This is a genomic window from Rathayibacter sp. VKM Ac-2927, assembly GCF_022815525.1.
Classification (GTDB): domain Bacteria; phylum Actinomycetota; class Actinomycetes; order Actinomycetales; family Microbacteriaceae; genus Rathayibacter; species Rathayibacter festucae.
The window spans coordinates 567,796-622,929 of sequence record NZ_JALGRT010000001.1 but is presented as its reverse complement, the minus strand read 5'-3'; the positions used below and the strand labels follow the sequence as shown (position 1 = coordinate 622,929).

Here is a 55,134-nt window from a genome sequence, read left to right as displayed (position 1 = left end):
GAGCGTCGCGGTGGCGAGGCCGCCGACTCCGCTCCGGGAGAGGACCTCCCGGCCCTCGGTGAAGGAGTCGACCGCCGCACGGCTGCCGGTGACGGTCGCGGCGGCACCGCGCAGCTCCTCCGTGTCGCTGTCGACGAGCAGGCGGCCGTCGTCGATGACGAGGACGTGCTCGAGGAGGCTGCTGACCTCGTCGATCAGGTGGGTGGAGAGGACGACGGTGCGCGGGTGCTCGCCGAAGTCGGCGAGCAGGCGGTCGTAGAAGAGCTGCCGGGCGACGGCGTCGAGGCCGAGGTACGGCTCGTCGAAGAAGGTCAGCGGGGCGCGGGAGGCGAGGCCGACGATGACGCCGATCGCGGAGAGCTGGCCGCGGCTGAGCTTCTTGACGCGGCGGTCGAGCGGGAGGCGGAAGTCGACGATGAGCTCTTGGGCGAACTCCTCGTCCCAGCCCTCGAAGAACCAGCGGGCGCTGCGGAGGACGTGCGTGACCTTGAAGTCCTCCGGGTACTTCTGGCTCTCCTTGATGAAGCAGGTGCGGGAGAGGACGGCGGCGTTCTCGACGGGTGTCTCGCCGAAGACGCGGATGCTGCCGGTGCTCGCGAACTCCTGGCCGGTGAGCAGCGACATCAGGGTGGTCTTGCCGGCGCCGTTGCGGCCGAGGAGGCCGTGGATCCGGTTCTCCTCGAGGGTGAAGCTGACGTCGGCGACGGCGTGCGTGCTGCCGTAGCGCTTGCTGAGGCCGGCGACCTCGATGACCGCGCTCATCGCGATCCTCCTTCGATGTCGGTGATCATGGCGGTGAGCTGCTCGCGGGTGAGGCCGAGCTTGGCGGCCTCCGCGAGGAGCGGTGCGACGAACTGGTCGCGGAACTGCGTGCGGCGCTTCTCGACCAGGCGGTCGCGCGCTCCCTCGGCGACGAACATGCCGATCCCCCTCTTCTTGTACAGGACGCCCTCGTCGACGAGCAGGTTCACGCCCTTGCCGGCCGTGGCCGGGTTGATGCGGTGGAACGCGGCGAACTCGTTCGTGGACGGGACCTGGTCCTCCTCGGGCAGCGCGCCCGCGATGATGTCGTTCTCGATCTGCTCGGCGATCTGCAGGAAGATCGGGCGGGAGTCGTCCATGGGGCTCCTTCCCTCGGTGTCGGTGGTTCGTGGTGTGTTGGTTCGTTGGTGCAGTAACTAACCAATCATGCAGCTCGTGCCGTGTCAAGAGCGACGGCTCCGGGCGATCGGTACACTGGACGGCACCGGCCTCTGTAGCTCAATGGAAGAGCGACTCCGTCCTAAGGAGCAGGTTGGGGGTTCGAGTCCCTCCAGGGGCACCACTGCTCTTCTCTCCGCGAATCGCGTCCGGTCGTTCGCCGGATCCCGTTCGGCGGCACGGCAGCTGCGTCCGCGGCGCTCTGGTGGCCACGCTCGATCGAGCACTGTGAGGCGGCGTCAGGCGCCAGTCCGGCGATGCTGAGGGAAGCTCGCCTATCGTTGTCCGCAGAGACCTCGGGTTCCTCGGTCAGTGGTGCGCCGTCCGCCGTCAGCGGAGGTGCGGATGCGCTGGACGGGGCGCGGCGGGAGCCGGCCGGTGTGCAGTGGGCGTCTCGCGTTGCTGCGCTCGCCGATCGTCCCGCTCGCGCTCCTCGCGTTCGCGGTCTACTCGGTCTACTCGATCTCCCGGGCCGACCAGCTGCTCACGGCGGGGTACGACCTCGGCATCTTCGACCAGGCGGTGCGGGCGTACTCGCAGTTCCGTCCGCCGCTCTCGCCGCTGAAAGGCGACGACTTCACCCTGCTCGGCGACCATTTCCATCCGATCCTCGTCGTCCTCGCTCCGCTGTACTGGATCTGGGACGACGCGCGGGTGCTGCTCGTGGCGCAGGCCGCGCTGGTGGCCGGCTCCTCCGTCTTCGTCTGGCGCGTCGCGCGCCGGCGCGTGGGAGTGGGGGCGAGCTGCCTGCTGGCCGTGGGCTATCTCCTCGGCCGGCCTTTGCAGTCGCTGGCCGACTTCGACTTCCACGAGGTCGCGTTCGCGGTGCCGGTCCTCGCCTGGGCGGTCGACGCCTTCGACAGGAGGAGTGATCGCCAGCTCGTCGCCGCGTCGGCGGTCCTCCTCCTGATCCGGGAGGACATGGGGGCGGTGGTGCTGATCCTCGGACTGCTGCGAGCGGCGAGGAGACCGAGGATCGTCGGGGTGCTGCTGGCGTGTTCGGGGGCCGCGGCGTTCGCGGTCGTCGTCGGGGTGGTGATCCCTTCGATCGGCGGACGCGGGTACGCCTACTGGGACTACGGAGCGCTCGGAGCAAGCGGGGGCGAGGTCGTCCGGACGATGCTCGAGCGGCCGTGGATGGTGGTCGGGCTCTTCTTCACGCCGATCGTGAAGACGATGACGCTTCTGGGGCTGCTCTCACCCCTCCTCCTGTTTCCGCTGCTCTCGCCGGTGTCGCTGCTCGCGCTGCCGCTCCTGGCCGAGAGGTTCCTCTCCGACCGGCCCGCGCTCTGGACGAGCGGGTTCCACTACGACGCGCCCGTCTGGGTCGTGCTGGTCCTGGGCGCGATCGACGGGGGAGGACGGCTCCTGCGGCGGCTTCCGTCCTCCGAGTGGAGAGCTCGGTCGGCGCTGGTCGTCGGCGCGGTCGTCTTCGCCGTGCCGGTGATCGGGACGATCGTGTGCCTCGACGACGAGGCCTTCCCGCTGGCGCGGATGGTCACCGGCGATACGTGGTCACGGACGGCGCATCGAAGGGATCAGGTCGCCGCGATCGAGAGGGTGCCGGCGAGCACGTGCATCGCGGCCGACGACCGGCTCGTACCCCTGCTGACGTGGAGCAACCGGGTATCGCTGCCCGGCGTACTCAGTCGGCCGCCCGACTTCCTCCTCCTGGACCTGAGCCAGGAGGAAGCGGGGTCGGTGCGCGGGCTGGAGCTGCGGACGACCACGATCCGCGACGACGCGCTGGCGGACGGGTATCGCGTCGTCGCGAGGTTCGGCGAGGTGGAAGTCCTCGAATCGCCTCAGTACCGAGGACCGTCAGCTGAGTGCGCCCGCTGACGCGTGGGTGCAGCTGGGGCTGCCCGCGTCGGGTGAGGCCGATTCGTCGGCAGTCCGGTCACTCGTCGACCTCGTAGTCGGCGATCTGGTCGATCGTCACCCGGTGGTAGGTGTCGAGCTGCTCCTCGACGCCGTCGGGGCAGAATCCGTCGACGACCTCCACCTTCTTCGATCCCAGCTCCCCGAGGTAGCGGACGCAGAGGAGGACACTGGCGGGTCTCGTTGAGAACGGTCCGCTCGACAGCTGGCCGCGGATGGTGATCAGCGCATCTGCGGTGATATCGGCGCTGGCTCCAAAATAATCGAGGCCGGTGATCCAGTTGCCGCCGGATGAGATGGTCGACTCACCCTTCACCCACAGATCCGCTCCACCGTATGCGGATCGAGCTTCGTTCTCCACTTGCTTCTCGACGCCCGACGGCGTGCGCTGTTCGGCGAAGACCTTGCCCATGTACTCGCCCAGCCAGTGCACACGATAGGCGGCGTCGCGATAAACGAAGTCTGCAACCTTCGACGATGTGCAGGCCGACAGGGCCAGAAGAGTGGCGACGCCAATAGCGACGGAGGTGAAGACCCGTCGACCTGATCCCTCAGTTCCGGCCGGGCGCGAAATATAGCTCGTCATTGGTCAACACCTCTGAGCGCTGCGTGCATGACCTGTGCGTAGAGTGCCGCAACCATGCTGTTCCGGTGGAACGACTGCTCTGAGACGCATACGGGAACGTGGGTATGCCTAGTTCGATCCGAGGACCCGGAGTCGTCCGCTACTAGCTGAGAGCGCACCGGGCCACTGGTCGAATTGGGGTCCCCGCTCACTCGTCGACCTCGTAATCGGCCAGTTGGTCGACGGTCACCCGCTGGAAGGAGGGAAGCTTCGTCTCGACTCCGTCAGGACAACGTCCCTCAACGGCACTCACTCTCTTCGAGTTGAATTCGCCGAGGTAATGAACGCAGAGGAAGACGCTGGCGGATTCGGATCCGAAGAACTCATCTGACGACGAAGCCGCGATGGTGATCAGGGCGTCAGCGACGATGTGGGTCTCCGATGAGCCCTGGTCGATGCCTGTGATCCAGTTCCCGCCCCACGCGGCGTGCTGTTCGGTGTCGTCCCAGAGTCGGGCACGGGGGACCTCTGCTTCTGATTCGCGCCTGAGTTGCAGTTCGACGCCAGCGAAGTCGCTCTGTTCGGCGTAGACGTCGCCGAGGTACTCAGCGACGGTATGGACTCGGCGCGCTGCTCTGCCGAAGACGAAGACGTCGATCTCGGTCGGTGCGCAGCCGGCGATGAGGAGCAACACACTCCCGACGGCGGTCGCGCTTGCGATCCTGCGTCGAAGCGGTGCTCTTCGATCCATCGGCCGTGGTACTTCTCGCGTCATCGCCTCCGCGGCGATGTCGTCGACGCCGTCGCCGTCGTGGGTCACGTTCGAGAGCGAGACCTTCGGAGTACCGGCGAAGTCCCAGCCGATGGAGGTCGATCCTGCCGAGGTACTGGCCCAGGGTGGACCGGACGCCCGGCGCGAGGGATGCGAGAGGACGCGCATCGAGATCTCCTGATCGATCGGCCGGCCGAGATGCGGCGATTCGGCAAGGGTCCGGCGCGCGACCAGGGGTACGGAAGGGAACGGGAGAGCGCCTGAGGGGAACTGCAAGAAGCACGGTGCCACGCGGTGGTGTCGCGGGGATCATTCGAGGCGGAAATGCATCACTGTGGCAGTTCGCCGCAGTATTGGCGGATTTCGTCGAATCTGTCGTCCGTCGACGAGATTCAGGGTCTCCCTGCGCGGGCGCTCCTTGCTTCCGGGTCGCGGAGGAGGTGGCGTTGATCGTCGATCGAAATGCACATCGGCTGCCAGAACATTGATCGGCGCCGCTTCTGCGATGATCGGGCACCATCGGATGTACGGTGTCCGCACCACGCAGAGTCCGCTCACAATGCCGTTCGCGCTCGACGCGACGTCGAGCTCCTGGCGGCGTGCGGGCACGATCAAAGTGGCCGAATAGTCACTGGCAGACTTCCGGGAGCTTCGATGTCAATCGCGAAACGAATCATTGCTGTCTTCGGCATAGCAGGCGTTCTCGTGGCGTGTGCCGTTGCCGGTGTTCAGGTCGCCTTTGCCGGCCAGCAGGCGACTGGCGCGCGGTCCAGCGAGACCGTGAATCGCGTACCAAGGGCTGTTGCTGAGGACGAATCGGCTCCTGCTCCGAACGTCGCGCATCCTCCGGCAGCAGCGAGCAGCGCAAGCGCGGAGGACGGCGTGCCCCACTACGACGCCTCCAGTGACATCTCGCTGATCGCCTACCCCACGTCGTTCGACTCCGTCGAACTGGCGGCTGCGCGGGAGTGGGTCGAAGTTCAGTCCGAGACGGCGGGGTGCATGCGCGACAAGGGGTTCGATTACGACTTCGTGCTCTGGTGGGATCGACCGCTCTCTCAGAACGGAGAGGGTCTGCCCTCGTCCGACGAGAAGTACGGCTCGCCGGAATTCGAGGCGCTCTACGGCGATCCGTACGCCTCCGACGACGACGTGAGCAGCGGCGCGGGTTGTCGCGGACAAGTCCTCGCGAGGAGAGACGGGTAGGAAGAGAACATCCGCGACCGGTTTGTGCGATGTCCCGGCAGCCGCGAGCGAAGTGGCGAGGGAGGGGGCTTTCAGCGCAGCGCCTCGCCGTGGAACTCGGCGCGGTACTCCGAGGGGCTCGTGCCGTTGATGGCGCGGAACTGGCGGGAGAAGTAGAAGGCGTCGGAGTAGCCGACGGCGCGGGCGATGTCGGCGATCGAGGCGTCGGTGGTGATCAGGAGCTCGCGGGCGCGGGCGCTGCGCAGGCGCTTGACGTACTCGACGGCGCTCATGCCGGCGGCCTTCTTGAAGAGGGCGGAGAAGTGCGAGGTGCTCATGCCGGCCAGGGTCGCGAGCTCAGTGATGCTGGTGGGGGAGTCGAGGTGCTCGCGGAGGTGGTCCTGGGCCATGCGGATCCGGTCGCCCGACTCGAGGGTGCCGCGGGTGCGGTCGGAGGCGAGCTGGGCCAGGAGGTTCCAGGCGGCGCCGCTCGCGGCGTAGAGGCTCGAGTCGGTCTCGTCGCGCTCGAGGGCGGCGACGGCGTGCTCGATCAGGGTCCTCGCGGAGAAGGCGTCGCGCGCGGTGACGACGGGGGACGTCCGCTCGTGGACGACGGCGGAGATCAGGGCGGCGGCATCGGCGCCGGCGACGTGCAGCCACCAGATCGTCCACGGGTCGTCGAAGTCAGCCCAGTACCGGTGCGGGGTGCCCGCGGCGATGACGGCGACCTCGCCGGGATCGACGCGAACGGTCGAGTCCGCGATCGAGACCCAGCCCCGGCCGGCGGTGCAGAGGATCACCACGGCCTCCCGCGTGCCCTCGGGGCGGCTGCGGCCGTGAGCGGCGGCGTGCGGGAAGTGTCCAGCATCCGTCACCAGCAGACGCTCGGTGATCGGGGCCGCGAGCGCCTCGGCCACCCGCGGTTTCGGGAGGACATGCAGGCGCTGGCCGAGGAAGCCGTCGGGGATCAGCATGTCGACGAGTGTAGGTCAGGCCAGAGAATCGTCCAGCTAATGGCGTCCAACGCTTCATTGGTCGGCGCTGGGCGCGTGCCTAGGCTGGCGCCATGCTCACTGCGGAGTACCCCTCGTCCCCCTACCAGCCGGTGCCGCTCGCGGACCACCTCCCCGAGCGCCTCACCATCACCCTCTGGGACTTCTCCTGGTACGTCCGCACCGGACAGGGCGAGCCCTTCGAGGATCTCGACGCGGCCTTCGCCGGCGCCGTCGAACGGGGGTACAACACCATCCGGATCTGCGCGATGCCGTTCCTGCTGTTCGAGTCCGGTCTCGATACCCGGGAGCTCCGGCTCGGACCGCTCGGCGGCTCCTACGCGCAGCGGGTGCGCTGGTACGACGTGGCCGAGCCGACCGTCATCGACGGTCGCGCCCACCTGCTCGCGCTGTTCGCGGCGGCGAAGCGGCACGGGGTGTTCGTCATCGTCTCGTCCTGGGAGTACCAGCAGTCCTCCTCGTTCGCGCTCGAACGGGACTGGTTCGACGCGCTGATGGCGGTGCCGCCGGAGGACCGCGCCGAGCGGCTCGCCGAGGCGCAGGCCGCGCTCGTCGTCTTCCTCGCCGAGCACGACCTCGACGACCGGATCGCCTTCGTCGAGCTGCACAACGAGGTGCAGGCGGGGCACCTCACCGAGGGGCTCGACTACGACCGCGCCGACCTCGACGCGGCGACGCTCGCTCTCACGCCGCGGCTCACCCGCGGCATCGACCGGTTCCACGAGCTGACCGACGGCGTCCCGTGCTCCGTCAACTACGCGCACGTGCCCGTCGGCGGGATGCGCGGGATTCCGTGGAACTCGGACGTGCTCGTCCTGCACCCCTACATCTACGGGGTGCTCAACGAGTTCATCGCCGAGTTCGCGCTCCGCAGCCCGGTCGAGGAGTTCGAGCAGGACCTCGCCGCCGAGGCCTTTCTGCTCGAGGGCGCGCCGCCCATCGCGGAGTGGACGCTCCCGGCGGAGGACCAGTGGAAGCTGACCGCGACGATCGTCGGCAAGGGCGAGATCTACGCGCACGACTGGGGCGACGCCGAGCAGATCGACCGCTGGCTGTACGAGCGCTACGGCGCGCACCACCTCGAGATGCGCTCGACGCTGAGGATCTGGATCGCCGTCGCCGCCGACCACGCCGCCCTGCGCGGGGTGCCGCTCGTCTTCGGCGAGGGCTGGGTCGGCTACACACCGCTCGAGGGCCGCTTCGAGGAGGGGCCGATCGGCGCCGAGTACTGCCGGCTCGCGATGCGCGAGTCGCGGCGGGTCGGTGCCCGGGGATCGATCGTCTGCTCGAACGGCGCTCCCCAGCACCCGATGTGGGACGACGTCGCCCTGCAGCGCGAGTGCAACGCGATCTTCGCCGCGCCCGCCTAGGCGGATCCGGCGACGGCACGACCGGCACGACCAGCACGACAGAAGGACCGGCACCACAGCACAGCACGGCCCCCCCCCCCGGCATCACGGAGTCAAGGAGGACACCATGACCAACGAACAGCGATTCCCGAACCTCACCCGACGAGGCTTCCTGTACGGCGCGACCGCGCTCGGCAGCACCGCGCTCCTCACCGGCTGCATGGGCGGCGGCGGGGGTGGCGGCGGCGCGGGCGGCGGCGGGATCGTCCTGCAGTCCTCCCTCTCCGACCCGGCTCCGAAGGCGGCCCTCGAGGCGCTCGTGAAGAGCTACTCGAGTGGCTCCGTCACCCTCAACACCGTGGCGATCGAGCAGTTCCGCGCGCAGCTCTCCACCTACCTGACCTCGGGCAACCCGCCGGACGTGCTCACCTGGTACGCCGGCTCCGTCGCCCGCGACTACGCCGCGCAGGACCTGCTGCTCGACCTCTCCGACCTCTGGACCGGCGACGGCGCCGCGGCCGGCTACTCCGCCGCCCTCAAGGACCTCTCGACCGACGCGAGCGGGAAGCAGATCTTCCTGCCGACGAACTACTACTGGTGGGGCGTCTTCTACCGCAAATCGGCCTTCGAGGAGTGGGGCGTGGAGGTGCCCACCACCTGGGACGAGTTCATGGCCCTCTGCGAGACGCTGCAGGGCCAGGGGATCGTGCCGCTCTCCAACGGCATCGGCTCCACGCCGTGGATGGCGTCCGGCTGGTTCGACATCCTCAACCTCCGCGTGAACGGCGCGGATTACCACAAGGAGCTCCTGGCCGGGAAGTCGTCGTTCGACTCGACCGAGGTGAAGAACGTCATGAAGTACTACGCCGACATCGTGCCGTTCATGGATCCGAACGCCCCCTCCTACGCCTGGCAGGACGCGGTCACGCCGCTGGTGCAGAAGAAGAACGCGATGTACCTCGTCGGCGCCTTCATCAGCCAGAACATGCCGGAGGGCGAGGGCGACGACCTCGACTTCTTCTCCGTCCCGGTGATCGACGCGAGCATCCCGACGGCGGAGGAGGCGCCGACCGACGGCTACTTCGCCAGCGCGAAGACCAAGGACGCGGACGCCACCAAGGCGTTCCTCTCCTACCTCGCGGGGGCCGAGAGCCAGTCCGCGTACATCGCGGCCTCGCAGTCGTCGAACCTGCCGACCTCGCCCGACGTCGACACCTCGGTGTTCTCGCCGCTGGTGCAGAAGGGCGTCGCGCTGCTGGCCGGCACCGAGCAGATCACCCAGTTCTTCAACCGCGACTCCTCCGACGACCTGCAGACCACGGCCGACGCGGCGCTCACCAAGTTCATCGCCCAGCCCGGCGAGGTCGACAGCATCCTGAAGGAGTGGCAGACGGCGGCCGACAAGGTCTTCAACCCGTGACCGGGACGACCAGGGCGGCCGCCGTGGAGCGGCCGCCCGCCCCTTCGCCGGGGACGCCGCCGGGGCCGAAGGCCCGCCCGCTGGTCCGCTCGGGGAAGGGGCGCCGGATCACCCGGGTGCCCGCGGTGGTCTGGCTCTTCCTGCTCATCCCGCTCGCGGTCGAGCTGGCCTGGGTCTTCTGGCCGGCGATCAACTCCTTCTACCTCTCGCTCACCCGGTGGAACGGGATCGGCGAGCCCGAGTTCATCGGCCTCGAGAACTTCACCGACCTCGGCTCCGACCCGATCTTCGCGACCGCGCTGGTCAACAACGTCATCTGGGTGGTCGGCTTCGGCGGGCTCTCCGTGGCGATCGGGCTGGCGCTCGCCGTCGCGCTGAACAAGCCGCGGCGGGGCGTCGGGATCTACCGCAGTGCGATCTATCTGCCCATGGTCTTCTCGCTCGCGGTGACCGGCCTGTTCTGGCGGGTGATCTACCAGCCGGACGGCGTCGTCAACAGCTTCCTCGGCGGGATCGGCCTGGGCGACCTCGAGCGGCAGTGGCTCGCGGACCCGACGCTCGCGCTCTACGCGGTGCTGGTCGCCGCGGTCTGGCGGCAGTGCGGCTACATCATGGTGCTGTACCTGGCCGGGCTGAAGGGCGTGGACCCGAGTCTCGAGGAGGCCGCCCAGGTCGACGGCGCCTCGCGGACGCAGCGCTTCTGGCGGATCGTGATGCCGCAGCTGAAGGGCGTGAACGGCGTCGTCTTCGCGGTCACCGTGATCGACTCGCTGCGCACCTTCGACATCGTCTGGGCGATGACCCGCGGCGGTCCGTACAACTCGACGCAGCTGCTCTCGACCTACATGTTCCAGGAGAGCTTCACCGTGCTGAACCTCGGCTACGGCTCCGCGATCGCGGTCGTCATCTTCCTGCTCGCGATCGTCTTCATCATCAGCTATCTCGTGCGCGCCACGAAGGAGGAGGACTGAGATGGCCGTCATCGCTCCGGTCGGGCCCGGCCTCGCCGCGCCGACCCTCCCTCGCCGCCGGGTGAAGGGCTCGTGGATCTTCCACGCGATCATGGCGCCGGTCGCGCTGCTCTGGGTGCTGCCGATGCTGTTCGTGCTCTTCGTGGCCGTCCGCAGCTTCGACGACATCACCGGCAACGGACTCGGCGCGCTGCCGGCGAGCTTCACCTTCGACGGCTTCGTCACGGTGTTCACGGCCGGGCTGGTCGGCGAGGCGCTGGTGAACAGCCTGATCGTCACGGTCTTCACCGTGTTCCTCTCGCTGCTGCTCGCCTCCTGGGCGGCGTTCGCGCTCAGCCGCTTCCACATTCCGTTCCGCCGGGGGATCCTGCTGCTGATGCTGGCCGGCAACCTGCTGCCGCCGCAGATCCTGCTGATCCCGGTCTCGCGGATCACCGAGAGCCTCGGCATCTACGACACGCTCTTCGCGCTGATCGTGGTGCAGGTCGGCTTCGGGCTCGGCTTCTACACCTTCGTGCTGCACGGCTTCATGCGGTCGATCCCGGCCGAGATCTTCGAGGCCGCCCAGGTCGACGGTGCGGGGGTGCTGCGCACCTACTGGCGGATCCTACTGCCGCTGTGCCGGCCGTCGCTCGCGGCGCTCGGCGCTCTCGCGACGACCTGGATCTGGAACGACCTGATCTGGGCGGTGACCGTGCTGCGGACCGAGACGAACTTCCCGATCACGGCGGCGCTGCTGAACATCCAGGGCGGTTACGTGAGTCAGTGGAACGTGGTCGCCTCGGGGGCGGTGGTCGCGGCGATCCCGACCGCGATCGTGTTCTTCGCGTTCCAGAAGCAGTTCGTCTCGGGGCTGATGGTGGGCTCGAGCAAGTAGGGGGATGCACGAGGAGAGGGCCGGCTGTTCGCAGCCGGCCCTCTCCTCGTGTGCGCGGTGTGCGCGGCGCGTGACGCTCCCGCCCCGCTCAGTCGCGGTGGAAGAGCAGCAGCGCGGGCAGGCTCGTGGCGAAGTAGTCGGTGGAGCCGTCCTCGAGCGTCGCCTGCGGGGCGTCGAAGCGGGGACGCGCCTCGCCGAGCGTCGACGGCGGCGTCGCCGGCTCGAGGCCGAGCGCGGCGCGGGCCGCGTCCCAGGCCGCGAGGGTGCGGCCCTCGCCGCCCTCCCACGGCTGGAAGCGGCGCGACTCGAGGAGCGACAGCGCCTCCTGCGCGCGTCCCGCGGCGATAAGCAGTCCGGCGTACTCGACGGTCAGGTCGTCGCGGGAGAGCGTGAGGTCGTGCTCGTCCTCGAGGCGCTCCAGGCGGTCGGCGGCGGAGTGGCCCAGGCGGTCGGCGAGCTGGTCGAGCTCGTAGAGCAGGCGGGCGTCGCGCGGGGCGAGCTCGCGGGCGCGGAGGTAGTGCGCCCAGGCGGCGTCGTCGTCGGCCTCGTCGTTGTAGGCGGCGAGGCCCGCGTTGCGGTGGGTCACGGCGTCGGCGCCGCCGTCCGCGATCGCGCGGCGCCAGTGCTCGGCGGCCTCGGCGCGGCGGCCGGTGTCGTAGAGGAGCATGCCGAGCAGCGACCGCGCGGTGCTGTCGGCGGGGTCCGCCGCGACCGCGGCGGTCAGCGCGTCGTGCGCGTCGAGGCCGGCGGGGAAGGCGCGGGTGAGATCGAGCGCGCGAGTGTCGACGGGCTCGCCGAGCCGGGCCAGGAGGTAGGCGGCGATCGGCGCGGCGTTGCCCGCTCCCGAGGTGCCGGCGTTCCCGCCGGCGACGGCGCGGAGCAGTCGGCGGGCCTCGCCGGTCTCGCCGAACGAGGCGAGGTCGAGCGCGACGTCGATGCTCTCGTGCGCGTCGGCGGGGTCGGTGCCGGTGAGCGTGCGGGCGAGCTGGTCGAGCGGATCCAGGCGCAGGGTCTCGTGGAGGGACCGCTCGGCCTCGCCGACGCGGCCGAGCGCGCGGAGGCAGACCGCGCGCAGGGCACGGGCGCGGAGGTCGTCGGTGTCGAGGCGCAGCGAGGTGGCGAGGTCCTCCAGCGCCGCGGCGTGGTCGCCGGCGGCAGCGGAGAGCCTCGCGCTCTCGAACAGGGCGGCGTGCGCCCACTTCCCGTCCCAGGCGGCCTTGCCGAACGCGGCGGCGGCCTCGGTCGTGCGGCCGAGGCGGCGCAGGATCAGCCCGCGCAGGTAGAAGGCCTCGGTGTCGGCGGGGTTGCCGTTGCGGGCGGTGAGGCGGCGGATCGCGGAGTCGGCGTGGGCGAGCGCGTCGGCGTACTCGCCGCGGCGGTAGGCGTGGTCGGCGAGGGCGAGGTGCACTCGCGCGTCGCCGGGATCGCGGCGCAGCGCCTCCTCCCAGTAGGGCAGCGGCGAGCGGGTCGGGTGCCGGTACTGCGCGAGGTGGACGCCGACGAGGTACAGCTCGTCGACGGAGGCGGTCTCGGCGGGTGGCAGCGGCTCGGTCGCGATCTCCGGCTCGGCGTCGTCGAACCCGGCGGGCACCTCGTAGTCGAGGAGGGTCGAGCCGTGCGCGACGACCGTGATGCGCAGACCCTCCGGGCCGGTGCGGGTGGTCGGCAGGTCGGCGAGCAGCGGCTGCCCGGGCTCGAGGTCGACGGTCCACTCGTGCAGGACGGCGCCGTCGGCGCGCAGCGTCACGGTCGCTCCGGGGAAGCGGCGGGTCGTCGCGACGCCCACGCGGACGCTCCCGGCCGCGACGTCGAGGTGCACGGCCGCGTCGCGGGTCGCCTGGTGCGCCACTCCGATGCCGCTGATCGGGTACCAGTACTGCGAGAAGGTCTTGGTCTCGCCGGGCATCAGCCAGGAGAAGTCGGGCTGGTTGTCGGTGTAGACGCCGGCCATCAGCTCGACGTAGGGGCCGTCGGCGTCGGTGAGCTGGGCGTCCCAGGCGTGCCCGAACGGGGCGTCGCCCCAGGTCCACTGCTTCTTGCCGGGGGCGAAGCGGCGGTCGGCCCAGTGCACGAAGCCGGCGCCGGCGCGGTGGTCGTAGCCGCCGAAGAAGGAGTCGTCGGTGCGGACGACCATGTACGAGGTGGGGACCGGGATGTTGCGGTACCAGTCGATCCGGTCGGCGGGCGGGCCGTCCGGCGTCGGTCCGTCGCCGCGCTCGGCCGCGAGGGCGGGGTAGTCGACGCCGTAGTAGGGGCGGTCGGCCGCCGGGAAGGCGGTGATGGCGCGGCGGGCGTGGTCGGCGACGTAGCGGACGTCGCGCGGGAAGAACGACTGGTAGTCGTCGTGCACCCGGGCCGCGACGTTCGCCCACCAGAGGAAGGTGTGCCGCTCGCTGGTGCGGTTGTGCAGGCGCACGTCGAGCTCGACGAGGCTCGAGCCGGGGCGCAGGCGGACGCCGTGCAGGCCCTTCATCCGGCTGAACGGGTCGTGGTCGCTGCACCAGACGACGACCGAGCCGTCGTCGGCGCGCTCGAGGCTCCAGCCGGTGGGCAGGTAGGTGCCGGGGCGGTGGTGCTGCGGCCAGTTGAACTCGACGCCGCCGCTGATCCACGGGCCGGCCAGGCCGACGAGCGCCGGCTTGATGACGGTGTTGCGGTAGAAGAAGTCGTAGCCGGTGGTCTTGTCGTAGCCGGAGTAGATCCGGCCGCCGAGCTCGGGCAGGACGACGACCTGGACGAACTCGTTCTCGAGGACGACGACGCGCCACTCCTGGTCGACGGCCTCGGAGGCGATCCGGTCGATGAAGGGCAGCGGATACACCCGCCCGCTCGAGCCCTGGTAGACGCGGCGGTCGAGGAACATCGGCAGCTGCACCGGCTCCTCGGGGGTGTAGGTCGGGAGGGTGATCGTCGTCTCCCAGACGGCTGCCGCGCCCTGCGCGAGGAGGTCGGCCGCCGCCGGCGGGGGCGCGATGAGCTGCGAGGCTTCTGCGATGACTGCCATGGGACGAGGGTACGGAGCGCGGCGCGCGTGGAGGAATGGGCGATCTGCCGCGTCACCTGGACGATTCGCGGGCGATCGATCCTCTTTCTGACTGCTCCACCGGGTATTCCATGCGGCGGCCTGAACGAACCTGCTCAGTCCGCATCGATTCCCCATCGGAACTCGGCGCACTCGCCCGGCTCCAGCCAGCGGAGTCCCTCGCCCGAGTTCAGGGCGTCGGGCGGGGCGGTCATCGGCTCGATCGCGATCGCGGGCGGGCGCCGGTCGCGGTCGATGTAGAGCTGCAGGACGGTGAAGGACGCGTCCGCCCAGAGCGCGGTGCGGCCGTGGCCCGGGGCGCTGAGCTCGGCGCGGACCGTGCCGTCGGGGTCACGGTCGAGAGCGGTGAAGCTCGCGTGCCAGGGTGCGTCGCGCTCCGGGACGCCGGCGCGGAGATCGAAGGGCGTGCCCGCGACCGGGAGGCGCTCGCCGGTGGGGAGGTGGCGCTCGTCGAGGACGAGGCGCTCGCGGGCGGGGAGATGGAGGCGCGGCTCGGTCGCGTCGCCGACGCGGAGGTAGGGGTGGACGCCGAGCGCGACCGGGGCGCGCCGGTCCGACTCGTTGACGAGGACGTGGCGGGCGTCGATCCCGGCGGGGCGCAGCCGGTAGCGGACGCTGGTGGTGAGGGTGAAGGGGTAGCCGGGCGGGGAGTCGAGGCGGGCGTGCAGGACGACGCTGTCGGCGGTGCGCTCGCCGACGCGGTAGCGGGTCGTGGCGAGCAGGCCGTGGTTGGCCGAGTGCGTCGCCGGGTCGGTGATCGCGAGCTGCTGGACGGCGCCGTCGAGGAGCCAGCGGCCGTCGCGGACCCGGTTCGGCCAGGGGGCGAGCACCGCGCCCGCGGCGCCGGGCGGCTGGTCGCCGTCGTAAGGCTCGACGAGGGCGCGGCCGCGCACCACGAGGGTCCGGATGCTCGCGGCGACGGGGTTGATCGAGGCGCGGACGGAGCCGTCGGCGCTGACGAGCTCGATGTCGGGCATTCAGACGGCTCCGATCGGGTGCTCGAGAGAGCGCGCGGAGGGCATGCTCGCGAGTGTACGGGCGGCTCGCTCGGCGGGGTGGATCCCGGTGCGCCGAGCGCCTGCGTCTTTCGCAAGCACGGTGAGAGTCGTCCCGGTCCGCTTTCGGTGAAGAGAGCCTTCGTCCCGCGCACTGTTTCGCGCCAGAGCGGTCGAATCACTTGTCCAGGAGCGCGCATTGCAGTTTCATACCCGTATGGCGTCCGCAATGGAGATGGACGCGCTCATAGATGGAGTGACTGACATGAAGAATTCGACGAAAGCACTTGCGACCGGCGCTCTCGTGGCCGCACTGATGGTCGGAGCGACCGGCACTGCGTACGCCGGGACGCAGGACAGTACGTTCAACGAGACTCTGCCGACCTTCCAGATGCCCGGCTGGACGGACGACCAGCACAAGGAGATCTCGAACCGAGACGGACACGTCAGGGTCGGTTCCGTGGGGAGCGATTACGTAGTGGACGTCGAGATGTGCCAGAGCGTACTGCTGGTCTGCGGAACGAAGAGATTCGGGCTGAACGACAGGAGTACTGCCGACCTGCCGAACGGATTCGCCGCCGGTTCGAAGGTGAGGCTGCAGATGCGGGTGGGCGGCGGCGGCAACGTCGTGAAGGTGCAGGTGCAGGGGACGTGGCGAAGCAATTGATGCTTCGTCACGCTCGTGCTCGTCTCCGAGCACGCGATTCGAGCCCGATCGCGGCAGCTGAAAGAGGGTGGGGATACATATGGTCTTCGTCGGTCGCTCCCGTCGAGATCTGACGACGGCGATCAGACGGGAGCTTGTCCGAGGGCGATCTCCGTGGACTCTCTGCGCCGCAGCGGGGATAGTTCTCCTGCCGACTCTGCAAGGAGTCACCGAGACCGCCAACGCGCTTTTCCGAGACGAGGGCGACGTCCTGGTCTCTCTTCTCAATTCGCCCTTGGTCTATGTGTTCCCGTTGCTCGTCGCGCTAGTAGGCTCGCGTTCTCTTGCAGACGATATCGCGCGAAGATCGTTCGTGAACGAGCGGTACCGGCAGCCTTTCTCGGCGCTGCTGTCGGCGAAGATCGTTGCCGCTGCACTCGCTTCGGCGACGGTGTTCTTCCTGCTCGGAGGAATCGCCACCCTCATCGCAGCGGTCGTCTGGCCACTGATCGGGGATCCGGCGATCGATCCCTCTGGCTACCACCCTCTTGTGCCGTTCGAGCAACGGTTCACTTTCGCCGATCTCAGCGGTGGGAGCGTTCTGGTCTTCGGGCTGCTGATGTCGCTCTGGTTCGCTTTCGCGGCGGCGGTCTACTCGGTGCTCACGTCGGCGAGTCTGGTCCTCGTCCCGAACAGAGCCGTCGCCCTGCTTCTGCCGTTCGCGGCGTATTTTGCGATGACCGTCGTACTCTCCGTTCTCCACGAGCCGGCGTTGACGCCGCTGTACTCCGTCTTCCCCGCGGGTCTTCAGCAGTCTCCGTGGCTGGTCGCAGCGTCTCCGACGCTCGTCACGGCTGCAGTCGCGGCCGCGCTCTGGCTGTTCATCGTGCGGCGCCCGAGCGAGAGCAGGCACCTCCTGTGACGGGGCAGAGACTCACCGCGCTGGTCTTCCTGGCGCTCACCGGCGCCTATGCCCTGCACTCGCGCGTCTTCGAGGAGACAGCTACCGGTCGATCGCTGGGCGTCTGGGACCTCCTCATGGACCTGGCCGGCAATCCGTACTACCTCGGCTTCGTCGTCGTTCCGCTGTGGCTGGTGCTGTCGGCGCTGCGGGCGACCCGGACCGCCTCGCCCGGAGCGCTGCTCCGCCACGGGTCGCTCCTCCGAGCCTGGGGCGGGACCCTCACGGGCCTGGCGACGCTGTACGCGAAGGCGGCGGCGGCTGCCCTCGCCGTCTGCCTCGTCTGCGGTGCGGGTCTGCAGCCGACGTCGTTCGCGCCTCCGGAGAGCGTCGCCGCCGTCTTCCGAGCGCACGGCTTCGCTCCGGTCGCGGCCTTGATCGCGCAGGTCGGCCTCCTCGGAGCGTCGCTCTGCGCGACGGCCGCTGTCGTGGTGTCCGTCCGCCTGCTCTCCGGCAGGGCCGCCGCTGCCTGGGCGTCGGCCGGCGGGCTCTTCCTCTGGGTCGTCCTCTCGGTGCTCGCTGTCGTTCCGCCGAGTGCGCCCCTCAGCGCGGCCGCCTTCCTCGACGTGGCGGTCGGACTGGAGAGGACCTCCCTTGTCGGGACGGCATCGAGGTCGATGATCGTCCTCCTCGGCGTCGGACTGGTGGTGCGGCTCGCCGCGCGGGCCTCGAGCCATGCGGACCGGGTCGCCGTCTCCGCTCTCCTGGCCGTCTCGGCGCTGCTCGTCCTCTTCTCCTTCCTCGAGGCGTCCGCCGGCCGGGACCTGCTCGAGGTCGCTGGTCTCCTGGTGCCGAGTCCGCTCGGATCGATCGCGGAGTCGATGCAGTACCTGCTCGTCTTCCTCCCGTTCCTCCTGGCCGGCATGATCGGCCGGGGGTCGCCTACACCTCAGCGCGAGCATCACGAGCTCATCAGAGTCGGGAGCCGGGCGGCCCGGCTACGGCGCGAGGTCGTCCGGAACTCGGCCGGTTCGTTCGCGGCGTGGACGGTCGCGGCTCTGCTCGTGCTCGCCGGCGTCCTCTGCGCGGCCCGGGGAATCGTCCCGCCCTCGCCGGAGTGGATCGCGGCGGCGGGTGTGGTCGCCGCGGGAGGAGTGTGCGCGGCCCTGTACTGCAGCGTCGGGGTCGTCCTGCGCTGCTCGCTCTCGAGTGTTCAGCCGAGGTTCGTCGCCGTGTGCCTCTTCGCCGTCGCCGTCGTCCTGTCCCGCTCGATCTCCCCTCACAACCCGTTCCTCCTCGGCGGACTCGCCGACGACGGCCTGGGCGATGACCGGATCCCTCTGCGGATCGCCGTCCTCGTGGCGTCCCTGCTCGCCCTGTTGCCGCTGGGAAGCGTCGGCTTCCTCGCCCGCACTGCACGAAGAAAGGTCGTGGTCCGGTGGATGTGATCACCCTCGCCGAGGTCGGCAAGAGCTTCGGCCGGAAGGAGATCCTGCGGGACGTGTCCCTCCGGATCGAGGACGGGCGGACCTACGGCCTCGTCGGACCGAACGGCGCCGGCAAATCGGTGCTGCTGCTCCTGATGTGCGGTCTGCTGCGACCCTCGAGCGGCACCGTGGCGATCGATCCGGCCTACCTCTCCCGGGGTCGGGACTACCCCGATCGATTCGGCGTCTCGATCAACGGCCCGGGCTACCTGGCCGGCAGGAGCGCTCGCCAGAACCTCGCCGACCTCGCCGCCATCCGCAAGCAGGTGGGCGAGGACCGCATCGACGAGGTCCTCGAGCAGGTCGGTCTCTCGCCGACGTCGCCGCTGAAGGCGCGGAACTTCTCGCTGGGCATGCTGCAGAAGCTCTCGCTCGCGCAGGCGCTGCTCGAGCACCCCGCCGTCCTCCTGCTCGACGAGCCGTTCAACGCCCTGGACGCGGAATCGGTCGAGCGCCTGCGCGAGATCCTCGTCGCCGAGAAGGCGAAGGGCACGACCATCGTGTTCACCAGTCATCGCGACAGCGACATCGAGATGCTCAGCGATGAGGTGCTGAGGGTCGAGGGCGGCCGGGTGACGAACGGCTGACGACCGTCCGATCGTCGCGCAGCTCGGACGGCGCGTCCTTCAGGCCCGGCGTCCGAATCCGGGTCGGCTAGGACCGCAGGATCGCCTCGAGCTCGGCGACGACGAGGTCGGGCCGGGAGAGGAAGGGGTGGTGGCCGGTCGGCAGGTCGATCGAGCGGGTGGCGCGCTCGGCGTGGACGCGCTGGAGGCCGACCGAGGTGCTGCGGTCCTCGGTGCAGACCAGGTAGGAGGAGTCGACGCCCTGCCAGCCGGCCACGGTGGTCGGGGTGGTGAAGGCGGCGATCGACTGGGTGGTGACCCGTTCCCAGGCGGCGCGCTGGGTGCTCTCGTCGGCGTCCTGGAGGAAGCGGCGGCCGAACGAGGCGGCGTCGTAGCCGGTGACGCCGAGCGTGCCGTCGTCGCCGGGGGCGATCGAGACGGGGTCCGTCTCACCGCTCATGATGTCGCCCTGCGCCGAGCCGATGTCGGGGAGGTAGGAGGAGACGAACACGAGGTGGGCGACGGCGGCGTGCGCGCCGGCCTCGGCGATGACGGTGCCGCCGTAGGAGTGGCCGACGACGATCGCCTCGTCGTCATCGACGTCGTCGAGTGCGGCGCGCAGGGCGGCGGCGTCCTCGACCAGGCCTGCACCCGCGCGGTCCGCCGCCGACTCGCCGCAGGAGGGCAGGGCGACGGCACGGCTCGCGACACCGGTGCGCTCGAGGAGGAGCTCGGCGGTGCGGTGCCACCACCAGTCGCCGTCGCGGACCAGGGCGCCGTGCACGAAGAGCAGTTCCATGGCAGGAGTCTGCCCGCGATCCTCCGGCGGCGCCTCCCCGGAGGACCCGAGTCCGCTGACAGCGGAGCGCGGGGGCGATCCCGGGTCGGAGCGGGCGCTCTCGGCTTCCGGAGGGCGTTCCACCGGGCTTCGCTCAGGAGGGCCCGCCACTATCGAACCTGTTACCCGACGGAAGGTCCCCTGTGAGCACTCTCAAGCGCATCCTCAGCATGGCGTCGAAGGCGCTCGACTCCAAGAGCTCGCCGAGCTCCTCCGCACGCCCCGCGACCGGTGGCGGCACGGACTGGCGCGACATGGTCCGCTCGGCCGCGAACGCAGTGACGGGCGACTCCCGACCCGCGTCCCCGAGCACGGCCGCCTCGACCGCCTCGGCGCCCCGTACACCCACCCCCGCCTACGGCTCGCCGCACCCCTCGGCCCGCCCGCAGGACGCCCGGCCCGCCGCCGTCGCGCCGGAGGACCGCGCGGCGATCGCCCGCTACGACTACCTCCTCCGCACCGCCGACCCCGAGCAGCTGGAGCAGGTGCACCGCGACGCGTTCGCCAAGCTGACCCCCGCGCAGCGCGCCCAGGTCGAGGGGCGCCTGCGCGACGAGCTGCCCGCGAACGAGCAGCCGCGCTCCTCCGCCCCGGACGATCTCGCCCGGGCGGCGACACGCGGCGAGGCGCACAACCCCGGGTTCCTGAAGAGGATGTTCTCCAAGCCGGGGACGAAGGGCGCGCTGGCCGGTGCCGGAGTGGGCGCCGTCACCGGCGTCGGCCTGGGAGCCGCGGGCGGGCTGCTCGCGGCGGTCGCGGGCGGCGCGGTGCTCAGCAGCGTCGCCGGTCCGCTGCTCGCGCAGGCGGCCGGCATGGGCGTGGACTTCGAGAACCTGGCCGGCGGGCTCGGCGAGTTCGGCGACCTGGGCGAGTTCGGCGACATCACCGGCGGCGCGGGCGAGTTCGTCTCCGGCGCCGGCGAGCACGTGTCGGGGCTCGGCGAGCAGGTCTCGGACTTCGGCTCGAACTTCGAGATGCCCGATCTCGGCGGGCTCGGGAACCTCTTCGACCGCTGAGTCAGCGGGCGCGGCGCCGCACGAGGAGTGCGAGCGCCGTGCCCACCACTCCCAGCAGCGCGAGCGCGGCGCCGGTGATCGCGACGGCGGTGGTCGACCAGTCCGGCGCGGAGTCGACGACGGTGCCGTTGAGCAGCTCCCAGCGGCAGGTGCCGCCGAGCGGCCACCAGGACCAGGAGCCGGCGACGAGCGAGCCCTCCTCGGCGGGGACGCGGCTGACGCCGTTGAGGCAGACGTCGTCGAAGCCCTGCGCGGCGAGGGTCGAGTACTGCAGGGCGACCAGCCCGAGGAGGGCGAGGCCGACGACCAGCGCCGTGAGTGCGGCCAGCAGCGCGACGCGGCGCGGGGTGAGGAAGCGGCGTCTCGCGGGGGCGGGGGTCGGCGCGCTCATCCGTCGATGGTGTCACGCGGCGGCTGGGAGGCGGGTACGTCGTGCAGGTGGCTGTTCGTTCTGCAGGTGATCCTGAGGCGAGTGCGCGTTCCGCCGCGTGGCGGTCTCCGGAGACCGCCGATCACCTGCAGATCGAACCGGTGGTGGTCGGGCGGAGGCGGTCGAACGGGGCTCAGAGCCGCTGGCCCGCGAGCCTGAGAGTGACCGCGAGCAGCAGCGCCGCCGCCGCCAGGCCGACCGCGAGGAGGAAGATCCGCGGGTCGTAGCCGGTGACCGCGAGGGGCAGCAGGGCGCCGAGGACGGTGCCGATCTGCACGACGGCCATGTAGGCGCTCGCCCCGGCGCCGGGTCCGCCGCCGCTGGTCCGCTCGAGCAGGAGCAGGCCGATGCTCTGGTAGCCGGCGGCCGCGACCGCGTAGACCGCCTGCGAGAGGAGCAGCGCGAGATAGGACTGGGTGCCCGCGAGGATCGAGAACGCCAGCACCCCTGCGAGGGCGACGACGGCGAGGGTGAGCACGCTGCCGCGGGCCGAGCTGAGCCGGGTCAGCGCGGGCAGTGCGACGAGCTCGAGGACCGCCGACGCGAGCAGCACCGGCGGAACGTGCGCGGCGGGGACGCCGGAGGAGACGGCGAAGAGCGGCAGATAGATCGCTCGGAGGGTGTCGACCGACTTCAGCAGGGCGACCAGGGCCAGGGCCGCGAGGAAGACGAGGGCGAGGCGCGGGCGAGCCGCGGCGGAGGCGACGCGGGCCTCCGGCTCCACTGCGGGGGTCGACGGGCAGCCGGTCGCGCAGACGGTCGTCAGCACGGCCGCGGCGACCGCGGCGAGCAGGGGATCGAGACCCGCCTGCGCGAGCAGGGCGTAGAGGATCAGGCCGAGGATGTAACCGGAGATCAGTACCGCGCGCATCCGGGCGATCGACGACTCCTGAGTGTCACCGCGACCCTGCGCGGCGACGCGGCCGAAGAGCTGGGGCACGAGGGTGCTGACGAACAGCATCAGCGCGCCGCCCAGGTAAAGCACGAGGACGTGGCCGCCGCTGGCGCGCACTAGCAGGAGCCCGGCCGGGACCGCGAGCGAGGTCGCGAGCAGGGCGGACCGCGGGTAGCCGGCCCGGCGGATCCGCGGCACGAGGAGGGTGTTGTAGCCGATCGCGATCGCGGCGTTCACGACGAAGAAGACCGCGATCTGCACCTTGGCGAGTCCGGCGGCGTTCAGCGCGACGGGCACGCCGACCGCGGTGATGCCGCCGAAGACCGCGTTGCTGAGCAGTGCGCCTGCGAGGGGCCGGGGGAGCCGGGGCGCTGCGGCCGCCGTCGTCGGGAGGGGGTCGCTCGTCACTCGCACTCCTCCGGGCGCGCCCGGATCCCCTCGACGCGGCGGGACCGGGGTCCGCAGCCGTGCTCGGGGATCCTCCGATCGGCCGGTGCCGACCCTCGGCTCGGGAGGAGACGCTAGCCGCGACCGCATCTTGCTCGGAGGCCGCTGGCGCGGGAGACGCGGTCGCCGCGTGCCTCGAGGTGCACCGCCGCGGCGCCGGACACGGCGGAACGGCGACTGCGAGGATGCTCAGAGCATCGGCGACGTACCCTCGGACGCATGGGGTTTCTGTTCTCGCTGCTGACCGTCGTGCTGATGGTGCTGGCGCTCGTGGATGTCGTGCGTCAGCCGGACAACGTGGTCCGCAATCTGCCCAAGATCGTCTGGATCCTGCTGATCGTCTTCATCCCGCTGATCGGCGTGACGATCTGGTTCCTGCTCGGGCACGACTGGAAGAAGGGCGAGGGCGCGTCCTTCGTCCCGGGTGGGCGCACCCGCCGGCCCCGCCGCTCCAAGACGCCGCCGCCGCCGACCATGGTGGTGCGGCCGCCGACGAAGAGCACGGAGGAGCAGCTCGCCGATCTCGAGCGCGAGGAGGCGCACTACGCGCGGCTCGCCGAGGAGCAGCGGCGACTCCGCGAGGGCGAGCGGCCGCAGGACGCCTGAGGCGCCGAGCGGCCGCGCCGGGCGCTAGCCCGCGGCTCCGAAGTTCGACGCCGTCCACTGCACCGAGGCGATCTTCGCCTGGCCCGCGATGCTGGGGTGGAAGTAGTCGGTGGTGCCGATCAGCGCCATGGTGACGGGCGTCGCGGTGAGCGCGCCGCCGTCGTAGTCGCAGAGGGTGCCTGCGGCGGTGCACGCCTGCTGCAGGGCGGTGTTGTACTGCGTCGTCCGGGTCTTCGCGGCGGTGGCGGAGGCCGAGGCGGCGGTGCTGCTGAGGCGACCGCCGGTCGCGCTGACGCCGCGGGTGGTGCGGCAGAGGTTGCCGGAAGACCAGATCACGGCTCCGAAGCCGCCCTTGACGACGGCCCACTCGGCGGCCACATTCGGCATCGAGGAGAGGACGATCTTCGCGGCGGGCCAGGTGCTGCGGATCTTCGTGATCGCGGCGCTCGCTCCGGTGCTGAAGGCAGCGGCCGTGGTCATCGTGTAGCCGTCGGCGGCGACCGGGTTCTTCGCGGAGCAGAGGTCGTTGCCGCCGATCAGCAGGGTGACGACGTCGGGGCGGACGCCGGCGGCGACGGCGGCGTCGATCCGCGCGGGGACGCCGGCGATCAGGTCGCCGGTCTGCGCGTAGTTCGCGGTGGTCACCGTGGTGCCCGGGTTCGCGGTGCGCAGGCGGCTGGCGAAGGAGTTGACGGTCGCGTTCGTGCCGGTGGACCAGTTGTTGCGCGGGCAGTCCGCGAACTGGCCGCAGGTGCCGTAGGCCTGGGTGATCGAGTCGCCGAGGCTGAGCACGGACAGGGTCGGGGTCGCGGCGGAGGCGGCGCCCGCGGGCACCACCGCCGCGGCCAGGGCGAGCGCGGCACCGACGGCGAGGGCGCGTACGCGGCGGCTCCCGATGCGGCGCGGGCGGAGGGAGGTGGGGAGGCGCATGAGGGGAACCGCTCTCGGTCGGGGGACGGCGGTGGGGGCCGCCGATCCTGACGTTAGGCCTGCGGGGTCACCGGCGGTCCTGCGCGCGTGGCCCCAGAACGGGGCCCGCCGAGCCCTGCCCTGTCAGCCGGGACGGTCGCCGATCAGCCGCACCCGGCTGAGCGCCCAGACGAGGGCACCGGAGAGGACGAACGCGACCGCGACGATCAGCACCGCGATCGCGACCGCGCCATAGCCGTTCGCGGGGTCGAGGAACGGGTACGGGACCCAGCCGTCGGTCGCGCCGCGGACGAGGACGACCACCAGCCAGACGATCGGATAGACGGTGACGACCCAGAGGCGGCGCCAGGGCAGGGCCGGCCGATCGGCGACGAGCAGCCAGTCGAGCAGTCCGTAGATCGGGAAGACCACGTGCAGCACCGTGTTGGCCCAGGGCAGCGTCACGCCCCCCGCCGTGCCGATGAGCAGGGTGTTGTAGACGATGCCGACGACGAGGATCCAGCTCGTCGCCGCTCCTCGGACGAGCGTCAGCAGCGGTCCCTGCGGTCGGTCGCCGAGCGCGACCGCCGCGGTGATCAGGAGCACGATCGCCAGGAGGATGTTGCCCTGGATCGTGAAGTAGCCGAAGAAGTTGACCGGCACGATCGGCGTCCGCGAGGCGGTGTCGAGGGCGGTGCCGACGACGGCCGCGAGGACCGTCAGGGCGACGACGAGGCGCAGGACGGCGACCGGGATCCGGGTCGCGCGCGTCCCGAGGGCGGGGGAGGGCGGCGTCATCGCACGAGCGTAGCGAGCGCGGGGCCGGGGCGCGCCCGGCGGGTAGCCTGATCCGATGCTCACCATCGGTGTCGACCTGGCCGCGGAGCCCGTGCGGACGGCGGTCGCCGCGCTGGAGTGGGGCGGCGGCGGGGCGGTCGTCCGCTCGCTGGTGCTCGGCGCCTCCGACGACGACGTCGTCGCCGCGTCCCGGGAGGCGACGACGATCGGCATCGACTGCGCGTTCGGCTGGCCGCTGGAGTTCGCGGCGTTCGTCTCGGCTCACACCCGCCGGGAGGTCAGTGCGCCGCGGACGCTCGCCGGGCGCGACTGGCGGCGACGGCTCGCCTACCGGGAGACCGACCGCGCCGTTCAGAAGGTGACGAAGAGATGGCCGCTGAGCGTGTCGACCGATCGGCTCGGCATGACGGCGATGCGCTGCGCCGAGCTGCTGGACGCCTTCGCGGCGACAGGGGAGGACGTCGACCGCTCCGGGGGAGGCAGGCTCGTCGAGGCGTATCCCGCGGCCGCGCTCCGGCTCTGGGGCGTCGACACCACCGGCTACAAGACGCGGCCCGAGGCGGTGGCGCTCGCCGTCGAGGCGCTGCGCCGGGCGGCGCCGTGGCTGGTGCTGCCGGCGGATGCGGCGGCGCTGATGGCGCGCTCGGACGACGCCTTCGATGCGGTGATCGCGGCGCTGAACGCCCGGGCGCACGCCCTCGGACGGACGGTGCCGGTGCCGGAGGAGCTTCGGGAGGCCGCGCAGGCCGAGGGCTGGATCGCCCTGCCGACCTGCGGGCTGGACGAGCTCGTCGGCTGAGGCGTCAGGCGGACAGCTTGCGGTCGGCGGCCGAGGTGATGGCCTCGGCGGCGCGCTCGGCCTCCTCGACGGTGGCGAAAGGCCCGGTGAAGGCCCCGGTCAGGACGGCTCGTCCGGGTTCGATCTCGAGTCGGAAGCGGGGCAGCTCCGCCCCGGGAACGACGACGATCCGGACTCCGTTGCGACTCCATCGTGCGGGCTGAAGAATGGGGATCTGGGTCATTGGTGCTCTTTCGCGTGCATCGTGCTCGGAAGGCTTCCGCCTCGACCGTGCGTCCTCACGCTAGGTCCGCGGGTGTCCTTCCCGAACGGGGTTGACCTCCCAGGTGCGTGGAGGTAGTCACCGACGGGACACCGTGTCCTGCCTCTCGGCGGCGAGGGCGGACTCGAGCTCGGCGTCGAGGGAGCAGTCCTCGTCCGGCTCGCCGCGACGGGGGAGCGGGGCGGTGAGACCGCGCTGCACGCGGAACCGGTGACCGAGCACGATCCCGACGAGCGCTACCAGGAAGACGGCCAGACCGGTTCCCGCGATCGGGATCGCGACCGTGCCGAGCGCGCCCGGGACGGCGTCTCCCTCGTCGGTGACGGTGAGGGTGACGCGGATCGACTCCGGGACGCCCTGGGCGTCCTGCTCCCGCGCGATCCGGTCGAGGAGGGCCGTGGTGGCGGTGCGGGAGAGCTCGACGGCGCGGGCGGGATCGAACGAGGTTCCGATCACCGAGAGGAACGGCAGGGTGAAGCGGCCGCCGTTCGACTCGTCGCCGCGCGGCTGGGTGGTGCGGCGGACGGCGCCGACGCCGTCGCCCTCCTCGAGCGGACCGGCCTGCTCGGCGACGGTGGCGCGCACCTCCTCGCCGCTGGCGAGGTAGGCGTAGATCACGGCGGTGCTGCTGAGGTCGCTGACCTGGTCGTCCTCGACGCCGGGGACGCGCTCGACCCCGGGGATCTGCGCGGCGTAGGGGTTCTTCGGGCCGCCGCCGAGCAGCACGGTGACGGCGGCGCTGTGCTCGCGGTCGCCGCGGAGGGTGAGCCCCTCGTCGGTGACGGTGAAGTGCACGGCGGTCGCGACGATCACCGCGAGGACGGCGCTCGCGACGACGAGGAGCTTGCAGCGCCAGAGGACGAGGAGGTAGGTCGGCATTTCCACTGCGTCAGCGTGACCGGCGGGACCTTTCGCCAGCCTGAACAGCCTCGGTGTCCTGCGGTCAGCCGGGAGCCGGCAGGCGGATCTCGAGCCGCGCGCCGCCGAGCGGGGAGTCGAGCAGGCGCGCCGTGCCGCCGCCCGCCCGCGCCGCTTCGGCGACGATCGCGAGGCCGAGGCCCGAGCCGCCGGTGTCGCGGGCGCGGGCGTCGTCGCGGCGCTCGAAGCGGAGGAAGACCCGCTCGCGGTCCTCGGCCGGCACGCCCGGGCCGTCGTCGTCGACGCGCAGGACCGCGGTGCCGTCCTCCTCGCGCACGGTGAAGGCGACGACGCCCGCCGCGTGCCGCCGGGCGTTCTCGGCGGCGTTGCGCACGGCGCTGTGCAGCAGCGGCTCGTGCCCGTGCACCTGGGCCGGTCCGACGTCCTCGGTGCGCACGTCGACGCCCAGCGCGCGCAGCCGCGCGGCCTCGGCGAGCACGAGGTCGTCGAGGTCGACGTCCTGCTCGGCTCCCTCGTCGCGCTCGTCCACTCGGGCCAGCAGCAGGAGGCTCGCGACGAGGTGCTGCATCCGCTCGCCCTCGTCCTCGACGACCCGGGCGAGGTCCGCCAGCGGGACCGCCTCCGGATGCCGCAGGGCGACCTGGGCGTGCTGCCGGACGGCCGCGACCGGGGAGCGCAGCTCGTGCGAGGCGTTGGAGACGAAGCGGCGCTGGGCGGCCTGCGAGCGCTCGAGGCGGTCGAGCAGGCCGTTCATCGTGCGGGCCAGGCGGGCGAGCTCGTCGCGGCCGGGCGGCTCCTGGACGCGGCGCCGGAGGTCGGCGGCCTCGATCGCCTCGACGTCGGCGCGGATCCGCTCGACCGGCCGGAGCGAGCGGCCGACGACGAACCAGACCAGCGCTCCGACCACCGCCGTGACGAGCGGGACGGCGACCGCGAGAAGCCGGACGGCCGAGCCCGCCGCATCGTCGGCGCCGGCGAGGGTGCGCGCGACGACGACCGTCTCGCCCGGGTCGCCGCCGAGCTGGAGGCTCTCGGAGCCGACGACGAAGCGGGCGCCGTCGATCGAGGTGATCTGCGGCTCGTCGGAGACCGGCAGCGGCACGGCGTAGACGAAGTCGTCGTCCGCGACCGCGACGACGGAGCCCTCCCGCTGCAGCTGGATGACGACCTCGTCGGTGTTGAACGGCGGCAGACGCCCGGCGCTCTCGGTGTCGGTGGCGATCTGGCGGGCCTGCTGGTTCGCGGTGAACGCCTCGGCGTCGACGAGGGACTGCTCCAGCAGGGCGGTGAAGGCGACGGAGCCGGCGACCAGCACGGCGAGGATCGCGGCGGAGACCAGGGCGGTCAGCCGCACGCGGATGCTCCAGGGCGGGCGGGGAGCCATCGGTCCTCAGCCCTCGACGAGCCGGTAGCCGGCACCGCGGAGCGTGGTGATCGACTCCGTGCCGAACGGGCGGTCGAGCTTGGCGCGCAGCCGCGCCACGTAGACCTCGACGATGTTGAGGTCGCCGTCGAACGCGTCGTCCCAGACACCCTCGAGGATCTCGCGCTTGGCGACCACCCGGTCGCGGTGGCGGGCGAGGAAGTCGACGACGGCGAACTCGCGCGAGGTCAGCCGGATCGCGACGTCTCCCCGGTGCACTTCGCGCAGCGCCGGGTCGATCAGCAGATCGCCGACGCGGTGGACCACCGGCCGCTCCGGCCGCCCGCGCCGCACCAGCGCCCGCAGCCGCGCCACCAGGACGGAGTACTCCAGCGGCTTCACCACGTAGTCGTCGGCGCCGGCGTCCAGACCCTCGATCTGGTCGCGGTCGCCGTCCTTGGCGGTCAGCATCAGCACCGGGGTCCAGTCGCCCTCGTCGCGGAGGGTGCGGCAGAGGGCGGAGCCGCTGAGCCCGGGCATCATCAGGTCGAGGACGATCGCGTCGTAGACCGTCTCGCGGGCCCGCCACAGTCCGTCCACGCCGTCGTGCGCGACGTCGACCGAGAAGCCCTCGGCCTCGAGACCGCGGCGGACGCCGTCGGCGAAGACCGCCTCGTCGTCGACCACCAGAATCCGCATCCCGTCGAGTATCGCCGGTGCGGCGCGACCGGCGCACGGGGAGCGGGCGGTCAGTCCAGGCGATCGAGGGTCGCGCTGATGGTCCGCAGGCATTCGATGAGGACGCCGATCTGCCGGGAGTCGAGGTCGGCGAGGACCTCGCCCTCGGCCGCGACGAGATGCCGCATCGCGTCGTCGACGCGCTTCGTGCCGCGCGGGGTGAGCGAGACGATCTTGCTGCGCGAGTCGGCGGCGTTCTGCTCGCGGACGACCAGGCCGCGCGCGCCCAGCCGGTCGACGCGGCTGGCGAGGTTGCCGCTGGAGATGCCCAGGCGGGTGGAGAGGACGGACGGCGTCATCGTGCCGGCCGGGTTCTGGCGCAGCAGCGAGAGCAGCTCGAACTCCCACGGGGCGAGCTCGCCGGCGGCGAAGGAGAGGCGCCGCACCTCCTGCACCCGCGGGCTGAGCCGGCGCAGGCGGGAGAGGACGTCGAGCGGGGCGAAGTCGAGATCGGGCAGGGCGTCGGCCCACGCGTCGATCACCAGATCGACATCGTCGTCTTCACGCATCCCCCGATTATCGTCGGCCCCGGCGGTGCCGGGCGACGGCTGGCCGCGGCGGCGCGGGAGGCCTACCCTGCCCGCCGCTGCGCACCTGCCGCTAGCCTGGTCGGGTCGGAAGGACCCCCGTGCGCGCGCACCTCGAGCAGCTCCTCGCTCTGCTGAGCGGGACGTTCCTGCTGCTCGCGCTCGTCTCGAGTCCCGACGCCGCCGTCGTGCTGGTCGTCACCACCACCGCGGTCGCCGCCCTGGTCCTCGGGGCGCGCTACCTGGCCGTCGGCGCTCGCCGGCCCGTGCTGTCGATCGGCCGCCGCGCCCGGGAGCACCGGCTCGGCCTCGCCGCGCAGCCCTCGCCGCAGCACCCGCGCACCGCGGGTCGCGTGCGCTCGCGGGCGCCGGGCCTGCCGGGACTGGTCGCGTAGCCCGGAGCTCTGCCTCGGGAGGCGCGACCGTTCGCGATCGCGCTCACCTCCCGACGACAGGACTCTCTTGAACCTCTACGACTTCCCGCCCATCGCTGCGGCGCTCGACGCCGCCTCCCACCTCGTCACCGGGCTCGCCTCGGCCCTCGAGCCGCTCGCGGGCGGCGCCTCGGCCGCCGCCGCGATCGTGCTGGTGACCCTCCTCGTCCGCGTGCTGCTGATCCCGGTCGGGATCTCGCAGGGCCGGGCCGAGATCACCCGCCGCCGGCTCGCCCCGCTGCTGCGCGAGCTGCAACGCAAGCACGCGAAGAATCCGGAGGCGCTGCAGCGCGCCACGATGAAGCTCTACGCCGACGAGAAGGCCTCACCGCTCGCGGGCTGTCTCCCGGTGCTGCTGCAGGCGCCCGTCGTCTCGCTCCTGTACGGGCTGTTCGTGCACCCGGACATCGCGGGGCACGGCAACGCGCTGCTCGACGCTCGGCTGCTGGACGTACCGCTCGGGCGCTCGTTCGTGACGGCGCTCGGCGGCGGCGAGCCCGCGCAGCTCGGTGTCTTCGCGGTGCTCCTCGGGGTGATCGCGCTCGTCTCGTGGCTCGCGCGCCGGGTCGCGCTGCGGCAGGCGGCGCTCACCCCGGTGCCGCAGGGGACACCCGCGGCCGTCGCGCAGCTGACGGGGGTGCTCAGCTGGATGCCGTTCCTCACGGTGGTGTTCGCGGCGTTCGTGCCGCTCGCGGCGACGCTCTACCTGACGGTCACGACGACCTGGACGCTCTGCGAGCGCGTGATCGTGCGGCGGGTGCTGGCGGGCGGGGCGCGGGCGTGAGGCGGCGCCCGCCAGCCGGCGCGCTCACCAGCCCGTCGTCAGCACCTCGTCGAGCTGGTCGGCGAAGAAGTCGGCGCTCTCGACGGTGAAGCAGAGCGGCGGCTTGATCTTCAGCACGCACTGCCGGTCGGAGGTGGGCTGCACGATCACGCCGCGCTCGCGGAGGCGCTCGCAGATCGCGCGCGTCTCCGCGGTCGCCGGTTCGAGAGTCTCCCGGTCGCGGACCAGCTCGAGGCCGAGGTACAGCCCGCTGCCGTGCACGGCGCCGATCAGCGGGTGGCGCTCGGCGAGCTCCTCGAGCCGGCGGCGGAGGTGCGCGCCGGTGGTCCGCGCGTTCTGCTGCAGCTGCTCGCCGGCGAGTACGTCGAGCACCGTCGTCCCCACCACGGAGCTGACGGGGCTGCCGCCCGCCGAGGAGAAGAACGAGCCCTGCGAGCGGTAGCGGTCGGCGATCTCGCGCGTCGTCACGACCGCGCCCAGCGGGTGGCCGTTGCCCATCGCCTTCGCGACGGCGACCACGTCGGGCACGACGCCCTGCTGCTCGAAGCCCCAGAACCAGTCGCCGAGGCGGCCGTAGCCGACCTGCACCTCGTCGGCGATGCAGAGCCCGCCGTGCGCGCGGACGGCCGGGTAGACGGCGGCGAGGTAGCCGTCGGGCAGCGGGATGCCGCCGGCGTTGCCGTAGAAGGTCTCGGCGATGAAGCCGCCCGGGGGAGTGCCGGCCGCGGCCAGCTCCTCGATCCGGGCGACCGCCTCCGGGGCGTAGCGGTGCGCCTCGGCCCCGCGGTGCGTGCCGCGGTAGCTGTTGGGCGCGTCGAGGGTGTGCACCCAGGGCGGCCGGGTCGCGAGCGCGTCGGGGTTGTCGGCGACGGAGGTGGAGACCGCATCGGACAGACCCGACCAGCCGTGGTACGCCTCCCGCACTGCCAGCACGTCGTCGCAGCCCGACCAGGCGCGGGCGATCCGCAGCGCCAGATCGGCCGCCTCCGTGCCGCTGTTGACGAGCAGCACGGTGTCGAGCCCGTCCGGCAGCAGGGCCGCCAGCCGCTCGCAGAACTCGCCGATCGCGGGGTAGGAGAAGCGCGAGTTGGTGTTGAGCAGCCGCCACTGCCGCGCGACCCGTTCGACGAGCAGCGGGTGGGCGTGGCCGATCGAGGTGACGTTGTTGAGCACGTCGAGGTGCACGCGGCCGGAGTCGTCGACGAGGTGCTCGCGCCAGCCGCGCAGCATCGTGGGCGGCGATTCGAAGTAGTGCTCCTGCGCCTCGGCCAGGTGCGCGAGCCGCCGGCCGAGCACCTCGGGGTCCGGCTGCGGGGCCGGCATGACGCGTCCCAGGAGCAGCGGGGTCGGGTCGCGGAGCACGTCGAGCCAGGCGCCGGCCCAGCGCGCGTTCGCGAAGGGCGGGAGGTCGACCGCGTCGAGCGCGCGCGGTGCGGCCTGGGCGCGCAGGAGTTTGCGGGCCGTTCCGACCGGATCGCCCGCTCCCACCCGGGTGCCGGGCGCGGGAGCGTCGTCGACCCCGTCGAGCCGCAGACGGACCCCGTCGGCGAGGAGGGTGACTCCGCCGGGGACGCCGCCGCCGACCTCCGCGTCGAACGGGGCGGTCAGGGGGGTCTCCGCGGCGAGGTGGACCTCGGTGACCAGTGCGGTCGTCTCCGGCTCCTGCGCGGTGTGCGGGCGGCCGCGGGTCAGACGGCGCTCGCCGTAGCGCAGCACCGCGGCCTCGGCGCCGCCGGCGAGCGCGGCTCGGGCGAGGGCGGGCTCGGCGTCGTCGTCCAGCCAGCGGCCGGCGTCGAGCGCCGGGCTCTCGGGCGAGAGGTCGACGACGACGGCGTCGAGGCCGCCGAGCACGGGGACCGCGGGGGCGAGTGCGACCGGTGCGCTCGGCCGGCCGAGGGCCCGCCGGACCAGCGCCTGCAGCACCGGCAGCGGCGCGGCGATCGTCCGGTCGAGGATCAGCCGTTCGTGCTCGAGGTTCTCCCGGGCGTAGTCGTTGCCCGGGTCGCCGGTCAGGACGTCGTGGGCGCTGACGACGAGCACCGCCGCCCGGAGAACCACGAGCGGCCAGAGCGCCTCGACCTCGGCGTCGGCGAGCGGGCGCACGGCGTCGTACGCGGTGGCGGCGCGGAGCACGGTGGCCGCGTCGGCGTCCGCGTGGTGCAGGAGCGAGGACAGCGTGATCGCGAGCTCGCCGACCGCCCAGCCCGCGCCGAGGTCGCCGAAGTCGATGACGCCGTCGGGGAGGACGCCCGCGTCGACCACGACGTTGTCGTCGGTGAGGTCGCCGTGCACGAGCTGCACCGGGAGAGCGGCGGCGAGCGGATCGACGACCGCCAGCGCTGCGTCGACGGCCGCCCGGATCGCCCGCGCCGAGCGACGGGGCACCCGGCCGATCAGCGCGTCGACGACCTCGCCCGCCCGCCGCAGGTCCCACTGGTCGGTCTCCTCGAGGCCGTCGAGCGGCTGCTCGGCGAGCGCGACGTCGACGCAGGCGGCGAGGTCGCCCATCGCCCGGACGACGGCGGGGGAGAGGTAGCCGGAGCCGGAGAGGGTCCGGCCGGCGACGAAGTCGAGGACCCGGGCCGCGGCGGTCGTGCCGCCGAGGTCGATCTCGTGCAGGGTGCGGCCCTCGCGGTCGGGGCGCACGCGCGGGAGCCGGACGCCCTCGAGGTGCTCGGCGAGGCGCGCGACGGCCGCCGTCTGCGCCTCGATCCGCCCTCTCGGCGTCGCGGGATTCGCGATCTTGAGCAGCAGCCGCTCGTCGCCGGTGTCCACGAGGACGTTGCGGTCCTGATTGCTGCCCAGCTCCCGCAGTGCGCCGTGCAGCCCGTAGCGCTCGCGCAGCAGGGCGGCCGCGACCTCGTGATCGAGCGCGGGCGGGGGCGGCGGAGCGGCGTCGGACGGCATGGCGGGGGTCCTGTCGAGCGGGGATCGGATGCGTCCATGATCGCGCGTCTGAGGGTGGGTGCTGGTGGATCTCGATACGCCCGCTGCGCGGGCTACTCGATCAGCAGGATGCCCGCACCGCATCTACCGCGTGTCAGCGTGGTCAGTGCGCGTAGGCCGACGGGTCGAAGCGGCCGAGCTCCTCGCGGAAGGCGAAGGCGAAGTCGGGCCAGAGCAGGGTGAGGCGGCGGGAGGTGGAGTCGACGTACCAGCTCTGGCAGCCGCCGTTCGTCCAGACGGTGTCGGCGCTGAGCGCGTCGAGGCGGGCGAGCGCGGCGGCCTCGGCCTCGGGAGTCACCTCCAGCAGCTCGACGCCGGCGGTCTCGCGGTGCTCCAGTGCGGCGAGGACGTAGTCGATCTGCGACTCGATCATGTGCACCGCGGAGTTGTGGCCGAGGCTCGCGTTCGGGCCGTTGATCACGAAGAGGTTCGGGAAGCCGTGCACGGCGGTCGACTCGTACGCCGACATCCCGTCGCCCCAGCGGTCGGCCAGCAGCTCGCCGCCGCGGCCGCGGATCCGGCGGGCGAACGGCGGGCGGGTCGCGTGGAACCCGGTCGCGAAGACCAGCGCGTCGACCTCGTGGCCGACACTGTCGTCCCCGATCGCCGCCGAGCCCTCGATCCGGCGCAGCGGGCTCGGAACGACGCGCACGTGCGGCTGCGCGAGCGCGGGGTAGTAGTCGTCCGAGAGCAGCACCCGCTTGCAGCCGATCTCGTAGTCCGGCGTGAGGACCGCGCGCAGCTCCGGGTCGACGACCTGCGCGGCGAGGTGGCCGAGCGCCTCCGCCCGCAGCCGGCCGATCGCGTCGGGCACGCCGACGCGGCCGGCGAAGCCGAGCTCCGCGCGCCAGAACAGCTCGGAGCGCAGCCGCTCGACGGCGCCCGGCACGCGAGCGAGCGTGCGGCGCTCCTCCGGCGGGTAGGCGCGGTTCCGACGCGGCACGACGTACGGCGCCGAGCGCTGGAACAGCACGACCTCGGCCGCGCGCTCCGCGAGGTGCGGCACGATCTGCACGGCGGAGGCGCCGGAGCCGACGATCCCGACGCGCGCCCCGTCCAGGTCGACGTCGTCGCGCCAGCGGGCGGAGTGGAAGACCGGTCCGGCGAAGCCCTCGACTCCGGGCACATCGGGCAGGCGTGGCTCGGACAGCCGCCCGGCGCAGACCACGAGGACGGCGGCGTCGAAGTCCCCCCGCGAGGTGCGGACCCGCCAGCGCTCGGCGTCCTCGTCGAAGGTCATCTCGAGCACGTCGGTGCCGAGCTGCAGCTGCGGCGCGAGCCGCTCGCGCTCGACGACCCGCTCGAGGTAGGCCTGGATCTCGGCACCCGGCGCGTAGAACGCCGACCAGTCCGTCTCGGGCGCGAACGAGTACGAGTAGAGGTGCGAGGGGATGTCGCAGGAGACGTTCGGATAGCGGTTGTCGCGCCAGGTGCCGCCGACGCGCTCGGCCCGCTCGAGCACCGCGAAGGAGACGCCGCCGCGGCGGGCGAGGCGCGCCGCCGCTCCGATGCCCGCGAAGCCCGCGCCGACCACGACGACGTCGACCGAGGTCGCCATCAGACGATCGTCCGGGGGAGTGTCGACCCGGCCGGGTCGCGGTGCGGGTCGGCGACGAAGCGCTCGACGAGTGCGAGCAGCTCGGCCGGCCGCTCGGCCAGCACGCAGTGGCCCGCGTCGATCAGGGCGTAGCGGGCGTCGTCGATCGCCCCGAGCAGCGCCTCCGCCCCCTCGACGCCGACGGCGGCGTCGGCGGTGCAGCCGACGACGAGCGCGGGGACGCGCAGACGGGCCGCGGCCTCGGTCGCGTCGGCGCGGGCGGCCGCGGCGAGGAGCGCGGCGGTCGCGGCGTCGGCGGCCAGCGGAGTCGCGCGCCCGGGTCCGAGGTCGGCGAGTGTGCGGACGCCGATCACGCGCGCCAGGTCCGCGCGGGCGTCGGGGAGGCCGGCCAGCGACTCCCACAGCCGGGCGACCGCGACGAGGCGCTCGGTGGGCCGCAGCCAGCCGGCGGCCAGCACCAGGGCGACCACGCGCGGGTCCGCCTCGGCGGCGGTGATCACGGCCCAGGCGCCGAGGGAGACGCCGACGACCGCCGCCCGCTCGGCGCCGAGCCGGTCGAGCGCGGCGGAGACGGCGCGAGGCGCGTCGCGCAGCGGATCCCGCAGGTCGGCGAGCTCGAGCGCCGCCACCCGGTGCCGGCGAGCGAGCATCGGCAGCAGCAGCGCCCCGTCGGCCCGGGCACCGCGCCCCGGCCCTGTCGCGAGCAGGACGACGTCCGTCGCCGGCTCACCACCGGAGTACAGGCGGACCGTGTCGTCACCCACCGTGAGGGTCGACTCCCGGATCAGCGCGGCCTGCCGCTCGAGGTACGCCGACGACCGCGTCACGAGGCGCGGCCGGCCTCGCGCACCGGCAGCCGCAGCCGTCGTGTCCGGGTGCTGCCGGGCGCCGGCGCTGTCATCGCGCGCTCGGGGGCGACGTGTCCGTAGTCGGTGGTGCGCTGACGCCAGGGCCGGCCGATCTCGCCGGTGAGACGTGCCACGGTCGCGATGTCGAGGGAGCGGTGCGCCTCGGCGCCGGCCTCCGGGCTCATCGCGCCGTCGAGCAGCAGCCCGCCGAGATCGTCCGCGCCGCCGCGCAGCAGCTCCTGCGACAGCTGCAGCCCGAGCTTCGTCCAGGCCGTCTGCACGTGCTCGATCCGCCCGTGCAGCAGCAGTCGCGCCACCGCGTGCACCGCGCGCGTCTCGCGCCGGGTCGGCCCGCCACGGGTCTGCGCGACGACCGCGGGCGGCGCCTCCGCCGGCACGAACGGCATCGCGATGAACTCGGTGAAGCCGCCCGTCTCGTCCTGGATCGCGGCCAGCGCGCGGAGGTGATCGATCTGCTGCTGCGGCGTCTCGACGTGCCCGTAGACCATGGTCGCCGTCGACTTCAGGCCCCCGCGGTGCGCCGTCGTCACCGACTCCCGCCACTCGGCGACGCTCGGGTCCGCACCCTCGCTCAGGATCGCGCGCACCCGGTCGTCGAGGATCCGCGCCGCGGTCCCCGGCACGGAGTCGACGCCCGCCTCGCGCAGCGCGGCCAGCATCTCGGCGGGGGTGCGCCCGGTGCTCGTCGCGGCGTCGAGGATCTCGCCCGGCCGGAACGCGTGCAGGTGCAGGGAGGGGTGCCGTGCGTGCAGGGTGCGCACGATCAGCAGGTGGTCCTCGCCCGGCGTCGGGAGCGGTCCCTGCAGGCACAGCTCGGTGGCGCCGAGCGCGACGGCCTCGTCGGCGAGCTGCTCCAGGGTCTCGACGGTGAGCCCGCCGGCGCCCCAGAGCGCGGTGTCGATGTTGCGGTTGGCCACCACGGTGACGGTGTCGCCCACGGCGGCGCGGCGGACGTCGTCGGCGAGGGCGGCCAGTGCGTCGAGGTCGTCGCCGTCGGCGGCGAGCAGAGCCCGGTAGTCGGCGTCGTCGAGACCGGCCGGGTCGGCGCTCGCGCGCTCGAGCACGGCGGCGAGGGTCGGCGCGGCCGGGCGCGGTGCGGGCGGCGGCTCCTCCTCGTACGCGCGGGGGACGATCGGCGCGGCCTCGTCGGCCAGCCACGACTCCCGGTCGGCGAGCGCGAGCACATAGGGCGCGACCCGCGGGTCGATCCAGGTCTCCGCGTCGCTCAGGTACCGCGGGTGCGCGGTGAGGCGCTCGTGCAGCCGGTAGCCGGAGTCGGCGGTCAGCCGCGCGAGGTCGTCGATGTTCGGCCACGGCCGCTCCGGATTCACGTGGTCCGCGGTCAGCGGGCTGACCCCGCCCCAGTCGTCGATCCCGGCGCGGAGGAGGAGCCCGAGCTCCTGCTCGTCGGTGAGGTTCGGCGGCACCTGGATCGTCATGTCCGCGCCGAGGACGAGGCGCGCGACGGCGACGTTCGCGACGTACTCCTGCAGCTCGAGGTCGACCTCGTTCTGCATCGCGGTCCGCGGCTTGGCGCGGAAGTTCTGCACGATGCACTCCTGCACGTGGCCCCAGAGCGCGTGCGAGTCGCGGATCGCGAACAGCGCGTCGGCCCGCTCCGCCGTGTTCTCGCCGATGCCCAGCAGCACGCCCGTGGTGAACGGGATCCGGCTGCGCCCGGCGTCGTCGAGCACCCGCAGCCGCAGCGCCGGGTCCTTGTCGGGCGAGCCGTAGTGCACGCCGCCCTTCTCGGACCACAGCCGCTCGGCGGTCGTCTCGAGCATCATCCCCATCGAGGGCGCGACCGGGCGCAGGCGCTGCAGCTCGGCCCAGGACATCACTCCGGGGTTGAGGTGCGTCACCATGCCGGTCTCGGTCATCACCAGCACCGCCATCGCGCGCACGTACTCGAGCGTCGAGGCGTAGCCGTGCTCGGCGAGCCACGCGCGGGCGACGGGCCAGCGGTCCTCCGGGCGGTCGCCGAGGGTGAACAGCGCCTCCTTGCAGCCGAGCGCGGCGCCCGCGCGGGCGACCTCGAGGATCTCCTCCGGCTCCATGAAGGTCGACTCGCGCTTGAGGGCGAGGCCGCCCGGCGTCTCGACGAACACGCAGTAGTGGCAGCGGTCGCGGCAGAGCTTGGTCAGCGGCACGAAGACCTTGCGGGAGTAGGTGATCACTCCCGGCCGGCCGCGGCGGGCGAGCCCCTCGTCGCGCAGCCGCCCGGCGGCCAGCAGCACCGCGTCGAGGTCGTCCCCGCGCGCCTCGAGGAGCACCTCGGCGCTCGCGCGCGTGATCGGCTCGCCCTCGGCGAGGCGGGCGAGGAGGGTGGGCACGGTCATGCGGAGGCGGCTCTTCCGGAGGGGTCGGTCGGCGGGCGCCGACGGGTCGGGGCACGGGAGGGTCGGACGGCCGGCGGCACGGCGCCGCCCGGTCGCGACGGAATCAGAGGGCGCGCAGGCGCGGCGCGAGGTCGCGCTCGAACGCGTCGAAGAAGCGCTGCTGGTCGTCGCCCGGCGCGTGGAACACGAGGTGGTTGAAGCCCGCGTCGACGTAGGGCTTGATCTGGGCGACCGTCTCGTCCGGGTCCGAGCCGACGATCCAGCGCTTGGCGACCTGCTCGATCGGCAGCTCGTCGGCGGCGCGCTCCATGTCGACCGGGTCGGTCAGCGAGTGCTTCTGCTCGGGAGCGAGCGAGAGCGGCGCCCAGAAGCGCGTGTTCTCGAGCGCGAGAGCCGGGTCGGGGTCGTAGGAGAGCTTGATCTCGATCATCCGGTCGAGCGCGGCGGAGTCGCGCCCGCCCGCCGCGATGCCCTCCTCGACCGCGGGGAGCAGCTTCTCGGTGTAGAGCTCCATGCCCTTGCCCGAGGTGCAGATGAAGCCGTCGCCCGCGCGGCCGGCGTACTTCGCGACGACGGGCCCGCCCGCGGCGATGTAGACGGGGACGCCGTTCTCGGGCTTGTCGTAGATGGACGCCTCATGGGTGGAGTAGTACTCGCCGTCGAAGGAGACGCGGTCGCCGGCCCAGAGGGCGCGCATGAGGCGCACGGCCTCGCGCAGCCGGGCGAAGCGCTCCTTGAAGTCGGGCCAGCTCTGCTCGCCGGCGCCCTGGTAGCCGGTCGCGACCTCGTTCAGCGCCTCGCCGGTGCCCACGCCGAGCATGATGCGGTCCGGGTAGAGCACGCCGAGCGTGCCGAACGCCTGCGCGATGACGGCGGGGTTGTAGCGGTAGTGCGGCGTCATCACCGAGGTGCCGAGCCGGATGGTCGAGGTGCGCTCGCCGGCCGCGGCGAGCCAGGCGAGCGAGAACGGCGCGTGGCCGCCGGTGTGGCGCCAGGGCTGGAAGTGGTCGGAGACCACCGCGCTCTCGAAGCCGTGCCGCTCGGCGCCGACGGCCAGCTCCACGAGCTCGCGCGCCCCGAACTGCTCCGCCGATGCCTTGTACCCGAGCGTGATCGTCATAGTGCCGCCTTCGTCAGAGGGAGGGGACCGCTCCGGACACCGGGCGGTCCCTCCATTCTGCGCCCGCGCGGGCGGCGATCGGGACGCTCAGGCGGACGCGCCCGAGATGTTGACCATCCAGTGCACGCCGAAGCGGTCGGTCAGCATCCCGAAGCGGTCGCCCCAGGGCGACGTGGTCAGCGGCTCCTGGACCGAGCCGCCGGCGGCGAGCCCGTCCCAGTAGCCGCCGAGCTCGGCGTCGTCGTCGCCGAAGAGCGCGACCGTGATGCGCGCGCCCTCCTCGAACGTCATCGAGCCCGGGGTGTCGGACGCCATCAGAATCAGCCCGCTCGGGGTGGTGAGCTGCGAGTGCATGAGCAGGTCCTGCTCGGCCGGATCCTCGCTCGCGTGGAAGTCCGCGAAGGTGCTCGACACCAGCTCCCCGCCGAAGACCGAGTGGTAGAACTCCATCGCCTCGCGAGCGTTGTCGCGGAAGCCGATGTAGGGGCTGAGACTCGTGGACATGGGGTGCCTTCCGCTCGAGGAGGGCCCCAGTATCGACCCGTCGGCGATCCCGCTGCAACGGCCGCCTTCCTGCTGATCGCCCGGTCCGCGCAGCGGGTGTCCCCCTGCTGATCGAGTAGCCCGCGGAGCGGGCGACCACATGCTGATCGAGTAGCCCGCGCAGCGGGCGTATCGAGATCCACCAGCGTCAGAGGCCGAGTCTGCAGACTCGCCCTGCTGATGCCGCGGGTCTCGACACGCCCCTGCGGGACTACTCGACCAGCATGTCTGCGCGCGTCTCTTCCCAGTAGATCCCCGTGTCCGGCAGGCGGGGACGGCGCGGCTTCTACAGCTCCGCGCGGGTCGGCGGGTTCGCGCCGGAGCGGGAGGTGGTGATGCCGGCGACGCGGGCGGCCCAGTGGCCGATCGCGCGCAGCGAGGGCTCGTCAAGGAGCAGGCCGTTCGGGGCGCCGAGGCCCTGGCGGAAGGCCTCGTCGAGGATCGCGCCCATGGCGGAGTCGCCCGCGCCGATGGTGTCGGCGACGACGATGCGGGCGGCGGGGACGGTGGCCCGGGCGACGGAGGAGGCGAGGAGCAGGCCCTCGCCGCCGCGGGTCACGACGGCGAGCTGCGCGCCCAGCTCGAGCAGGCGGGTCAGCACCTCGTCGAGCTGCATCGTCGGGTAGAGCCACTCCGCGTCCTCGTCGCTGAGCTTGACGATCTCGCAGGCCGCGGCGACCCGCTCGAAGCGGGCCAGCGCGTCGCTGTGCTCACCGACGAGCGCGGGGCGGATGTTCGCGTCCACGCTCGCGGTGACGCCGGCCGGCAGCGCCTCGAGTAGTTCGACGATCGCGGAGCCGCCCGGCTCGAGGTAGACGGCGATCGAGCCGGTGTGCACGTGGGTCGCGCTCGAGGGATCGGCGGCCGGCGGGTTCCAGGAGAGGTCGAAGTCGTACTCGGCCGAGCCGTCCGCCTGCAGGCGGGCCCGGGCGGTCGAGGTGCGCTCGGCGTCGCCGTGCAGCACGGTCACGCCGGAGGCGCCCAGGTGCTCGGCGATGCGCCGGCCGCGCTCGTCGTCGGCGATGTCGGTGACGAGGGTCGCCTCGCGGCCGAGGCGAGCGAGGGTGAGCGCGACGTTCGCGGGCGAGCCGCCCACGTGCTCGGTGCTCTCGCCGTCGCGCTCGACGATGTCGATCAGGGCTTCGCCGATGACCAGGATGCGGGGCGCCGCGCTGTCGCGGACGTCGGTGGAGGACATCCCGCCATCATGCCGGTCCGCGCGGCGCCGCCGCGAGACCTCCCGCGCCTCGTCACATTCCGGCGGGGAGTCCGGCCAGCACCTCGTCCACCGTGGTCAGGGTGATCAGCGGCCCGAACAGCGCCATCGCGTCGAGCGCGCGGGTGTGGTCGGCCACGGAGGCGCCCGCGCAGGCATCCGTCACCACGCGCACGGCGACGCCCGCGTCGGCCGCGGCGAGCGCCGTCGCCAGCACGCAGCAGTCGGTCGAGACCCCGGTCAGCACCATCGAGCGGGAGTCGTCGAGCAGCGCCTCGAGCTCGGGGCCCCACTTGCCGAACGTCGGCGCGGTGATCGTGCGGTGCCCCTCGAAGCCGGGGACCAGCGCGTAGAGCGGATCCTCGTCCGGGACGAGCGCGAACGGCCAGTCCCGGTAGTAGGGGATCCAGGCGCCGCGGGGCTCGGCCGGGGCGACGAAGCGGGTGGTGACCACCCGCTCGCCGAAGTGCGGGAGCAGCCGGGTCGTCCCCTCCGCCGCACGGTCGAACTCCTTCGACGCCCACGGCGAGCCCTCGTCGGCGAAGACGTGCTGCAGGTCGATCGCGACGAGCAGGCTCACGCGTCGGCCTCCTGGCGTCGCACCGCGGACCGCGAGAGGACCAGCGTGCCGGCGAAGCCGATCACGAGGGCGACCAGCACGCCGAGGTTCGCCCCGGCCCACTCGCCGTCGCGCCCGCCGATCGGGCCGAGCAGGTAGCCCTCCCACTCGAAGCCGGGGGAGTAGTTGACGACGAGGCCCCAGCCGATCACGGCGCCGATCACCACGAGCAGCACCGGTGCGAGCGAGACGCTGCCGTAGCGGCCCCGCGAGGTGTAGAGCGCCTCCTGGTCGTAGTCGCGGCGGCGGAGGAGCAGGTCGGCCAGGAACACGCCGAGCCAGCCCGCGATCGGCACGCCGAGGGTGATGAGGAAGCCCTGGAAAGGGCCGAGGAAGTCGCCCGCGACGAAGACGACGTAGATCGCGCCGAGCACCATCAGCACGCCGTCGATGCCGGCTGCCACCGGCCGGGACACCTTGAGGCCGGTGCTGAGCAGCGCGAGGCCCGAGGAGTAGATGTCCATCACCGCACCGCCGATCAGCCCCAGCAGGGCCACGACGATGAAGGGGAGCAGGAACCAGGTCGGCAGGATGCTCGCGAGCGCGCCGATCGGGTCGGCCGCGATCGCGTCGGACAGCTCCGTCGAGGAGGCGGCGAGCAGCAGCCCGACCACCACGAGCACGACGGGCGCGACGGCGCCGCCGATCGTGGTCCAGCCGATGACCCCGGCGGTGCCGGCGGTGCGCGGGAGGTAGCGCGAGTAGTCGGCCGCCGCGTTCACCCAGCCCAGCCCGAAGCCGGTCATCATGAAGACGAGTCCGCCGATCACGGCTCCGGCCGAGCCCGCGGGCAGGCTGCCGACGGCGGCGAGGTCGATGCGGTCGAGCACGAGCACGACGTAGACGACGGTCAGCACGGCGGTCGCGATCGTGATCGCGAGCTGGAGCCGCATGATCAGCCGGAAGCCGGCGATCCCCGCGATGACGATCAGCGCCGCGACGACGATCAGCGCGACGACCTTGGTCAGCACGCCGCCGTCCCAGCCGAACTCCTCGAAGACGGTCGCCGTCGCCAGCACGGCGAGGGAGGCGAGCACCGTCTCCCAGCCCACCGTGAGCAGCCAGGAGATCACCGCGATCAGGCGGTTGCCGTCGACGCCGAAGGAGGCGCGGCTGAGCACCATCGTCGGGGCCGAGCCGCGCTTGCCGGCGACCGCGACGAAGCCGCAGAAGAGGAAGGAGACGACGATCCCGATCACGGCGACCGCGGTCGCCTGCCAGAAGGACAGGCCGAAGCCGAGCAGGAACGAGCCGTAGCTCAGCCCCAGCACCGAGACGTTGGCCGCGAACCACGGCCAGAACAGGTCGCGCGGGCGGCCGTGCCGCTCCGACTCCTGGATGGTGTCGAGACCGTTGAGCTCGATGCCGCCGGCGGGGCGGGTGGTCGGTTCGGGAGAGGTCATGACATCCCTCGTTGTCGCGCGGAAGGCCCGGGCGAACGCCGGATCCTGTCGAATGTAGTGCAGGATCGGCGCCCGATCGCGGCGGGCCGGAAGACCGGTGGACGACTCCGCGAGGTCCGCTCCTGGGGAGGAGACCCGCGGCCCCGCGCGCTCAGCCCTCCGCGCGCTCCATCAGCCCCCGCAGCGTCTCGAGGTCCGCCGCGACCCGGTCGCAGTCCTCGTCCCACTGCTCGAGCGTCATGCCGTCGTACCGGCGGACGGTGAAGGCGACCTCGGCGCCGTCGCCGTTGGCGAGGATCCGGAGCGGGTTGTCGAAGACCCGGCCGCCCTCGGTGATCACCCGGTGATCCGCCACGCCGTAGGGGTTCCGCGGCGCGAAGACGATCTCGACCCGGCCCATCGGCGAATCGGCGAACCAGTGGCCGTCCACCTCCTCGACGGAGGCCTGCGCCAGCCCCGCCGCCCAGAGCGACAGGTTCGAGGGATCGACCACGAAGGAGTACACCTCGTCCGCCGGCGCGTCGATCACGACGCCGACCGGGCGCGACTCGTACAGGACCATCTCAGTCTCCCTCCGCGGCGAAGCTCGCCACCAGCAGCGCCGCGAGCGCGGTCCGCTCGAGCATCCCCTCGATGCTCACCGATTCTCCCCGGGCGTGCGCGCCCTCGCCAGGGGCGCCGAGCCCGTCGAGCACGGGGATCCCGAGCGCGGCGATCAGATTGCCGTCGCTGGCGCCGCCCACCGCCGTCTCGGTCAGCGGCAGGTCCATCGTCTTCGCCACCCGCTCGGCCCGGCGGTAGAGCGCGCCGACGGCGGCCGTCCGCTCGAAGACGGGCCGCTGCCACGACCCGCGGACCTCGATCCGGATCCGCGGGTCCGACGCCTCGAGCGCGTTCATCTCGGCCTCCACCCGCGCCGCCTCGGCCGCGCCGCGGATCCGCACCTCGAGCTCGAGCCGCACCTTCGCGGTCGTCACGTTCACGCGGTTGCCGCCCTTCACCACGCCGATGTTGACGGTCGTCCCCGCCTCCGGCCGGGCGATCCCGAGCACGCGAGGGATCAGCGCGCCGAGCTCGTGGATCGCGCTGGCCCCCTTCTCGGGCTCGACGCCCGCGTGCGCCTCGACTCCGACGACGTCCACCACGAAGTTGCCGATGCCTTTGCGCGCCGTCTTCACCGCGGTGCCGATCGCCCCCTCGAAGACGAGCGCCGCCTCCGCCCCGCGGCTCTGGTGCTCGAGGAAGCTCCGCGAGGTGAGGCTGCCGACCTCCTCGTCGCCGTTCATCACCAGGCGGACGGCCGGGTGCGCCAGGCGGGCGTGCCGCAGCGCGAGCACGAGCCAGACCATCTGCACGAGGCCGACCTTCATGTCGTAGCTGCCCGGGCCGCTGAGGCGGTCGCCGTCGATCGCGAACGGCCAGCCGCGGGTCGTGCCGAGCGGCCAGACGGTGTCGTAGTGCCCCACCAGCGCCACGAACGGGCGGGACCCGCGCGGTCCGCGCCCCGGGGCGCTGCCCGGGAAGGTCCAGCTCGACGCGCTCGGGCAGTCCTGCTCGCGGAGGTGCTCGAGCTCGCCCGCGTGTCCGAGCCGCTCGCCGACCCAGTGCACGAGGAACGCGTGCAACTCGTCGAGCGCCTCGAGGGAGTCGCTCGGGCTCTCCATCATCACGAGGTGGCGGACGTCGTCGAGGATGCGCGCGCGCTGGTCGCGGAGGAAGGTGCGGACGCGGGCGGCGTCGGCGGCATCGGGGAAGGTCACCGCTCCGGAGTACCAGAGTGCGGCGCCCGGCGCGAACCGGCGGCGGGAGTGAACCGGACGCCGCCCCTCTACGTTGAAGTAGGAGAGGTGGAGATGTCCGAGGATCAGGCCGAGATGCTGCGTGCCCTGCACGACGAGCACTCGGCGGCGCTGTGGCGGTTCGTCCTCCGGCTCACGGGCGACCGCCAGCTGGCAGAGGACGTGGTGCAGGAGGCGCTGCTGCGCGCCTGGAAGCACCCGGAGATCCTGGCCCAGGGCGAGGCCGCGGCCCGCTCCTGGCTCTACACCGTCGCGCGCAACATCGTCATCGACGACCGCCGCAGCGCGCGGCACAACCGCGAGTTCGGCACCGACGAGGTGCCGGAGCGCGCGCACGGCGACCGGACCGACCAGGTGCTCGACGCCTGGCTGCTCTCGGAGGCGCTGGGCACCCTCAGCCACGACCACCGCGCGGTGATCGTGCACGCCTACTACGGCGGGCGCACGGTCGGCGAGATCGCCGAGCTGCTGGGCATCGCGCCCGGAACGGTGAAGTCGCGGATGCACTACGGGATGCGGGCGCTGAAGCTCGCCCTCCAGGAGAAAGGCGTGACCGAACCGTGAGCACCGAGCAGCAGAGCGACGACGCCTTCCGTGACGACGCCTTCCGCGACTGGGACGCGGCGTACCTCCTCGGCGCACTCTCGCCCGCCGACCGCCGCGCCTACGAGCAGCACCTGCGGGGCTGCGCCGGCTGCCGCGAGGCGCTGGGCGAGTTCGTCGCGATCCCCGGCCTGCTCGCGCATCTGCCGCAGGAGGACGCGCTCGCGCTGCTCGAGACGGAGCAGCGCGTCGAGGAGTCCGCCCCGCCCGCCCTGCTCGCGCACCTCGCCCGGGCGACCGACGCGCTCCGCCGCCGCACCCGCTTCCGCATCGCCGGCCTCGTGCTCGCCGCCGCCGGGGTCTCCGCGGCCGCCGCGATCGCCCTCCCGCTCGTGATCGGCACCCCGCCCACGGTGGTCGAGAACACGGTGGCTCTCGCCGCGGCGCCCGGCGTCCCGGTCGAGGCGTCGGTCCGCTTCGTCCCGGAGGCGTGGGGCACCCGGATCGACATGGACTGCAGCTGGGAGAGCGCAGGTGCCGGGGCCGCGTCCGACGGCTCCGCGTCCGTCGGCTACGTGATGTACGTGACCGACACGGCCGGCTCCACGGAGCCGATCGGCTCGTGGACGAGCACGCCCGGCTCGACGGTGGAGCCGAGCCTCTCGACCGGTCTGCCGCTGGCCGAGATCGCCTCGGTCGAGGTGCGCCTGCAGGGCTCCGAGCAGGTCGTCCTCACCGGCAGCCCCTGACGCGGACCTCACCCCGGCACGGGCAGCCCCTGACGCGGGGTCCGGCGCCGACCCCGATCTCCCAGGTGCGGAGCCCCGGGACTGAGTAGCTTCTCAGTCATGACGATCGCGACCCTCGCCCTCGCCCCTGCCACCGTGACGGCGGCCTCCTCCACCGACAGCATCGACGAGCTCTCCGGTCTCGTCGGCGTCGCCGCCCGCGTGATCGCGGCGCTGGGCGAGGCCGGTGTCGGTCTGCTGACACTGATCGAGACGGTCTTCCCGCCGATCCCGAGCGAGCTGGTGCTGCCGCTGGCGGGCTTCCTGGCCCAGCAGGGGCGGATGAACCTGGTGCTCGTCGTGATCACCGCGACCCTCGGCGCCTACCTCGGCGGCCTGATCCTCTACTGGCTCGGCTACCGCATCGGCACCGAGCGCTCGATCCGCCTGCTGTCCAAGCTGCCCCTGGTCGACCGCGAGGACTTCGAGAAGGCCGTCGGCTGGTTCCGCCGCCACGGCACCTGGGCCGTCCTCTTCGGCCGGCTCATCCCCGGAGTCCGGAGTCTGATCTCGCTGCCCGCGGGTGCCGAGCGGATGAACCTGCTGCTGTTCTCGGGGCTGACGATCCTCGGCTCCGGCGTCTGGAACGGCCTGCTGATCGGTCTCGGCGCGGCGCTCGGCACCCAGTACGAGCTGGTCGACCAGTACGCGGGCGTGCTCGACGCGATCATCTACGGCGCGATCGGCGTGGTCGTGCTGCTGCTGGTGGTCCGCAGCATCCGCCGGCACCGCGCCGCCCGCCGCACCGGGGCCGGCCGCCGGCACTGACCCGGGCCGCCGGCTTTGACCCGGGCCGCCGGCACCGCAGGGTAGCGGGCGCACGGGCTGAGCGCGACTGCCCCCGTTTCCCGCTCGCCGCGGGGCGGAAGTGCCCTAGCGTTCGAGGGGTCAGCCCCCGACGAGAGGACCCTCATGCCCGAGAACACGGCCGAGAACGCCGCCGCCGCGACTCCCTCTCCCGCCCTCTCCCGCACCGCCGTCGAGCGCAGCTGGATCATCGGCGTCTCGCTGATCGCCATCGCCCTCGGCGTGATCGCGGTGCTGATCCCCGGCCCGACCCTGCTCACCGTCGCGATCGTCTTCGGCATCCACCTGATCGCCGCCGGCGTCTTCCGGCTCCTGCTGGCCTTCACCGCCACGCGCCTGCAGAACCGGGTGCGCTGGCTCGCGGGCCTGCTCGGCGCGCTGATCCTGGTCGCCGGCATCCTCTGCCTGTCCAACCCGTTCGAGTCGCTGAGCATCCTCGGCCTCGTGATCGGCCTCGGCTGGATTCTCGACGGCGTCTCGAGCATCACCAGCGGCCGCACCGTGGCCGGCCCGGTGTGGCTGCCGATCGCCGCGGGCATCGCCTCGGTGATCGCGGGCCTGCTCACGGTCATCATGCCGGTGCTCGCGCTGTCCGCCTTCGTCACCGTCGCGGCGATCCTGCTGATCGTCGTCGGCGTCTCCGGGCTGCTTCTGCTGCCGGGCCGCACGAGGACCGCGCCGGAGACCGCCGAGGCGCGCTAGGCGCTCCAGAGCCCGAGCGCCTGCACCGGGATCGCGTAGGCGAACCAGGACAGCGGCGCGAGGATCCAGTTCGCGAGGATCCGCCGCCGGCCGTCCGCGTGCGCGAGCACCACGGCGACCTCCGAGCGAGCGATCCGCGGGGAGTAGAGCAGGGGCGCGTTCGCGACGATCGACAGCAGCGCGCCGATGATGACCGGCCCGCCGGCGAGGACGAGGAGACCCGGCTCGAACTGCAGCGCGAACGCCGTGGCGACGACCAGCCAGATCGCGAGCAGGGTCGCAGCGGTGGCCCGGGTCGCCCGCTGGGCGAGGCTGCGGCCGGAGGCGATCACCGCGTCGAGCGGCTCCGACCGGTCCGCCCGCACGGCGCGCACGGCGTGGAGGCGGAGCACGACGGCGACGATCAGCGCGAGCACGGCGTAGGGCAGTCCCACCCGCGTCAGCGCCATCGGCAGCCACGGAGTGCTCAGGGCGAGGACGCTCCCGAAGAGGCCGCCGAGCACCAGCATCCCGACCGGGACGACGACCACCAGGCTGAGCGGGAAGCGCGGGGGCCCGTCGGGTACCGGAGCGGTCGCGGCTCCGGACCTGTCGCCGTCCGCACTGTCCGGGATTCTCGACTCGCCGTCCTCGAGGTTCCCGTCGTCCCTGATCCCCGTGCTCCCGGCCCCCATGCCGTCGACCCTAGCCCGGCCCTCGATCCGCGGCGGGTCCGTGGCAGCATGGCGCCGTGACCGCCGCCGACCCCGCCGCCGAGCCCGGCTCCGCCTCCGAGCCCGACCTCGTCCCCGAGCTCCTCGTCGAGGACCTCGAGCGCAGCCTCGCGTTCTGGTGCGGCCTCTGCGGCTTCGCGGTCTGCTACGCGCGGCCGGAGGAGGGCTTCGCGTACCTCGTCCGCGGCAGCGCGCACGTCATGCTCGACCGGATCGGCAGCACCCGCGACTGGATCACCGCGCCGCTGGAGCGCCCGCTCGGCCGCGGCGCGAACCTCCAGATCCGTGTCGACGACGCCGACGCGGTCGCGACGGCCCTCGATGCCGCGGGAGTGCCGCTGTTCGCCCCCGCCGAGACCCGCTGGTACCGCGCGGGGGAGGAGGAGGCGGGCGTCCGCCAGGTCCTCGTCACCGATCCCGACGGCTACCTCCTGCGCTTCCAGTCCTCGCTCGGGCGGCGCCGCGCGACGTGAGCCGAACGGCGCGCGCCATCATGCCAGCGGAGGACGCAGGAGACGGCCGCCGACTGGTTCCATCGGTTCCATGTCCACTCCGTCCACCGGCACCCTCGCGCTGCCGACCACCGACCCGGCCGCTGCTGCGCCGCCCGCTCCCGCCGCCCTCTCCGACGACGACGAGGTCCTCCGCCCGGCCGATCTCGTCACCGCGCTGACCGGCGTCGCCCTCGGCTTCTTCGCCCTCTTCGTCCACGGCCTCACGCAGTGGTCGTACGTCGGGCCCACCGTCGAGCGGGCGGGCGTGCTCGGCTGGGTCGCGCCGGCGCTGGTCGGGCTGATCTGCGTCCTCACGGCCGTGACGTCGGTGGCGGTCCGCGCCGCCCGCCGGGCGAGCCGCGGGCCGTCCGCGCCGACCGGAGCCGCCTCGTGACCGCCGCGCCCGCCGTCCCGTCCACCGCGACCCCCGCCGTCGCCCTCGCGCAGGAGCTGCTCCTGCGCACCGGCTGCGCCCGCCCGGGACTGCCGTGGGTCCGTGAGAGCGCAGCGGGATCGGCGGTCGACCTGGCGGTCCTCGAGCGCGGCGCGCACCTGCTCGACCTCTCCGAGGAGGCGGTCGCCCGGATCGCGCTGTCGCTCGCCACCAGCCGCCCGGTCGACCTGCGCGCGGCGTTCGGCCACCTGACCCGCGACCACGCCGAGGCCGTCATGATCGCCGTGGCCGTCGCCGGCGGGCACGACCGCGTCGAGAGCCGCGTCGTCGTCGTGGACGGCGAGCGCCGGGTCGAGAGCGTGCCCCCGCTCGGCGTCTGGCCCGATCGCGGAGCGCGACCCGGCGAGGAGGGGCTCGCCCGCGTCGCGGCCTGACCGACCCGCACGACCCCCAGACGCGGGTGACGCCTCGGTCGTCCGGCCGATCCGAGTCGCTACGGCCTTTCGCAGATCCCCGGCTTAGGGTGTCCGTGTGCAACGTGTCGACGATTTCCCAGGAGCCGGACCGGTGGCGACCTCCCCCGAGTCCGGTGACCCGCGCGAGGCGTCCGCCCTCCAGCTCCCCTCCAACGCCACCACGCCCGTCCAGGTGACGAGCGGCGAGGCAGGCTACCAGGGCGGCAATGCGGCCGACCCGGTCTGGCAGTCCTGGCGGGAGGAGCTCGCCAAGGTCGGCGGCCCCTCGCCGCTCCTGCACTTCGTCGACTCCCCGCGCACCCGCATCGAGCTGTCCACCACGCACCCGGGCGGGCTGCCCCCGTTCATCTCGGGCAAGACGACCCTGCTCTCCTCTCTCATCCGTGACGAACTGGCGCTGCGCACCGCGAAGAACGCCGCCGCCGCCATCACCGACAAGGGGATCGAGCTGCGCTCGGTCCGCGGCATCGAGGGCGTGCACCTCGCGATCGGCCTCGCCCAGTGGCGCGCCGGCGAGACGGAGTTCACCGCCCCCGTCCTGCTGCGCCCGCTCGCGATCCGCCGCTACGGCCGCGACTTCGAGCTCAAGCTCAAGGGCCAGCCCTACTTCAACCCGCAGCTCGCCCGCGCGCTCAAGCAGCAGTTCGGCATCACGATCGACCCCGAGCAGTTCGTCGAGCTCGCGGTGCAGAGCGGCGTCTTCAAGCCGCAGCCGGTCATCGACCAGCTCCGCGGACTCACCTCGCACCTGCCCTGGTTCGCCGTGCACCCGCGCCTGGTGGTGTCGAGCTTCGCCGACGTCGCCGGCGACATGCTCCGCGACGCCCGGATGCTCGAGCACCCCGTCCTGGACGCGGTCGCCGGCAACCCGGCCGCCAAGCGCGCGCTGCAGCAGTCGCAGAAGGTGGCGTCGATCATCCCGCAGGACGAGCGTCCGCCGGCGACCGACAACCTCCTCCTCGACGCCGACGCCGAGCAGGAGCAGGTCATCGCGAACATCGCGGCCGGCAACTCGCTCGTCGTGAAGACGCTGCCCGGCACCGGCGGCACGCAGACGATCGTCAACGCGATCGGCGCGCTCGCCGCGCAGCACAAGCGCGTCCTCGTCGTCGGCGCCCGCCGCTCGAGCCTCGACAGCATCCACCAGCGACTGCTCTCCGCCGGCCTCGGCGGCATCGCCGTCAGCCCGCGCACGCTCCGCCGCGACCTGATCCAGTCGATCGGCCGCAACGAGAAGGCCGCGCGCCCCTCCGTCAGCGAGATCGACGACGCTCTGCTGCGCCTGCGCAAGGTGCTGCTCGACTACCGCGGCGCGCTCTCGCGCCGCGACCCCAGCTTCGGCGTCTCCGCGCTGCAGGCCCTCGAGGAGCTGGCGCGCCTCTCGCAGCTGCGCACGCCCCCGTCGACCGCCGCCCGCCTCGACCGCCGCGCCGTCACCGCCCTCGCGCACAGCAGGCCCGAGGCGACCCGGATGCTGATCGAGTCGGCCCGGCTCGGCGAGTTCCGCTACGGACCGGGCGACTCGCCCTGGTACGGCGCGCAGTTCGACTCGACCGCCGACGCGGAGGCCGCGCACGAGCTGGCCAAGCGCCTGCACTTGCGCGACCTGCCGCGCCTGCTCGACCGCGCCCAGGACGTCATCGCGCAGACGCGCATGCGCCCGTTCGAGTCGGTCGCCGAGCTCGGCATCTACCTGCGCCTGCTGCAGGACGTCCGCGAGACGCTCGACAAGTTCCAGCCGGCCGTCTTCGACCGCTCGATCCAGGACCTCATCGTCGCCACCTCGCCGCGCCGCGAGGCCGCCGAGATGTCCTCGACCAACCGCCGCCGCCTGAAGAAGCTCGCCCGCGAGTACATGCGGCCCGGCGCGCACGTCACCGACCTCAACGCGTCGCTCCGGCGCGTGCAGCAGCAGCGCACGCTCTGGCAGCGCTACGCCGTCGCGGGCACCGTCCCCGAGGTGCCGGTCGGCGTCGCCGACGTGCAGGTCGCGTTCCAGCAGGTGTCCGACCAGCTCGGCCGGCTCGACGAGCCGCTCGGCCGTCGCGGCAGCAGCACGCCGCTCGCCTCCCTGCCGCTCGCCGAGCTCGTCTCGATGGTCTCCGGGCTCGCCGAGGACAGCGAGGTGCTCGCCAACCTGCAGGAGCGCACGACGCTGCTCTCGACGCTGCGCGAGTGGGGCCTGGACCCGCTGCTGACCGACCTCTCGCGCCGCCACGTGCCGGCCGAGTTGGTCGCGATCGAGCTCGACCTCGCCTGGTGGCGCTCGGCGCTCGAGATCATGCTGACCGACGAGCGCGCCCTGCTCGGCGGCAACACCAGCGTGCTCGACCGCCTCGAGGCCGACTTCAAGCTCGTGGACGAGGCGCACGCCGCCTCCAGCGCCGAGCTGCTGGCCTGGAAGCTCTCGGAGACCTGGAAGATCGGGCTCGTCGACTGGCAGCTCGAGCGCGACGCCCTGCGCGCGCTGCTGCGCTCCGAGGCGTCGACCACGCCGCAGGAGCTGCAGAAGGCCGCGCCGCACCTCTCGCGGGTGCTCGCTCCGGCCTGGCTCGCCTCGCCCTACGAGGTGCACCGCATCGGCACCGAGACCACCTTCGACGCGGTCTTCCTCGTCGACGCCGGCGCCACGACCCTCGCCGAGAACGTCGGAGCGATCCGCCGCGCCAAGCAGGTCGTCGCGTTCGGCGACCCGGTGACGCAGACGCCGACGCCGTTCTCGCTCCGGGTCGACGAGACCGTCGAGTTCGGCAGCGCCGCCTCGCGCACCGACGTCGAGGCCCTGCACGCGCAGTCGGCGCTGGCCCGCCTCGGCGAGCTGCTCAACACCGTCACGCTCACCCGCAGCTACCGCGCGGGCGGCGAGGACCTCGCCGAGCTGGTGAACCGACGCTTCTACGGCGGCCGGATCGACTCGCTGCCGTGGGCCGGCTCGTTCCTCGGGCACGACTCGCTCCGCTTCCACTACATCGCCAGCGGACACGGCATGCCGGAGAACGACTCCGGAGCGGTCGAGTCCGTCGACGCCGAGGTCGCGAAGGTGGTCGAGCTGGTGCTCGAGCACGCGGTCATCCGCCCGCGCGAGTCGCTGATGGTGATCACCGCGAGCCCGCGGCACGCCGTCCGGGTCCAGCAGGCCGTGCTCACCGCGTTCGCGAAGCGCGCCGACCTCAACGACTTCATCCTCGGCGACCGGCCCGAGCCGTTCGCGGTGGTGACGCTCGAGCAGTCGGTGGCGCAGAGCCGCGACCGGGTGATCTTCTCGATCGGCTACGGCCGGACCCCGCACGGCCGCCTGCTCTCCAACTTCGGTGCGCTGGCAGAGCCGGGCGGAGAGCGCCTGCTCGCCGTCGGCATGACCCGGGCCCGCCGGTCGATGGACATCGTCTCCTGCTTCCGCCCCGGCGACATCGACGAGTCGCGGATGCGCTACGGCATGGTCGCGCTCGCCCAGGTGCTCCAGGAGGCGGAGGACCGCGTCCAGCCGAGCGATCGCGACGACTACTCCGAGCCGATGCTCGTCGACCTGGCCGCGCGTCTCGAGCGCCGCGGACTGCGCGTCAACATCGGGCACAAGGGCAAGCTCGCGCTGGTCGCGGCGCACGGCACCCGCGCCGTCGTCGTCGAGACCGACCGCGACGTCAGCACGCAGAGCCTCCGGGTCTCGCTGCGGCTGCGCCCGGAGCTGCTGCGCCGCCTCGGCTGGCACTACCTCCGCGTGCACAACTTCGAGCTGTTCGCCGATCCCGAGGCCGTGGCCGCGCGGGTCGCCGGGCTGATCGGCGCCCCGCAGGACGAGACGTCGACCGGTCCGATCGAGGTGCCGGTGGGCGCCGGCGCGCCGATCGTCGAGGACGCCGCCCCGGCGTCGAACGAGACGCAGCCGATCACGCCCCTGCCCGCCGACTGAGCGTGCCCGAGGACTCCCGGGCCGCCGCGCCCGCCGGCGCCGACCGACCGCTCCGGCGCTCGCGCGGCGGCCGGCGGGCGACCCTGCCCGCGAAGCCGGGCACCGACCCGTCGCCGCACGACGCCGTCGTCCCCGACCCCGAGGCGCCCGCCCTGCGCCCCGATACGGGCCCGAACGACGCCCGCCTCCGCCAGGACGTCCCCCCGCACTACTGACCCCTCCCGCGAGATGCCACTTGTGCACGCTTCTCACGGCGTGTCGCGCGCACAAGTGGCATCTCGCGGGCCGCGGACGACGGCGGCCCACCGTGCCGGAGCAGGATGGGCCGTCTTCGTCGCGGTAGCGGGTCAGCCGCAGGTGCGGGCCGCGTAGGGGGCCTTCGCCGTCGAGGTGACGGGCTTGCCACCGACCGTGGCGGTCGCCGTCACCGTCGCCTCGCCGGCCGCGAGCTGGGCGGCCCGGACGGTGAAGGCGGCGGAGGCGTTCGAGCCCGCCTTGACGCCGGCGAAGGACTTCGTGCCCGCCGTCGAGGTGACCGTGACGTCCATCGGGACGGTGTCGCCGTTGGTTGCGACGACCGTCAGCACCACCTTGCCGGCGACGCAGCGGGTGGTCGCCGCGGCCGTCAGCTTCAGCGACGACTGCACGGTGACCGTGGCGGTCACCGGCATCCGCGAGTCGTCCTGCGCCACTCCCCGCACCGTGAAGGTGCCGGCGGCGGCGTAGGAGGCGGGAGCGACGGCGTCCCAGGTGACGGCGACGGTGCGCTTCGCGCCGTCCGCCGTCGTGAGCTCCGCGCTGGGCAGCACCGGGGCGACGCCGGCCGCGGTCGAGACCGCGATCGGAGCGACCGAGGTGACGGCGATCGCCGGGGCGTACGCCTCGAGCATGCGCTGGTACTCGGCGCGGGTCACCGGGATGACCGTGCCGTGGCGGGGCTTGCCGCCGTCGGAGTTCTGCGGCAGGTTCTCCCGCAGCTTCGCACCGAGCGGCTGCCAGGCGTCGGCGGCCAGGTCGTCGGTGCCGAACGGGATGTAGTGGTTCGGTCCCGCGTGGTAGTCCGGCTGGTCGATGAAGAGGAACCAGTCGAGGCCGTTCACGTCGCCCTCGTTCGCGGGGAAGACATTCGGGCCCTCACCGCTGGTGAAGGTGCCGTTCGGTTCGCCGTTGGGCAGGCCGGAGGCGACGCGCTCCTTGACCAGGGTCCACTCGTCCGCGGGTCCGGAGGTGCCGGGCAGCGAGCCGCTGACCGTGGCGAGCAGGTCGGTGCTCTTCTCCTCGCGCAGCGTCATCGACGCC

At 72.7% G+C, this 55,134-nt stretch carries 54 protein-coding genes and 1 tRNA gene (2 of these 55 cut by a window edge); 25 read left to right on the top strand and 30 right to left on the bottom strand.

All coding sequences use genetic code 11. The annotated features are described in order from the left end of the window. Window positions 1-762 carry the 5' portion of an ABC transporter ATP-binding protein gene (locus MT353_RS02890; RefSeq protein ID WP_243598749.1) on the bottom strand. It extends 114 nt beyond the left edge of the window, so the window shows 762 of its 876 coding nt (coding positions 1-762); it begins with the start codon at window positions 760-762; the stop codon falls past the left edge of the window. Beyond that, window positions 759-1,121, bottom strand: coding sequence for a GntR family transcriptional regulator (locus tag MT353_RS02885; protein ID WP_123445182.1), 363 nt, complete (start codon window positions 1,119-1,121; stop codon window positions 759-761). Before MT353_RS02885 ends, MT353_RS02890 begins: the two co-directional genes overlap by 4 nt. 128 nt (window positions 1,122-1,249) lie before the next feature. Here MT353_RS02885 and MT353_RS02880 point away from each other — a divergent pair. Together MT353_RS02880 and MT353_RS02875 are read left to right on the top strand one after the other, a co-directional pair. Beyond that, window positions 1,250-1,324: transfer RNA gene (locus tag MT353_RS02880), tRNA-Arg, on the top strand. A gap of 254 nt (window positions 1,325-1,578) precedes the next feature. After that, window positions 1,579-3,042: a DUF2079 domain-containing protein gene (locus MT353_RS02875; protein WP_243623575.1), complete on the top strand. Its 1,464-nt coding sequence runs from the start codon at window positions 1,579-1,581 to the stop codon at window positions 3,040-3,042. Window positions 3,043-3,100: 58 nt separating this feature from the next. Here MT353_RS02875 and MT353_RS02870 read toward each other — a convergent pair whose 3' ends face one another. After that, a complete protein-coding gene (locus tag MT353_RS02870; RefSeq protein WP_243598751.1) occupies window positions 3,101-3,667 on the bottom strand; it encodes a hypothetical protein in 567 nt (188 codons plus the stop codon). Window positions 3,668-3,854: 187 nt separating this feature from the next. Next, entirely contained in the window at window positions 3,855-4,586 is a 732-nt protein-coding gene (locus MT353_RS02865; RefSeq protein WP_243598752.1) for a hypothetical protein, read from the bottom strand. Between the two features lie 486 nt (window positions 4,587-5,072). Between MT353_RS02865 and MT353_RS02860 the strand changes: the two genes are divergently transcribed. Continuing rightward, a complete protein-coding gene (locus MT353_RS02860; RefSeq protein WP_243598753.1) occupies window positions 5,073-5,624 on the top strand; it encodes a hypothetical protein in 552 nt (183 codons plus the stop codon). A gap of 71 nt (window positions 5,625-5,695) precedes the next feature. Here MT353_RS02860 and MT353_RS02855 read toward each other — a convergent pair whose 3' ends face one another. Continuing rightward, window positions 5,696-6,577 carry an AraC family transcriptional regulator gene (locus MT353_RS02855; RefSeq protein ID WP_243623574.1) on the bottom strand — a complete coding sequence of 294 codons (882 nt, stop codon included), beginning with the start codon at window positions 6,575-6,577 and terminating at the stop codon, window positions 5,696-5,698. A gap of 92 nt (window positions 6,578-6,669) precedes the next feature. On the opposite strand from MT353_RS02855, the gene MT353_RS02850 reads away from it, so the two are divergent. The 4 genes from MT353_RS02850 to MT353_RS02835 all read left to right on the top strand — a co-directional run bounded on the left by MT353_RS02850 (window position 6,670) and on the right by MT353_RS02835 (window position 11,233). Further along, window positions 6,670-7,986, top strand: coding sequence for a cellulase-like family protein (locus tag MT353_RS02850; RefSeq protein WP_243623573.1), 1,317 nt, complete (start codon window positions 6,670-6,672; stop codon window positions 7,984-7,986). A gap of 106 nt (window positions 7,987-8,092) precedes the next feature. Further along, entirely contained in the window at window positions 8,093-9,385 is a 1,293-nt protein-coding gene (locus MT353_RS02845; RefSeq protein ID WP_123445191.1) for an ABC transporter substrate-binding protein, read from the top strand. Then, window positions 9,382-10,356: a carbohydrate ABC transporter permease gene (locus MT353_RS02840; protein WP_243623572.1), complete on the top strand. Its 975-nt coding sequence runs from the start codon at window positions 9,382-9,384 to the stop codon at window positions 10,354-10,356. Before MT353_RS02845 ends, MT353_RS02840 begins: the two co-directional genes overlap by 4 nt. Window position 10,357: 1 nt before the next feature. After that, window positions 10,358-11,233, top strand: a complete 876-nt coding sequence (locus tag MT353_RS02835) for a carbohydrate ABC transporter permease (protein WP_243623571.1) — start codon at window positions 10,358-10,360, stop codon at window positions 11,231-11,233. 88 nt (window positions 11,234-11,321) lie between these two features. Here the strand turns inward: MT353_RS02835 and MT353_RS02830 are convergent, their stop codons facing one another. Both MT353_RS02830 and MT353_RS02825 read right to left on the bottom strand, forming a co-directional pair. Continuing rightward, window positions 11,322-14,237: a DUF5107 domain-containing protein gene (locus MT353_RS02830; protein ID WP_243623570.1), complete on the bottom strand. Its 2,916-nt coding sequence runs from the start codon at window positions 14,235-14,237 to the stop codon at window positions 11,322-11,324. Between the two features lie 134 nt (window positions 14,238-14,371). After that, window positions 14,372-15,253, bottom strand: a complete 882-nt coding sequence (locus tag MT353_RS02825; protein WP_243623569.1) for a galactose mutarotase — start codon at window positions 15,251-15,253, stop codon at window positions 14,372-14,374. A gap of 235 nt (window positions 15,254-15,488) precedes the next feature. Here MT353_RS02825 and MT353_RS02820 point away from each other — a divergent pair, with 235 nt between their 5' ends. The 4 genes from MT353_RS02820 (at window position 15,489) to MT353_RS02805 (ending at window position 18,892) form a co-directional block, all read left to right on the top strand. Beyond that, window positions 15,489-15,938: a hypothetical protein gene (locus MT353_RS02820; RefSeq protein ID WP_243623568.1), complete on the top strand. Its 450-nt coding sequence runs from the start codon at window positions 15,489-15,491 to the stop codon at window positions 15,936-15,938. A gap of 79 nt (window positions 15,939-16,017) precedes the next feature. Further along, window positions 16,018-16,839 (top strand): hypothetical protein, encoded by an 822-nt coding sequence (locus MT353_RS02815; protein WP_243598760.1) that lies wholly within the window; start codon window positions 16,018-16,020, stop codon window positions 16,837-16,839. Then, window positions 16,836-18,266, top strand: a complete 1,431-nt coding sequence (locus tag MT353_RS02810; RefSeq protein WP_243623567.1) for a hypothetical protein — start codon at window positions 16,836-16,838, stop codon at window positions 18,264-18,266. The genes MT353_RS02815 and MT353_RS02810 overlap by 4 nt, the downstream gene beginning before the upstream one ends. Next, window positions 18,257-18,892, top strand: a complete 636-nt coding sequence (locus MT353_RS02805; protein ID WP_133960526.1) for an ATP-binding cassette domain-containing protein — start codon at window positions 18,257-18,259, stop codon at window positions 18,890-18,892. The genes MT353_RS02810 and MT353_RS02805 overlap by 10 nt, the downstream gene beginning before the upstream one ends. A gap of 67 nt (window positions 18,893-18,959) precedes the next feature. Here MT353_RS02805 and MT353_RS02800 read toward each other — a convergent pair whose 3' ends face one another. Then, window positions 18,960-19,670, bottom strand: coding sequence for an alpha/beta hydrolase (locus tag MT353_RS02800; RefSeq protein ID WP_243623566.1), 711 nt, complete (start codon window positions 19,668-19,670; stop codon window positions 18,960-18,962). Between the two features lie 182 nt (window positions 19,671-19,852). Between MT353_RS02800 and MT353_RS02795 the strand changes: the two genes are divergently transcribed. After that, window positions 19,853-20,725, top strand: coding sequence for a cation-transporting ATPase (locus MT353_RS02795; RefSeq protein ID WP_243623565.1), 873 nt, complete (start codon window positions 19,853-19,855; stop codon window positions 20,723-20,725). 1 nt (window position 20,726) lies between these two features. Here MT353_RS02795 and MT353_RS02790 read toward each other — a convergent pair whose 3' ends face one another. Beyond that, window positions 20,727-21,116, bottom strand: coding sequence for a hypothetical protein (locus MT353_RS02790; protein WP_243623564.1), 390 nt, complete (start codon window positions 21,114-21,116; stop codon window positions 20,727-20,729). Between the two features lie 172 nt (window positions 21,117-21,288). After that, window positions 21,289-22,458 carry a hypothetical protein gene (locus MT353_RS02785; protein ID WP_243623563.1) on the bottom strand — a complete coding sequence of 390 codons (1,170 nt, stop codon included), beginning with the start codon at window positions 22,456-22,458 and terminating at the stop codon, window positions 21,289-21,291. Window positions 22,459-22,716: 258 nt separating this feature from the next. Between MT353_RS02785 and MT353_RS02780 the strand changes: the two genes are divergently transcribed. Then, window positions 22,717-23,103, top strand: a complete 387-nt coding sequence (locus MT353_RS02780; protein WP_123445203.1) for a PLD nuclease N-terminal domain-containing protein — start codon at window positions 22,717-22,719, stop codon at window positions 23,101-23,103. Between the two features lie 24 nt (window positions 23,104-23,127). Here the strand turns inward: MT353_RS02780 and MT353_RS02775 are convergent, their stop codons facing one another. Both MT353_RS02775 and MT353_RS02770 read right to left on the bottom strand, forming a co-directional pair. Continuing rightward, window positions 23,128-24,033 carry a GDSL-type esterase/lipase family protein gene (locus MT353_RS02775; protein ID WP_243623562.1) on the bottom strand — a complete coding sequence of 302 codons (906 nt, stop codon included), beginning with the start codon at window positions 24,031-24,033 and terminating at the stop codon, window positions 23,128-23,130. 123 nt (window positions 24,034-24,156) lie between these two features. After that, entirely contained in the window at window positions 24,157-24,810 is a 654-nt protein-coding gene (locus MT353_RS02770) for a Pr6Pr family membrane protein (RefSeq protein ID WP_243598767.1), read from the bottom strand. A gap of 55 nt (window positions 24,811-24,865) precedes the next feature. Between MT353_RS02770 and MT353_RS02765 the strand changes: the two genes are divergently transcribed. Further along, window positions 24,866-25,609: a DUF429 domain-containing protein gene (locus MT353_RS02765; protein ID WP_243598768.1), complete on the top strand. Its 744-nt coding sequence runs from the start codon at window positions 24,866-24,868 to the stop codon at window positions 25,607-25,609. Between the two features lie 4 nt (window positions 25,610-25,613). Here the strand turns inward: MT353_RS02765 and MT353_RS02760 are convergent, their stop codons facing one another. The 5 genes from MT353_RS02760 to MT353_RS02740 all read right to left on the bottom strand — a co-directional run bounded on the left by MT353_RS02760 (window position 25,614) and on the right by MT353_RS02740 (window position 29,360). Beyond that, a complete protein-coding gene (locus MT353_RS02760; RefSeq protein ID WP_123445207.1) occupies window positions 25,614-25,832 on the bottom strand; it encodes a hypothetical protein in 219 nt (72 codons plus the stop codon). Between the two features lie 117 nt (window positions 25,833-25,949). After that, on the bottom strand, window positions 25,950-26,750 hold the full coding sequence (locus MT353_RS02755) for a hypothetical protein (RefSeq protein WP_243598769.1): 801 nt from the start codon (window positions 26,748-26,750) through the stop codon (window positions 25,950-25,952). A gap of 64 nt (window positions 26,751-26,814) precedes the next feature. Beyond that, the gene (locus tag MT353_RS02750) at window positions 26,815-28,134 is read right to left on the bottom strand and encodes a HAMP domain-containing sensor histidine kinase (protein ID WP_243598770.1); all 1,320 of its coding nucleotides are present in this window, start codon (window positions 28,132-28,134) and stop codon (window positions 26,815-26,817) included. A gap of 6 nt (window positions 28,135-28,140) precedes the next feature. Next, the gene (locus tag MT353_RS02745) at window positions 28,141-28,812 is read right to left on the bottom strand and encodes a response regulator transcription factor (protein ID WP_123702432.1); all 672 of its coding nucleotides are present in this window, start codon (window positions 28,810-28,812) and stop codon (window positions 28,141-28,143) included. Between the two features lie 50 nt (window positions 28,813-28,862). Next, complete coding sequence (locus MT353_RS02740) at window positions 28,863-29,360, bottom strand: MarR family winged helix-turn-helix transcriptional regulator (protein ID WP_123445211.1); 498 nt, start codon at window positions 29,358-29,360, stop codon at window positions 28,863-28,865. Window positions 29,361-29,479: 119 nt separating this feature from the next. Here MT353_RS02740 and MT353_RS02735 point away from each other — a divergent pair, with 119 nt between their 5' ends. After that, window positions 29,480-29,773 carry a hypothetical protein gene (locus tag MT353_RS02735; protein ID WP_123733838.1) on the top strand — a complete coding sequence of 98 codons (294 nt, stop codon included), beginning with the start codon at window positions 29,480-29,482 and terminating at the stop codon, window positions 29,771-29,773. Between the two features lie 67 nt (window positions 29,774-29,840). Further along, complete coding sequence (locus tag MT353_RS02730; RefSeq protein WP_243623561.1) at window positions 29,841-30,596, top strand: membrane protein insertase YidC; 756 nt, start codon at window positions 29,841-29,843, stop codon at window positions 30,594-30,596. Window positions 30,597-30,620: 24 nt separating this feature from the next. On the opposite strand, the gene MT353_RS02725 is transcribed toward MT353_RS02730, so the two are convergent. The 11 genes from MT353_RS02725 to MT353_RS02670 all read right to left on the bottom strand — a co-directional run bounded on the left by MT353_RS02725 (window position 30,621) and on the right by MT353_RS02670 (window position 44,969). Then, a complete protein-coding gene (locus tag MT353_RS02725) occupies window positions 30,621-33,503 on the bottom strand; it encodes an aminotransferase (RefSeq protein WP_243623560.1) in 2,883 nt (960 codons plus the stop codon). A 142-nt stretch (window positions 33,504-33,645) separates the two neighbouring features. Beyond that, entirely contained in the window at window positions 33,646-35,100 is a 1,455-nt protein-coding gene (locus MT353_RS02720) for an NAD(P)/FAD-dependent oxidoreductase (protein ID WP_243623559.1), read from the bottom strand. Further along, a complete protein-coding gene (locus MT353_RS02715; protein ID WP_243623558.1) occupies window positions 35,100-35,927 on the bottom strand; it encodes an alpha/beta fold hydrolase in 828 nt (275 codons plus the stop codon). Before MT353_RS02715 ends, MT353_RS02720 begins: the two co-directional genes overlap by 1 nt. Next, the gene (cofG, locus tag MT353_RS21400) at window positions 35,924-38,308 is read right to left on the bottom strand and encodes a 7,8-didemethyl-8-hydroxy-5-deazariboflavin synthase CofG (protein ID WP_279400464.1); all 2,385 of its coding nucleotides are present in this window, start codon (window positions 38,306-38,308) and stop codon (window positions 35,924-35,926) included. The genes MT353_RS02715 and cofG overlap by 4 nt, the downstream gene beginning before the upstream one ends. 103 nt (window positions 38,309-38,411) lie before the next feature. Further along, a complete protein-coding gene (fgd, locus tag MT353_RS02700) occupies window positions 38,412-39,428 on the bottom strand; it encodes a glucose-6-phosphate dehydrogenase (coenzyme-F420) (protein ID WP_243623557.1) in 1,017 nt (338 codons plus the stop codon). Between the two features lie 87 nt (window positions 39,429-39,515). After that, a complete protein-coding gene (locus MT353_RS02695) occupies window positions 39,516-39,932 on the bottom strand; it encodes a VOC family protein (protein ID WP_243598777.1) in 417 nt (138 codons plus the stop codon). Between the two features lie 325 nt (window positions 39,933-40,257). Next, on the bottom strand, window positions 40,258-41,169 hold the full coding sequence (locus MT353_RS02690; RefSeq protein WP_243623556.1) for a carbohydrate kinase: 912 nt from the start codon (window positions 41,167-41,169) through the stop codon (window positions 40,258-40,260). Window positions 41,170-41,221: 52 nt separating this feature from the next. After that, complete coding sequence (locus tag MT353_RS02685; RefSeq protein ID WP_243598779.1) at window positions 41,222-41,767, bottom strand: cysteine hydrolase family protein; 546 nt, start codon at window positions 41,765-41,767, stop codon at window positions 41,222-41,224. Continuing rightward, window positions 41,764-43,209 (bottom strand): cytosine permease, encoded by a 1,446-nt coding sequence (locus MT353_RS02680; protein WP_173250483.1) that lies wholly within the window; start codon window positions 43,207-43,209, stop codon window positions 41,764-41,766. Before MT353_RS02680 ends, MT353_RS02685 begins: the two co-directional genes overlap by 4 nt. Before the next feature lie 151 nt (window positions 43,210-43,360). Continuing rightward, window positions 43,361-43,771 (bottom strand): SRPBCC family protein, encoded by a 411-nt coding sequence (locus MT353_RS02675; protein WP_243623555.1) that lies wholly within the window; start codon window positions 43,769-43,771, stop codon window positions 43,361-43,363. A gap of 1 nt (window position 43,772) precedes the next feature. Continuing rightward, entirely contained in the window at window positions 43,773-44,969 is a 1,197-nt protein-coding gene (locus tag MT353_RS02670; RefSeq protein WP_243598781.1) for a M20/M25/M40 family metallo-hydrolase, read from the bottom strand. 93 nt (window positions 44,970-45,062) lie between these two features. Here MT353_RS02670 and MT353_RS02665 point away from each other — a divergent pair, with 93 nt between their 5' ends. From MT353_RS02665 to MT353_RS02650, 4 genes are all read left to right on the top strand, one after another. Further along, entirely contained in the window at window positions 45,063-45,572 is a 510-nt protein-coding gene (locus tag MT353_RS02665; protein ID WP_132435921.1) for a sigma-70 family RNA polymerase sigma factor, read from the top strand. After that, window positions 45,569-46,300, top strand: coding sequence for an anti-sigma factor (locus MT353_RS02660; protein WP_243623554.1), 732 nt, complete (start codon window positions 45,569-45,571; stop codon window positions 46,298-46,300). Before MT353_RS02665 ends, MT353_RS02660 begins: the two co-directional genes overlap by 4 nt. Before the next feature lie 99 nt (window positions 46,301-46,399). Further along, entirely contained in the window at window positions 46,400-47,107 is a 708-nt protein-coding gene (locus tag MT353_RS02655; protein ID WP_243623553.1) for a DedA family protein, read from the top strand. A 144-nt stretch (window positions 47,108-47,251) separates the two neighbouring features. Continuing rightward, window positions 47,252-47,848 carry an HdeD family acid-resistance protein gene (locus MT353_RS02650; protein WP_123735153.1) on the top strand — a complete coding sequence of 199 codons (597 nt, stop codon included), beginning with the start codon at window positions 47,252-47,254 and terminating at the stop codon, window positions 47,846-47,848. On the opposite strand, the gene MT353_RS02645 is transcribed toward MT353_RS02650, so the two are convergent. Beyond that, window positions 47,845-48,522 carry a hypothetical protein gene (locus tag MT353_RS02645; RefSeq protein ID WP_243623552.1) on the bottom strand — a complete coding sequence of 226 codons (678 nt, stop codon included), beginning with the start codon at window positions 48,520-48,522 and terminating at the stop codon, window positions 47,845-47,847. The genes MT353_RS02650 and MT353_RS02645 overlap by 4 nt on opposite strands. Before the next feature lie 56 nt (window positions 48,523-48,578). Here MT353_RS02645 and MT353_RS02640 point away from each other — a divergent pair, with 56 nt between their 5' ends. From MT353_RS02640 to MT353_RS02620, 5 genes are all read left to right on the top strand, one after another. Continuing rightward, on the top strand, window positions 48,579-49,034 hold the full coding sequence (locus MT353_RS02640; protein ID WP_243623551.1) for a VOC family protein: 456 nt from the start codon (window positions 48,579-48,581) through the stop codon (window positions 49,032-49,034). Between the two features lie 70 nt (window positions 49,035-49,104). Then, window positions 49,105-49,449 (top strand): hypothetical protein, encoded by a 345-nt coding sequence (locus MT353_RS02635; protein ID WP_243623550.1) that lies wholly within the window; start codon window positions 49,105-49,107, stop codon window positions 49,447-49,449. Further along, the gene (locus MT353_RS02630) at window positions 49,446-49,883 is read left to right on the top strand and encodes a hypothetical protein (RefSeq protein WP_243623549.1); all 438 of its coding nucleotides are present in this window, start codon (window positions 49,446-49,448) and stop codon (window positions 49,881-49,883) included. Before MT353_RS02635 ends, MT353_RS02630 begins: the two co-directional genes overlap by 4 nt. 133 nt (window positions 49,884-50,016) lie before the next feature. Next, entirely contained in the window at window positions 50,017-53,835 is a 3,819-nt protein-coding gene (locus MT353_RS02625) for an ATP-binding protein (RefSeq protein WP_372487843.1), read from the top strand. 2 nt (window positions 53,836-53,837) lie between these two features. Next, the gene (locus MT353_RS02620; protein WP_123733856.1) at window positions 53,838-54,050 is read left to right on the top strand and encodes a hypothetical protein; all 213 of its coding nucleotides are present in this window, start codon (window positions 53,838-53,840) and stop codon (window positions 54,048-54,050) included. 132 nt (window positions 54,051-54,182) lie between these two features. Here the strand turns inward: MT353_RS02620 and MT353_RS02615 are convergent, their stop codons facing one another. Then, window positions 54,183-55,134, bottom strand: the 3' end of a protein-coding gene (locus tag MT353_RS02615) for an immunoglobulin-like domain-containing protein (RefSeq protein ID WP_243623548.1). The gene runs 1,973 nt beyond the window's last position; only the last 952 of its 2,925 coding nucleotides appear in the window; its start codon lies off the right edge, out of view; its stop codon occupies window positions 54,183-54,185.

What these genes read in the sequence shown, in the direction of transcription:
- MT353_RS02825 (WP_243623569.1), bottom strand. Translation starts at nt 15,253, where the DNA reads ATGCCCGACATCGAGCTCGTCAGCGCCGACGGCTCCGTCCGCGCCTCG.
- MT353_RS02655 (WP_243623553.1), top strand. Translation starts at nt 46,400, where the DNA reads ATGACGATCGCGACCCTCGCCCTCGCCCCTGCCACCGTGACGGCGGCC.
- MT353_RS02870 (WP_243598751.1), bottom strand. Translation starts at nt 3,667, where the DNA reads ATGACGAGCTATATTTCGCGCCCGGCCGGAACTGAGGGATCAGGTCGA.
- MT353_RS02770 (WP_243598767.1), bottom strand. Translation starts at nt 24,810, where the DNA reads ATGACGCCGCCCTCCCCCGCCCTCGGGACGCGCGCGACCCGGATCCCG.
- MT353_RS02760 (WP_123445207.1), bottom strand. Translation starts at nt 25,832, where the DNA reads ATGACCCAGATCCCCATTCTTCAGCCCGCACGATGGAGTCGCAACGGA.
- MT353_RS02645 (WP_243623552.1), bottom strand. Translation starts at nt 48,522, where the DNA reads ATGGGGGCCGGGAGCACGGGGATCAGGGACGACGGGAACCTCGAGGAC.
- MT353_RS02680 (WP_173250483.1), bottom strand. Translation starts at nt 43,209, where the DNA reads ATGACCTCTCCCGAACCGACCACCCGCCCCGCCGGCGGCATCGAGCTC.
- MT353_RS02815 (WP_243598760.1), top strand. Translation starts at nt 16,018, where the DNA reads ATGGTCTTCGTCGGTCGCTCCCGTCGAGATCTGACGACGGCGATCAGA.
- fgd (WP_243623557.1), bottom strand. Translation starts at nt 39,428, where the DNA reads ATGACGATCACGCTCGGGTACAAGGCATCGGCGGAGCAGTTCGGGGCG.
- MT353_RS02860 (WP_243598753.1), top strand. Translation starts at nt 5,073, where the DNA reads ATGTCAATCGCGAAACGAATCATTGCTGTCTTCGGCATAGCAGGCGTT.
- MT353_RS02800 (WP_243623566.1), bottom strand. Translation starts at nt 19,670, where the DNA reads ATGGAACTGCTCTTCGTGCACGGCGCCCTGGTCCGCGACGGCGACTGG.
- MT353_RS02675 (WP_243623555.1), bottom strand. Translation starts at nt 43,771, where the DNA reads ATGGTCCTGTACGAGTCGCGCCCGGTCGGCGTCGTGATCGACGCGCCG.
- MT353_RS02845 (WP_123445191.1), top strand. Translation starts at nt 8,093, where the DNA reads ATGACCAACGAACAGCGATTCCCGAACCTCACCCGACGAGGCTTCCTG.
- MT353_RS02745 (WP_123702432.1), bottom strand. Translation starts at nt 28,812, where the DNA reads ATGCGGATTCTGGTGGTCGACGACGAGGCGGTCTTCGCCGACGGCGTC.
- MT353_RS02850 (WP_243623573.1), top strand. Translation starts at nt 6,670, where the DNA reads ATGCTCACTGCGGAGTACCCCTCGTCCCCCTACCAGCCGGTGCCGCTC.
- MT353_RS02725 (WP_243623560.1), bottom strand. Translation starts at nt 33,503, where the DNA reads ATGCCGTCCGACGCCGCTCCGCCGCCCCCGCCCGCGCTCGATCACGAG.
- MT353_RS02755 (WP_243598769.1), bottom strand. Translation starts at nt 26,750, where the DNA reads ATGCCGACCTACCTCCTCGTCCTCTGGCGCTGCAAGCTCCTCGTCGTC.
- MT353_RS02665 (WP_132435921.1), top strand. Translation starts at nt 45,063, where the DNA reads ATGTCCGAGGATCAGGCCGAGATGCTGCGTGCCCTGCACGACGAGCAC.
- MT353_RS02790 (WP_243623564.1), bottom strand. Translation starts at nt 21,116, where the DNA reads ATGAGCGCGCCGACCCCCGCCCCCGCGAGACGCCGCTTCCTCACCCCG.
- MT353_RS02780 (WP_123445203.1), top strand. Translation starts at nt 22,717, where the DNA reads ATGGGGTTTCTGTTCTCGCTGCTGACCGTCGTGCTGATGGTGCTGGCG.
- MT353_RS02750 (WP_243598770.1), bottom strand. Translation starts at nt 28,134, where the DNA reads ATGGCTCCCCGCCCGCCCTGGAGCATCCGCGTGCGGCTGACCGCCCTG.
- MT353_RS02650 (WP_123735153.1), top strand. Translation starts at nt 47,252, where the DNA reads ATGCCCGAGAACACGGCCGAGAACGCCGCCGCCGCGACTCCCTCTCCC.
- MT353_RS02865 (WP_243598752.1), bottom strand. Translation starts at nt 4,586, where the DNA reads ATGCGCGTCCTCTCGCATCCCTCGCGCCGGGCGTCCGGTCCACCCTGG.
- MT353_RS02635 (WP_243623550.1), top strand. Translation starts at nt 49,105, where the DNA reads ATGTCCACTCCGTCCACCGGCACCCTCGCGCTGCCGACCACCGACCCG.
- MT353_RS02835 (WP_243623571.1), top strand. Translation starts at nt 10,358, where the DNA reads ATGGCCGTCATCGCTCCGGTCGGGCCCGGCCTCGCCGCGCCGACCCTC.
- MT353_RS02885 (WP_123445182.1), bottom strand. Translation starts at nt 1,121, where the DNA reads ATGGACGACTCCCGCCCGATCTTCCTGCAGATCGCCGAGCAGATCGAG.
- MT353_RS02765 (WP_243598768.1), top strand. Translation starts at nt 24,866, where the DNA reads ATGCTCACCATCGGTGTCGACCTGGCCGCGGAGCCCGTGCGGACGGCG.
- MT353_RS02820 (WP_243623568.1), top strand. Translation starts at nt 15,489, where the DNA reads ATGGCGTCCGCAATGGAGATGGACGCGCTCATAGATGGAGTGACTGAC.
- cofG (WP_279400464.1), bottom strand. Translation starts at nt 38,308, where the DNA reads ATGACCGTGCCCACCCTCCTCGCCCGCCTCGCCGAGGGCGAGCCGATC.
- MT353_RS02830 (WP_243623570.1), bottom strand. Translation starts at nt 14,237, where the DNA reads ATGGCAGTCATCGCAGAAGCCTCGCAGCTCATCGCGCCCCCGCCGGCG.
- MT353_RS02720 (WP_243623559.1), bottom strand. Translation starts at nt 35,100, where the DNA reads ATGGCGACCTCGGTCGACGTCGTCGTGGTCGGCGCGGGCTTCGCGGGC.
- MT353_RS02855 (WP_243623574.1), bottom strand. Translation starts at nt 6,577, where the DNA reads ATGCTGATCCCCGACGGCTTCCTCGGCCAGCGCCTGCATGTCCTCCCG.
- MT353_RS02690 (WP_243623556.1), bottom strand. Translation starts at nt 41,169, where the DNA reads ATGTCCTCCACCGACGTCCGCGACAGCGCGGCGCCCCGCATCCTGGTC.
- MT353_RS02695 (WP_243598777.1), bottom strand. Translation starts at nt 39,932, where the DNA reads ATGTCCACGAGTCTCAGCCCCTACATCGGCTTCCGCGACAACGCTCGC.
- MT353_RS02740 (WP_123445211.1), bottom strand. Translation starts at nt 29,360, where the DNA reads ATGCGTGAAGACGACGATGTCGATCTGGTGATCGACGCGTGGGCCGAC.
- MT353_RS02775 (WP_243623562.1), bottom strand. Translation starts at nt 24,033, where the DNA reads ATGCGCCTCCCCACCTCCCTCCGCCCGCGCCGCATCGGGAGCCGCCGC.